This is a genomic window from uncultured Christiangramia sp. (assembly GCF_913046405.1).
GTDB lineage: Bacteria > Bacteroidota > Bacteroidia > Flavobacteriales > Flavobacteriaceae > Christiangramia > Christiangramia marina.
Genome location: NZ_CAJWRQ010000010.1, coordinates 1 through 47,941, shown reverse-complemented (window position 1 = coordinate 47,941; position 47,941 = coordinate 1). Strand labels below are relative to the sequence as shown.

Below are 47,941 nucleotides of genomic sequence, written 5' to 3'. Positions count from 1 at the left end.
TAGATAAAAGTTAAACCCCTTTATTTAGAACTTACACACTTTACGGGATAGTGTCCCTTTTTTTATGATCAATTTTCTGAAAGTTCTTCCTGATTTCTAAATACCAGTTCTTCATTGAATTCATCCAGAAGAATGATACTGTCTGTGCTAATACTGCCAGACAGGATTTCCTTGGAGAGCTTGTTTAGCACTTCTCTCTGTACTACTCTTTTCACGGGTCTGGCTCCAAATTGTGGATCGAAACCTTTCGCAGCAAGATAATCAAGTGCTTCATCTGTAGCATCCAGCACTATATGCTGTTTCGCGAGCATTTTCTTAACACCCTTCAATTGCAAGCCTACAATTTGCCTGATGTCTTTTCGGGTAAGCGGACTAAACATTACTATATCGTCGATCCTGTTCAAAAATTCCGGTCTTACCGTTTGCTTCAGCAATCCAAGTACATCCACTTTCGCAGATTCCATCGCTGCATCCACATCCTTGATCGCTTCAAATCTCTCTTGGATAATCTGGCTTCCCATATTGGATGTCATCACAATGATGGTGTTTTTAAAATCTGCTACACGACCTTTGTTGTCTGTAAGTCTACCTTCATCTAGAACCTGAAGTAGAATGTTAAAAGTATCCGGATGAGCTTTTTCGATCTCATCTAATAAAACTACAGAATAAGGTTTTCTACGCACTGCTTCAGTAAGTTGGCCACCTTCATCATATCCTACATATCCAGGAGGTGCCCCAACTAATCTACTAACCGAGTGTCTTTCCTGGTATTCACTCATGTCGATTCTGGTCATCGCAGATTCGTCGTCGAACAAATATTCTGCAAGCGCCTTGGCTAGCTCTGTTTTCCCAACTCCGGTTGTTCCCAGGAACAGGAATGATCCAATGGGTCTATTTTGATCCTGAAGTCCGGCACGACTACGACGAACTGCATCACTAACGGCGATGATCGCTTCATCCTGTCCAACCACACGTTTGTGCAGATCATCTTCTAATTTGAGCAATTTCTCACGATCGCTCTGAAGCATTTTAGTCACCGGTATACCGGTCCATTTGGCAACTACTTCCGCGATATCTTCATTGGAAACTTCTTCCTGGATTAATGATTTTTCATTCTGATTCTCGGCAACGTTCTGTTGTAGCTTTTCGAGCTTCTCCTGCGCTTCCTTGATCTTTCCGTAGCGAATCTCAGCTACTTTACCGTAATCACCTTCGCGCTCAGCTTTTTCAGCTTCCAGCTTGAAATTTTCAATATCAGATTTTAGTGTTTGAATATTGTCCACTATATCTTTCTCGCTCATCCATCTGGCGTGAAGATCATTTCTTTCTTCTTTAAGATTCGCGAGATCTGCTCGTAGCGTTTTGAGTTTTACTTCATCTTTCTCACGCTTAATTGCCTCGATCTCGATCTCCAGCTGCATGATCTTTCTATCCAGCACATCAAGTTCTTCCGGCTTGGAGTTGATCTCCATACGTAATTTAGAAGCAGCTTCATCCATCAGGTCGATAGCCTTGTCTGGAAGGAATCTGTTCGTGATATAACGCTGTGATAATTCTACTGCAGCGATGATCGCTTCATCCTTGATTCGTACTTTATGATGTGTCTCGTATTTTTCCTTGATCCCACGTAATATGGAAATCGCACTTTCAATATCCGGCTCTTCTACGTATACCTTTTGAAATCTTCGTTCCAGCGCTTTGTCTTTCTCGAAGTATTTCTGGTATTCATCAAGTGTAGTAGCACCAATGGCTCTCAACTCACCTCTAGCAAGAGCCGGTTTAAGAATGTTGGCAGCATCCATGGCGCCCTGACCACCGCCGGCACCAACAAGCGTATGAATTTCATCAATAAATAACACTATGTTACCATCGCTGGAAGTCACTTCTTTTATAACCGCTTTAAGTCGTTCCTCAAATTCCCCCTTGTACTTTGCACCAGCAATAAGGGCTCCCATATCAAGGGAGTAAATGAGTTTGTTTTTTAGGTTTTCTGGGACATCACCGTCTACGATTCTATGCGCAAGTCCTTCTGCTATCGCTGTTTTTCCAGTTCCAGGTTCCCCAACCAGCATTGGATTGTTCTTTGTTCTTCGAGATAGGATCTGTAGAATTCTACGAATTTCCTCGTCCCGACCAATCACAGGATCCAGCTTTCCTTCCTCAGCAAATTTGTTGAGGTTTCTTGCGTACTTATCTAAAGATTGATAGGTTTCTTCAGCACTTTGAGAGGTTACTTTGTCGCCCTGTCTTAGTTCAGCGATTGCAGCTTTCAAGCCTTTCTCGGTCGCTCCCTGATCTTTCAGCATTTGAGCAACTTTGCTGGAAGATTTGAAGATAGCAAGGATCAAATGCTCAATAGAGACATATTCATCTTCCATTTTCTTAGCAATGCTGGTAGCTTCATTCACAGTCTTTCCAGCATCCCTGGATAGCATGATGTCTCCGCCACTTACCTTCGGAAAGCTCTCCAGACTCTTATCCAGTATCTGCCCGAAAAGAGAAATATTAATATTTAATTTTTTCAGTAAAAAAGGAGTCACATTTTCGTCGACCATAGTGATCGCTTTAAAAATGTGCTCATTTTCTATCTGTTGGTGGCCCATTTCCTGAGCAAGCTGCTGAGCTTGCTGGATAGCCTCCTGTGATTTTATAGTAAAATTATTAAAGTTCATCTTAAATGTTTTTCAGAGTAGGTCAATCAATATACCAAATTCAAAAACCGACATTAAGGCAGGTTCAACGAGAATATTAACGACAAAAAGGCAGTTTTACTGAAGTAAAATTAACCTGAATTTGATTTTATTAAATTTAGATAGATTTACTTTTGTAAAAAAGAAGATTATGGGATTATTCGATAAAGTATTTGGCGGAGAAAAAGGTACTTCTGAAAAGAAAGAAAACAAGATACCATGGAATCCTCTTACCGAAATTTCTCAACTGGATGAGTTAGAAAAACTATCAGAAGGTAAAACGGTTGCTATTTTCAAGCATTCTACAACTTGCGGGATTAGCAGGATGGTATTAAAGAACTTTGAAGCAGACTATGAGCAACAATTAAATGACTCTGTGGATCTTTATTTTCTTGACTTGAAAGCTCACCGGGATATTTCTAATGGAATCGCAGATAAATTTTCTGTTAGACATGAGAGTCCTCAAATGGTGGTATTAAAGAACAGGGAAGTTGTACATCATTCTTCTCACCAGGCAATATCAGCAGATAAATTAAAAGAACTGGCTTAGTAGCGAGTTGCTTTAAAATTAAAAAGCCCGAAGATAATTCTTCGGGCTTTTCTTATGATATAAAACTTTATCCTATTTTTTCTTTGGTTCGTAAACCGGCAATAGTTTACTGCGAACTTCGCCAAAACCAATTCTGGAGGTTTCGTTCTGGCAATATCCTCGCATGATCACTGTATCATGATCTTCTACAAATTTACGTTCTGAACCATCTTTTAGTTTGATAGGTTTACTACCACTCCAGGAAAGTTCCAGCATAGAGCCGAAAGAATCTTCAGAAGCTCCAGAAATAGTTCCGGAAGCCATCATATCACCGGAATTCACGGGGCATCCATTTACGGTGTGATGCGCCAGTTGCTGACTCATATTCCAGTATAAATACTTAAAGTTTGATTTTGACAGAGAATTCTCCTCGCCACCTTCAGGTTGCAGGGAAACTTCAAGATTAATATCAAAACTCTTTTCTCCGGAGTATTTTAAATATGGTAATAATTCTTTTTCAGGTTCCGGGCTCGCCGTTCTAAATGGCTCTAAAGCGTCCATAGTAACGATCCATGGTGAAATGGAAGATGCAAAATTCTTAGCAAGAAAAGGTCCTAGTGGAACATATTCCCACTTCTGGATGTCTCTGGCGCTCCAGTCGTTGAATAGTACCATCCCAAAAATATATTCTTCAGCTTCATCCACGGGAATTGGTTCTCCCAGGTGATTTGCATCTGTGGTAATAAAAGCCATTTCCAATTCGAAATCCACTCGTTGTGATGGACCAAATACAGGTTCGTCTGAATCTGCTGGTTTTGTTTGGCCCTGTGGTCTATGTACAGGAATTTCCGAAGGAATAATAGAAGAACTTCTTCCATGATATCCAACGGGAATATGCAGCCAGTTTGGAAGCAATGCATTGTCTGGATCACGGAACATTGTACCAATATTGGTCGCATGTTCTTTAGAGCTGTAGAAATCGGTGTAATCACCTACCTGTACAGGCATTTGCATTTCAATTTCATCCAGTGTGAATAGAACAGTATTTCTGTGGTCCTGGTTATCCTTCAGCTTAGCATTATCAGCGTCGAAAATATCAGCAATTCGGTTTCTAACCAGTCTCCAGGTTTTCTTTCCGTCAGAAATAAAATCGTTTAGAGTATCTTGCAGGAATATATCGTCTGTCAACGGTATACCTTCAAAATATCCCAGTTGATGCAGAGCACCAAGGTCTATAGCGTAATCACCAATTCTGGTTCCAATGGTAATGATATCATCACGAGTAAGGAACACTCCAAACGGAATATTTTGAATAGGGAAATCGGTATCGCCAGGAATATCCAACCAGGTTTTTCTATTTGGATCATTAGCGGTAATTGACATAAAAAATGTTGGTTTTTTGTTAAAATCTAGTTGTCTCAAATATATTATTTTCCTGTAATTAACCGAATGTATTTCTTACTTTTACCGAATATTTAACTTAAAAATTTGTGATGCAAAAAGACACCCAGATATTTGATTTAATTGCGAAGGAAAAAGATCGCCAGTTGAATGGTTTGGAACTAATTGCGAGTGAAAATTTTGTAAGTGACGCCGTGTTGGAAGCAGCAGGATCTGTACTTACAAATAAGTATGCTGAAGGCTATCCAGGTAAAAGATATTATGGCGGCTGTGAAATCGTAGATCAGGTAGAGCAACTTGCTATCGACAGATTAAAAGAATTGTTCAATGCTGAATATGCTAACGTGCAACCGCATTCTGGTTCCCAGGCAAATACAGCAGTATTCCATGCCTGTTTAAAACCAGGAGATAAGTTTCTTGGTTTTGACCTTTCACATGGTGGGCATTTAACGCATGGTTCTCCGGTTAATTTCTCCGGAAAATTATATGATCCTGTATTTTACGGGGTTGATAAGGAAACCGGGTTGATCGATTATGACGCAGTTGCTGAAATTGCAAAGAAGGAGAAGCCAAAAATGATCATTGCCGGAGCATCTGCTTACAGTCGTGAAATAGATTATAAGAGATTCAGGGAAATAGCTGATAGTGTTGACGCAATTCTACTTGCTGATATCGCGCACCCGGCAGGATTAATTGCCAAAGGTTTGATCTCAGACCCTATAGAGCATTGTCATATTGTAACTTCAACTACACATAAGACGCTTCGTGGTCCCCGTGGTGGAATCATCATGATGGGGAAGGATTTCGACAATCCTTTTGGAGAGAAGCTTAAAAATGGAAATCTAAAGAAAATGTCGGCTTTACTAAATTCGGGGATCTTTCCAGGAAACCAGGGTGGGCCTTTAGAGCATATCATTGCTGCAAAAGCGATCGCTTTTGGAGAAGCTCTTACAGATGAATTTCTTCATTATACAGTGCAGGTAAAGAAAAATGCAAAAGAGCTGGCTAAAGCTTTCGTGGATAAGGATTACCAGGTAATTTCTGGAGGGACAGATAATCATATGATGCTTATCGATCTTAGAAATAAAGGTGTAAGTGGTAAGGAAGCAGAAGAGGCGCTTAGTAAAGCAGATATTACCGTGAATAAGAACATGGTGCCTTTCGATGATAAATCACCATTTGTAACCTCAGGAATTCGAATTGGAACTCCGGCAGTGACCACACGTGGTCTTGTAGAGCAGGATATGCTAAAAATCGTTGAGTTTATCGATAGAGTCATCACTAATATTGAGAGTGATGAAGAATTGGCTAAAGTTAAAAGCGAAGTGAATACAATGATGAAAGATCTTCCATTATTTAAAATGTAAGACCTTTTGGATTTAGATAATAAAAGCCATTCGAAAGAATGGCTTTTTAATTTATAGAAAATATATAGCGATTCACATAAGCAGTACAATGATCGCAGGTATATTTTTACTGAAAGGATCGCTTATCTTAAGGTGCATGATGATTGCCCCCAGCATCATAACAGCTAGCCCGATCGCTGCAGGATCCACCAGGTATTCCAGCCAGATTCCGGCAAGTAGGGCAATGGCCAGAGCTACTTTGATAAAGCCTACGATGTAAACCATTATTTCGGGCAGGCCATAAGCCTGAAATTCTTCCTTCATATTACCGGCGTTACCCCCTCTATAGCTGGTTTTACTATTAAATCGAAGTAACCAGACATTAAGAATTCCAAGTCCAACGATTACCTGCAATATTATTTTGACGATCTCCATGATATTATTTTTCAGCAATAAAGAGATGTTTGTTAATAAACAGAAAAGATTAGACAAAGTTTAAGAAGTTTGAAAGTCAAATGAAAAGAAAATTAACCTTTTCTCAGTATTTACTGGAATATCTCCTTGAGCTCATCAGAAATGCGCTGCGGTTTCTTTGTTTTTTGATCTAGCAGGCACCAGGTAGTTTTAGCCTTCGCCAGCAGTTTCCCGGAATTATTATTCTTAATCGCCACTTCCCGCACTGATGTCACATGCGTAGTATCGATAATCCTTGTCTCTAGCAGGATTTCATCATTTAGAAGAGCTTCCATTTTGTAATCGATCTCATGTCTTACCACAACCCATGCAAAGCCTACTTTCTGCTCTTCGGAAGCTCTGGTTTCCCAGTGCTCCTGTGCTATATCCTGTATCCATTGCACATAACGCACGTTGTTGACATGCTGCTGATCGTCCAGATCATCTTCTGAAACAGTAAGGTATTTTTTATATACTTCGGAGTTTACAGACATTATTTCTCCATGATTTTTACCTCAAATAGTGTGTCCCATTTTTTACCGGTAACATACAGTTTTCCAGTCGCAGCATTGTAGGCGATCCCGTTAAGAACATCATTATTTGGATCTAAAGAATCTTTGTTACCCAGTTTATCCTGTAGTCCTTTAAAATTGATAATTCCTTCAATGGTGCCATTTTCAGGATTGATCATCGCAACACTGGGAAATTGATAAGTGTTTGCGTAGATAAGTCCATCCACCCATTCCAGCTCATTAAATTTTGATTTAATAGCAGTATTGGTAGTTGGCTGTATAAAGCTTTTTTCAGCCAAAGTTTCAGGATCAAGGATCCAGATCTTCTCAGACCCATCACTTTTATATATTTTCTCCTCGTTGTTACATAAACCCCATCCTTCCTTACTGGAATTGTACGCAAATGTGCCTTGCCTTTCAAAAGTTTTTGGATCATAGATAAATCCCTGACCTTCTTGCCAGGTTAATAGTAATAAACGGTCGTCTAAAATTGTGATTCCTTCAGCGAAATATTCATCTTCCAGGCTTATCTCTTTGTACACTTCGCCAGTTTCCAATTTGGTTTTGCGCAATTTTGATTTGCCGTATTGTCCAATGCTTTCGTAAAGAGTATCGTTATGAAACTCAAGTCCCTGTGTGTATGCATCAGTTTGATGTGGATACGTATTAACTATCTCGTAGGTATAAACTTTTGGAGCTTTTGCACTCATTATTCTTATCGACTTCTGAAGAGTATCCTTTGTGGAATCATAATATACTACTGCAATGAGTTCCTGGTTTCCCAGTAAAACTGAGTTTAGTTCAATGGACAGATCTGAAGTGTTGCCAGATGCAAGACGCATTGTACCTATAAAATAAGCGACCGAATCAAAATTCTTGTTTTCCTTACTAGATATACTAGCTTTCAGAATTTCGTTCTGGCTGAATTCCTTTTTCTTTTCAGAAATATTCAGAGAAAAGTCAGATTTTTTATTTCCGTTATTGCTTCCGCAGGAAAAAATAAATATGCTTAAAATAAAGAGTAACAGGAAGTTAAATTTTTTCATGTCAAAATAGGCTTGAATACTGAGCTAAATTAACCAATTCAGGATAAAAAAAGCTTGCGAAAAGTTACAAAGATTGTATATTTGCACCGGCAAGTCCCACACAACCAGCTCCTGCTGAATCCCCCAGGGCGGGAACGCAGCAAGGGTAGGCGGTCGTAGCGGTGTGATGTGGGTCGCTTGCCATTTTTTGTTTCTACAAAGTCCTAAAATTTATTGCATATTTTTGCGGTATGAAAAAGGGGAATTCTTCAGAAAAAATCGTTCTTATTACCGGCGCTTCCTCAGGAATTGGTATGTCGATAGCAAATTATCTTAGTCGGCACCATTTTAAAGTTTATGGAACCTCACGTTCGCCTCAGAAGTCTGATGGTGAGCTCTTTACATTTTTACAGTTAGACGTAACCAGGGAAGATACTATTAAGCTGGCTGTTGAAGATATTATCGCCAGAGAAGGTAGGTTGGATATTTTGATTAATAATGCAGGAGTCGGTATTACCGGCCCTCTAGAAGAAACTCCGGAAGAAGAGATCAAGAAGGCTTTTGAGACCAATTACTACGGTCCGCTTAGAATGATTAAAAACGTGTTGCCTTATATGCGTGATCGTAAATCTGGTCTTATCATTAATGTCACCAGTATTGCTGGTTATATGGGCTTACCATATCGTGGAATATATTCTGCAACTAAAAGTGCTCTGGAAATTACTGCTGAAGCTTACCGTATGGAAATCGCTCAGTTCGGAATTACAATGACCAATGTAGCTCCTGGTGATTTTGCTACTAATATCGCTTCTGGAAGATACCATGCTCCCGTTTTACCAACTTCACCTTATAAGAAAGTATATGGCGAAACACTGGATCTTATGAATCAACATGTTAGTGCAGGGCTGGATCCGGAACTAATGGCAAAGGCAATCTTAAAAATTATTAAGGATCCAGAGCCAAAAGTGCACTATCGGGTAGGAGAAATGTTGCAAAAAGTGTCTATCATGCTAAAGGCGTTACTGCCAGACAAACTTTACGAGAAAATGCTTATGAAGCATTATAAATTGTAATTTTGAGGAGCTTTTAAAAATTAAACAACACAATTAATTCTATACAACTATGAAATTTTTTATTGATACAGCGAATCTGGATCAAATCAAAGAAGCGCAGGCTTTAGGTGTGCTGGATGGTGTAACTACCAATCCTTCGCTTATGGCTAAGGAAGGCATTACCGGGAAGGACAATATTATCGAGCATTACAAAAAGATTTGTGAGCTAGTAGATGGTGATGTAAGTGCAGAAGTAATTTCAACCGATCTTGATGGAATGATCAGGGAAGGTGAGGAGTTGGCAAAACTGCACGACCAAATCGTGGTTAAGATTCCAATGATCAAAGAAGGTGTAAAAGCATTGAAATACTTTAGTGACCAAGGAATTAAGACAAATTGTACGCTAGTATTTTCAGCTGGGCAGGCACTTTTAGCTGCAAAAGCTGGAGCTACCTACGTTTCACCCTTTATTGGAAGACTTGATGATATCTCAACAGATGGTTTGAACCTTATTGCAGACATCAGACTTATATATGATAATTATGGATTTGAAACACAGATCCTGGCAGCTTCAGTTAGACATACAATGCATGTACTAGAATGTGCGAAAATTGGAGCAGACGTTATGACTGGACCAATTTCTTCTATTGAAGGTTTATTAAAGCATCCTTTAACCGACATTGGTCTTGAGAAATTTCTTGCAGATTATAACAAGGGAAATAAGTAAGACTAAATAAAATCTTACAAAGGGCTACCGTGAGGTGGCCTTTTTTATTTGGCAATAAATTTTTCTAATTCCTCTTCAAAATCGGTATTGCCAAACTGAATATCGCCTTTAACAATGATAGCATCTTTATTCAGGAAGAATAGTTTATTTAGATATCTACGATAGGAATCTTTGGTAATCTGTCTTCGCGCTATCTGATATTCAAACGATTTATCGTATCCGAAAGTCTCCAATGTCCTAAGCCATTCTTCACGCTCGTTAATGTCTACATTGACACCTATAAAGTCCACTTGCGGATACTTATCTCTTAGCGAACTAATAATATTATGTTGCCAGCGATGATGCGCAGGAGCATAAAGAGACCATGCATAGGTGACCGTTGGTCCGTTGATAATTTCACCATATTCTAACTCTTTTCCTGAAGTGTTCATAGCCCAAAGATCAGCAAGAGATTGACCATTTAAATAAACTTTTTGAATTTCAGCAAGGTCACGAGCTTCGTCTATATGCGTGTATTCGATATCTTTTAATAACTGTAATATAGAATCTATTCTGCTAACTTTTTCAGCATTAACGATCGCCAGCGTAGCAAGTCTGTCTAAAAATTCATTTTTCAGCGATTCAATATTAGAAAGTGAATCAATCAAGATCATTCTTCTTTCAATATTCTTATAGGAATTGATATTATAGCAATCTTTATGCTCATTATGCGATCTGGTGCAGTATTCGATCGCTTTGGATCTCAGGTAATCATCAATAAAATTTGTATACACGTAATAGTCCTGAAGTTCGCGATTATTGAAATCTATCTCCTTACGGTAATTATTAAAATCTTCTGGAATCTGATCCCTAAAATCTTTGCGGTATTTATTAATAAGAAACGTGTATCGTTCTCTTAGATCAAAATATTCATAATCTATACTCGCGTGAGCGATCTCTAGAAAATCTTCGGAAAATTCCCTGTCTTCAGAAAGAGTCTCCAGCTTATCGATTCGTTGTTGTCTTATTGAGTCTGTGATTCGTGCAAATTCTGAAGGAGCTATCTGATAATAAGTAAGAATAAGGTCATTATTCTGCTCATTTTTAAGAAACATGTCGAGAAGAAAATTGCTTTTTTCAGCGCCGGCACCGCTAAAATTCAAAGACTCATCAAAGGAAAGTGTATTCAGGTAGATAAGAACACTGTCGCCAGGCTCCATATACATGATCTGGCTTTCAGGCGGGTGGTTAAAAGTGTAAATTCCAGCTTCCAGTTTAGGGTAGTTCTTTCCAAACTGGTTCTTCGCATCCAGGAATAAGGTATCAATGATCTCATTCTCTTTTGAGATCACTACAAAATCAGTTTCCGGATTGTTAATCTGGCCTCCTAGGTAGATCGTACCATCCTCCTTGGAATCGCCTGTACATCCACTGAAAATGAGTGCGCAACAAAGCGAAAGAAAATAACAGTATTTCATTATGGGTATTGGTATGAAGCTTTTCGGTCACTTCATTTTTAACAAATATATTCGGTGCACCTGCGGAGCGGTGTTAAGTGTGCGTTAAAACGTATTTTTAAAACGTTAATCTTTCTTAGTAAGCATCATAATAGCTACTTTTGCAAAAAATTAATTTTTATAGTTTATGCTTTCAGTATCAAACCTTTCTGTACAGTTTGGAAAAAGAGTTTTGTTTGACGAGGTGAATACTACATTCACCCAGGGAAACTGCTACGGAATCATTGGTGCCAACGGTGCCGGTAAATCTACTTTCTTAAAGATATTATCTGGTAAATCTGAACCTACTTCCGGTCATGTTCATCTTGAACCAGGAAAGAGAATGTCTGTTCTGGAACAAAATCACAACGTATACGATGATTACCCGGTGCTGGAAACAGTAATGCGAGGTAACAAGCCTCTTTTTGCAGTAAAAACTGAAATGGATGCTTTATATGCCGATTATTCTGATGAAAATGCAGATAGAATTGGTGAATTACAGGTTTCTTTTGAAGAAATGGATGGATGGAATGCTGAAAGTAATGCGGCTTCCATGCTATCAAATCTTGGGATCAAGACAGAGATGCATTATGCACAAATGAAAGATCTTGATGGGACACAAAAGGTACGTGTGCTTTTAGCGCAGGCACTTTTTGGAAGTCCTGATGTGTTGATCATGGATGAGCCGACAAACGACCTGGATTATGAAACGATCACATGGTTGGAAAACTTTCTTGCAAATTATGACAATACGGTGATCGTGGTTTCTCACGACCGTCACTTCCTTGATTCCGTTTGTACGCATATTTCTGATATTGACTTCGGAAAAATTAATCACTTCTCAGGAAACTATACTTTCTGGTACGAGTCTTCCCAACTTGCAGCAAGACAGAGAGCACAGCAGAATAAAAAATCTGAAGAAAAGAAGAAGGAACTTCAGGAGTTTATTCAGCGATTTTCTGCCAACGTGGCGAAGAGTAAGCAGGCGACTTCCAGAAAGAAAATGATCGACAAGCTTAATATCGATGAGATCAAACCTTCCAGTAGAAGATATCCTGCTATCATTTTCGAAAGAGAGCGTGAAGCTGGAGATCAAATCCTGAATATTGAAGGTTTGGAAGCTAGTCTTGAAGGAGAAACTCTTTTCAAAAATATTAATATCAACCTTGCCAAAGGAGATAAAGTGGTAGTGTACTCTAAAGACTCCAGAGCCACTTCAGCTTTCTATGAGATCATCAACGGCAAACAGGATGCTGTTGCAGGGAAATTTCAATGGGGTGTGACCACTTCTCAAAGTTATTTGCCAGCAGATAACTCAGAGTATTTTGAGTCAGATCTAACATTGGTAGACTGGTTAAGGCAATGGGTGAAAACAGAAGAAGAGCGTGAAGAGGTTTACATTCGTGGATTCCTTGGAAAGATGTTGTTTAGTGGTGAAGAAGCCCTGAAAACCTGTAAAGTTCTTTCTGGAGGAGAAAAAGTAAGATGTATGCTAAGTAGGATGATGATGATAAGAGCGAACGTTCTAATGCTGGATGAACCTACTAACCACCTTGACCTGGAATCTATTACTGCTTTTAATAATTCGCTTAAGAACTTTAAAGGTACAGTGATGTTTACAACACACGATCATGAATTTGCCCAAACGCTTGCAAACCGTGTGATCGAATTGACTCCTGGAGGAGTGATAGACAGGTATCTTAGTTTTGATGAATATATGAACGACAAAACTATTAAAGAACAACGAGAGAAAATGTATGCGGTAAAAGCCTAGTACATTCGAATAAATAGAATAAGCCTGAAGAAATCCTTCAGGCTTTTTTATTTGGGCTAAAACAAAATTAAAACATTCCGCCACCGTCATTATCCTTATCCCGGTCCTTACGCTGGAGACTACGGTTCTTTCCACCGCCAAATCTATAAGAAACTCCAAGGTACACGGTTTGAGTTTCTCCTTTAAATCGTCCAACCTGATCAAAAGGTCTTCCGGCCAGGATATTGAATTCCTGAGTGTCAAAAACATCATTAAAATTAAGACTTACAGTTGCGCGGTTATCCTCGAGGAAGCTGTACCGTGCTCCAAGATTTATAAAATACATATGATCAATGTCGTATTGGAGTGATTTCATTTTGCTTCTGTAAAAACCAAATGCAGAAAAAGAAAGAGCCTCTGTGGCATTAAAGTTATGACTGGTTCTAAAAGTAAAGGCAGTATTATCTATTTCAGTAAATTCAGCACCTACCAGTCCGCTAAAGGTTTGTTCATAAATCTCAAAACCGGAGTTGGTACTCCACCATTTTGTGAATTTGTAGTTGCTTGAGAATTCTAAGCCATACATATCTGCATCTCCAGAATTCTGAAATGTTAGAAACAGCGAGCCAGGTTCATTATCCAACTCTGTGAAAATCTGATTAATTTCATCTACGGTTCTTCGGAAGAAAACACCTGCGCTAAGGCTTCCCTTGCGTTCAAATTTTCGAGTATAATTAAACTCGAATGAATTGGTGAATTGTGGATCCAGCTCAGGATTTCCGGCAACGATAAGTCTTGGAGACGACACTTCCCGAATCGGGTTGATCTGGCTGAAACCTGGTCTGTCAACTCTCCTGCTATAACTTAAATTGTAAGTATTTTTATCATCTGGAGTAAAGTTCAGGAAGCCTGTAGGGTAGACCGTAAGATAGTCATCTTCATAGACTCGTTCACCCTGGAAATCTGCTGTCACCTGATAGCTCTCCAGCCTGGCACCAACCTGGTAGCTCCATTTTTCAAAATTCTGACCGAAAGTCGAATATAAACTCAGGATATCACGATCATAGATATAGTCGCCATTGGTAAATTGCGGATTGGTAGTATTATAATCATTTTCAGTTTTTAGTAACCTGGCTTCTGCACCAAGTTCCAGCCGGGAAACATCATTTAATGGATTGGTATAGTCGATGTTGGAAATAAAATTTCTTCGGTCTTCAAATACCCGATCGATATAAGGGATTAACTGAAGATCATTTTCCGCAAAGTCAATATCTGCAATTTCATCTCCGTTATAATCATTGAAATCTGCCTCGAACTGAATCTCATGACCATCTTTTTTAAAATCGTGATCAAAAAGGAAGTTATAGCTGGCATTACCGTTATCGTAATTTACATCCAGAAACTGGCGAAAGTTTCGTGAAGCCTCCTCAAAATCTGTAAAACTCAGAGCGCCAATTGGCCCGCCATCATAAAGGTTCTGATTGGTATATATACTGAAGGTATTATTGTCATCGAGGTAGAAGTCAACACCAATTTTGTATAAATAGGAATTATTTCGGTTTTCAACTTTAAACTCCTGTAGACTTCGAGATTCGGGAAGAAATATAGTTCCGCCGTTTTCGCGATCGCCAAAGTTGCTTCCCAGGTTTCCGAAGAAATTGAATTTCCCCTTACGATAATTCATGTCGAGCGAACCATTAAATCTCAGGTTTTCACCGTAGGTAATGCCGGTATTTAGATTACCGTTAAAGCCATCACTTGCATTTTTATGCAGCACAATATTAATAATTCCACTCATTCCTTCGGGATTGTATTTTGCTGAAGGATTGGTGATAAGCTCTATACTTTTAATGGAGGTGGAGGGAATTTGCTTTAGAAGTTGTGCAGGATCCATGTTAGTAGGCTTACCGTCCACCAGAATTCGTACATTGGAATTCCCGCGAAGAGAAATATTTCCATCCTGGTCTACATTCACAGATGGTATATTTACCATAATTTCTGAAGCACTGGCGCCGGTTGTCATAAGATCTTTCCCGATATTGATCACTTTGCGATCCACTCGCTGTTCGATGGTAGTCCTTTCAGCAACCACAAGAGTTTCATCGAGCATAGCTACATCGGGTTCAAGGTAAAGAGTCCCAATTTCAATATTGGTTCTTCGCTGTTCGATCACAATATCTCTACGGAAAGTCTTGTAGCCTATGAATTGCACCTTTAATTCATAGGTTCCGGGCTTCAGATTTTCTACAATAAAGCTACCGTCTTCAGCTGAAGTGATACCGGTAACAAGTTCACCTTCAGTATTATTGATGATGATCGTGGCATAGGGGATCGCTTCCTGGAGTTCAGCATCCATGATGGTTCCGGAAACATTTCCATTGGGATCGGTTTTAGCATTTGCAATTGATAAAAAGCCTAAAAATAAGCATAGAATAAACTGTTTCATTTTTTGATTGATTAGATGATTAATTATAACATATTACCTTGCAATACATAATAGATGAAGCCATGGATTGCAAAATGTGATGATACTACCTATAAGACGACCAAAAAATTATCTTGTTACAATTTTTTAAAAATAACCTGCGCTCATCAATAAGATGAACGCAGGTTTGTGATATCATAGTCATTAACACTAACCATCATAATTAATTCGATGATACCACAAAGGGCCGGTCCTCAATTTAAAGACTGATCTATCTGGAGATTGTTACAGTAAAATTTATTTACTTTACCATTATGAAGAAGAAAACACTGGTTATGGGTGCTTCCTTGAAACCCAATAGATATTCCCATCTTGCTATTAATAAGCTTGTAAGATTTAAACAACCCACTGTGGCAATTGGTCTTAGAGAGGGGACGGTGGATGGTGTAAAGATCCATACAGAAATGGAAGATTTTGAAGATATAGATACCATTACCTTATATCTTAATGCGAAAAGGCAGGAACAATATTACGATTATATCATTTCGCTGAATCCAAAGAGAGTGATCTTCAACCCTGGAACTGAAAACCCTGAGCTTTACACCTTGCTTCGGAAGAATAATATCTACTTCGAAAATGCCTGTACGCTGGTACTACTTTCTTCTCAGCAATATTAATCCTAAGAAAGTTAGAAAACCATTCAGAATCAGGATAAAGAATCCAAATTCGAATCCAAGCCAGGCAAGACTGTTTACGCTGATGATATAAGAAAGTACCGGAGCAAGAATCGCAATTATCGGCACTAGTTTATCTTTTACCTGCCACTTCGTAAAAAGTCCAAAGGCATACAAACCAAGCAAGGGCCCGTAGGTGTACCCAGCAAACTGAAACAATTTGTTGATCACACTTTTATCTGCGATCGCATATTTAAAGACCAGCATTACCAGAATTAAAAGAACGGAAATCGCAATATGAATTTGCTTTCTGATCCTGATCTGTTTCTTCTCATCATATTTTTTTTCAATATCAAGGATATCGATACTGAAAGAGGTTGTCAAACTTGTAAGAGCGCTGTCTGCACTGGAATAAGCGGCAGCAATAAGTCCCAGAATAAAGAAAACTGCCACGGCAAAACCTAGATTACCGCTGGCGGCAATGGCAGGAAATAATTTATCTTTAGTTTCGGTAATACCATTCAAATCGGCATAGTCGGTTAAGAGAACTCCCAAAGCCAGAAATAAGAAGTTTACGAAAACAAGAACGATGGTAAACCAGAACATATTTTTCTGGGCATCCTTCAGGCTTCTACAGGTAAGGTTTTTTTGCATCATATCCTGATCCAAACCGGTCATAACGATAGCGATGAATGCTCCTGAAAGGAACTGTTTTACAAAGTGATCTTTGCTCTTCCAATCATCGAAGAAGAAGATCTGGGAATGCTCACTTTCAGCTAAATAATTCATGAGATTTGCTACAGAGAACCCGAGATCTTCAGAAATAAAATAGATGGTGATCCCCAACGCAAGCAGCATAAAGAATGTTTGCAGGGTATCTGTCCAGACGATGGTCTTTATTCCGCTTTTAAAGGTATACAGCCAGATGAGCAGTATGGTGATAGAAACCGTAATATAGTATGGAACACCTAACGCATCAAATACGATAAGCTGTAGCACATTTGCCACCAGGAATAGTCTGAAACTTGCACCAACAACACGGCTTAACAGAAAAAAAGAAGCACCTGTTTTATACGAAGCATTCCCAAATCGGGTATCTAGATAAGTATATATGGAGGTAAGATTAAGCTTATAATAGAGTGGAAGTAAAACCTGCCCGATCACTGCGTATCCAACTGTGTATCCAAGTACGACCTGGAAGTAACTAAAGGAGTCAGTCTCAACCGTGCCGGGGATAGAAATAAAGGTGATCCCACTCAGTGAGGCGCCAATCATTCCGAAAGCTACCAGATACCAGGGAGCCTGTTTATTCGCTTTGAAAAATTCAGCATTACTGCCTCCTCTTCCAGTGAAGTAGGAAATAAGAATAAGTACTGCAAAATAGGCGGCGATTAGAATTAGTACCTGGTATGGCTGCATAATTTTTCTTTAAAGCGGGCAATTTACAAATTAAGCTGAAGCTAATTTCATGCAACAAAAAAATCATAAATTCGCGTATGGATTTTTCATCAAAATTACTGGAGCAGGCAGTAGACGAAATGTCTCAGTTGCCGGGAATAGGAAAGCGAACAGCGTTAAGACTGGTGCTTCACTTACTGAAGCAACCGGAGGAGCAGACCTCCAGGCTTTCAAAATCCCTGCTCGATCTTCGCGAGAATATAAAGCTTTGTAGCAATTGCTTCAATATTAGCGATACCGAGCTTTGTGAGATTTGTGCAAATCCAAATCGTGTTTCAGAAATTGTATGTGTGGTCGAAGATATTCGCGACGTGATGGCCATTGAAAATACCGGGCAGTATCGGGGGCATTATCATGTGCTTGGAGGAAAGATAAGTCCTATGGATGGGGTTGGACCTTCACAGTTAACGATTAAAGCTTTGATTGAAAAGGTTAGAGAAGGGAAGATCGAGGAGATCATATTTGCATTGAGCAGCACACTGGAAGGCGATACAACGAACTTCTATATTTTCAAACAACTGGAAGGAATCGGAATCAAAACCTCTACGATCGCCAGAGGAATTTCTGTAGGAGATGAACTGGAATATGCAGATGAGGTGACCTTAGGAAGAAGTATTACGAATAGAATTCCTTTTGAAAACAGCCTTAAAAGCTAGAACTGGCCTAGAAACTAATTATATTAAGTAGCTAAAATTATCTGAATCTTTTTCAATTGCGTTGTTGAAATTGTAATTTTAGCGGGAGTTTGACACAGATACTTGTTTGAAAGAATATCAGTATAATTCAATTTTATTGATTTTTTAATATTTAATAAGTGTTAATTTGATTAAATTCGCAACCTGAATAATAAAAATCGCATCTGATTTAACGATATGGCAAAATTTGAATTGAAGTTACCAAAAATGGGTGAAAGTGTTGCAGAGGCAACCATAACAAGCTGGCTTAAGGAAGTTGGAGATACTATTGAGATGGATGAGCCGGTACTTGAGATCGCTACAGACAAAGTTGATAGTGAAGTCCCTTCAGAAGTTGACGGGACCCTTGTGGAAAAACTTTTCGAAGCTGATGATGTGGTAAAAGTAGGTCAGGTGATCGCTATTATTGAAACCGATGGTGATGAAGATTCTTCTTCAGAAGAACAGGAAGAAGAAGCAGCTCCTGCTGAAGCAGCCGAAGTTTCTAAATCTGTTGAAACCGCCAAACAAACTGCTTCCGCAGAAACTAGCGAAGATTATTCAGATTCTGATAAATTCTATTCTCCACTAGTAAAAAATATTGCGAAGGAAGAAGGGATTTCACTTTCTGAACTTGATTCTATAAATGGAACCGGGAAAGATTCGCGGGTTACCAAAAATGATATTTTAGAGTACGTAGAGAACAGGAAAAAAGGCGGAAATACTGTAGCGGCGGAGTCAGCCCCAAAAGCTGTCGAATCTAAAGGTCTGGATAAGAAAGTATCCAGTCAGCTGGAACCTGTAGTTAGCGGGGAAGATGAGATCATCGAGATGAGCAGAATGGGTAAAATGATCGCACATCATATGGTGGACAGCGTTCAGAAATCTGCACATGTACAGTCATTTATTGAAGTAGATGTTACAAATATCTGGAACTGGAGAAATAAACATAAAAATGAATTTCAGAAGAAAGAAGGAGAGAAGTTAACTTTTACTCCAATTTTTATGGAAGCTGTGGCGAAAGCAATTCGTGATTTCCCGTTGGTGAATATTTCGGTAAATGAAGATGCTTCTAAAATAATCAAGAAGAAAAATATTAACCTTGGAATGGCTGCGGCACTTCCAGATGGTAATTTGATCGTTCCAGTGATCAAAAATGCAGACAGGCTTAATCTTGTTGGGATGGCCAAGGCGGTGAATGACCTGGCTAATCGCGCAAGACAAAATAAATTGAAACCGGACGATATCCAGGGAGGTACTTATACGGTAACCAACGTGGGGACTTTTGGAAGTATCATGGGAACTCCTATTATCAATCAGCCACAAGTAGGTATTCTTGCTCTTGGTGCAATTCGTAAAATGCCAGCGGTGATCGAAACTCCTGATGGTGATTTTATTGGAATACGATATAAGATGATCCTTTCTCACAGTTATGATCACCGTGTGGTGAACGGCGCCCTTGGAGGTCAGTTCGTTCAGCGTGTGGCTCAATACCTGGAAGGATTTGACAAGGATCGCGAGATCTAGCTGTCTAGGATTAAAATAACTATAGAAAGCTGTGAAGATAAACTTCGCAGCTTTTTTTTTACTGAAGATTGTTTAAAAAAGAATCGAGCAATTTTAAAGCAGGATGTTTGCCTTCCATTTTATCACTTTCTATAATGGCATTTCTGTCCAAGTCTCTGTGACCTAAGATTGCTTCCGCCTTTTTACTGCTAAGTTTACGAAAAGCCATGGACCAGTTTTTAAATTGGCGGTACTCAAGAAAATCGGAAGAAATTTCTACAATTGAATGGTGTCTCGGGGCCTTTATATTCTTTGAAAGAGATTGTCTACTATTGAGGCTTCTCCTTCTATATATTGGATGAAAAGTCCCTGATATGAAATTAGTAATCCAGTAACATCACTCGCAGCATTATTTTTTCTGCTACTGTTGAGTAATGTTTCCATATCTGCATCTTTAAGTATATGCGATTGCTGGCTTATATAGGAGATGTATTTCAAAATGTATTGAGACTTGTAAAGGTTCAAATAGATAAAAGGTATTTTCAAAAACAAACTCCTCGATTTCGTTCTAATCCCTTGCATTTGTATAGATTTTTTGCGTCTCGAAACCTCTTGCTGAATTTAATTGCGGCTCATAATTATAGTATCTTTGCTACAAATAAATCATTTCTCATGGAGCTTAAACTTACCAGACCTATTTGCTTTTTTGACCTTGAAACTACGGGAACCAATATTTCTAAAGACCGTATTGTGGAAATGGCAGTGCTCAAAGTCTACCCAAACGGTAATAAAGAAAGCTATACCTGGCTGGTAAATCCCGAGTGTGAAATTCCTAAAGAGGTGATCGCAATTCATGGCATTGATAATGAAAAGGTGGCGAATGAGCCAACCTTCCAACAACTGGCAACGAAAGTTCATGATCTTATCAAAGGCTGTGACCTTGCCGGCTATAACTCCAATAGATTCGATATTCCATTACTCGCTGAGGAATTGCTTCGTGCGGGAATTGATTTCGAGATGAAGAATGTCGTTGCCGTAGATGTTCAAACGATCTTTCATAAAAAAGAACAGCGTACATTATCTGCGGCTTACCAGTTTTACTGTGGAAAAGAACTTGAAGGTGCACATGGAGCAGAAGCAGATACCGAAGCGACATACGAAGTTTTAAAATCACAACTGGATCGATACAATGATCTTGAAAACGATATGAAATGGCTGGCAGACTTTAGTTCTCGAAAGAAATTTGCAGATTTCGCCGGATTCATAAGTTTTGATAAAAAGGGAAGAGAAGTGTTTTCTTTTGGGAAGTATCGCGGAAAGCAGGTAGAACAGGTGCTTGAGGATGAACCTGGATATTTTGGCTGGATGCAAAATGCAGATTTCCCACTTTACACTAAGAAAGTACTTACGGCCATTAAATTGAGAAAGCTAAACACCAAACTATCCTGATTGAAAGCCTCCGTTTTTCTCTTAATCCTTTTCTTTACTACCGCTTTTAGTGTAGCTCAAAATTCCAGGATAACTGGAAGAGTAATCGATAGAGCTACTAATAGGGCCTTGCCATACGCTCATATCATGTTTCAGGATTACAGGCTTGGCACCAGCACAGATGAACAGGGTATGTTTGCATTTAATGTTGCAGACGGCCTGAAAAGTGAAGTGCTCATATTTACCCATGTTGGTTATGAGCCGGAATTACTGAAAATCTCTGATTTGGAAAAACAGAGGTTAGTACCCATGAATGCACTTACCGAAGGTTTGGGCGAGGTAATGATTACACCAGTTAGACATAATAGATCGTTTACTTACAGGCCTGATTGGCGCTTTGAGACCGTTGGGATAGGAATTATGAACGCAGCGCTTTATCCTTCCACCATAGCGCGTTATTACCCAAAACCTGATAAGTTTGAGGGAGCCGCTTTTTTGATAGAGATCACGGTTTATTTTTATGCTACGGAAGAACAAAAAGGCTTGAATCCGAAATTCCGTATTCATTTGTATAATGTAGACGAAAACGGACTTCCCGGGAAAGATATCACCCAGGACATCGTTGTCACCAAACCAGTAGGTAAAAATAAGGTTGATGTCGAATTGCTTGATCAGAAAATTCAGATTCCCGAGGGAGGTTTTTATATAGGTCTTGAGCATTTATTCATAAAGGAGAATGAGTATTTCGAAGTCAAGGATTACTATATCAATAATGAACTTGTAGCTGAAGATTATAGAAATAAGCGTTATGGACCAGTCTATAAAGGTGTTTTCGCTCCTGAAGAATCCAACTTCAAAATTTATTTTTTCGAACCCGGAGGCTGGGTTGATATTAGAACCTGGGACATCACCTATAATGACAGGGAAGGGAAATATGTAATGCCCGAATTTAGAATCAAAATCACCGATTAGTATGATGAGGTATTATATGTTCATTGCATTTTTAATTATAGCTATTTCTTCAAATGCTCAAAATGAGATGATTGATGGAGTAATGGCCGATTCTGTTACCAAAGAACCTTTGTCGTTTGTCAATATCTATGTATTGAATACCAGTCAGGGGACCACTAGCAATGAAAATGGATATTTTCAGCTTAAGGAACCTAATGCAGGTCAGAATCTTCGGTTTGGGTATGTGGGTTACGATTCAAAAGATATCACCTATGTCAAGAAACAGTTGGATACTATCTTTCTTTCCCGAAATAAGGAACAGCTAAACGAAGTAGTTGTCCAGGCTCCTTTACAGGATAAAACCATTAAAATAAAAGCCTCAAAATCTAAAGATAGGTTAGGAATTTCAAATTCAGGCGACGATGAAGGAGCTCGAATGTTCTTGCGCTATTTTGCTAAGCCTTTAGAACTAAAAGATGAAGCTGCTTACCTCAAATCCGCAGAAATCTTTCTTTTTAAAGGTATTGGTAGTGTCAAGCGTGATTATATTTTCCGGATCCGGATCATGAGTCTTACTGAAGATGCAGAACCAGGATATGATCTCATTGATAATATTACTCTTACAGGGAGACCTGGGTCAAAAGTTCGTATAGACTTAGAGGATGAAAGAATTCTTATACCAGGGAATGGGTTTCTGATAGGGGTGGAAGGCTTGCAGATTAATCAGAACTATATAAGAACCACTAAATTGCTTCTTGAAAATGGTAAGTATAAGGATTTTAAAAAGTACGGTCCTACATTCAAAGCTGTGGAATCAAAAGATCCGGTTTACTACCTAAGTAGAGGAGAATGGAAAAAAATGAAAATGCCGGTACCGGCAATGAACCTTATAATCACCAATTAGCATGAAAATTATTTGTGTAGGCAGAAATTATACAGATCATATTTCAGAATTGAAAAATGAGAAGCCAGAGGAACCTGTGTTATTTCAAAAGCCTGATACCTCGATCTTATTGAAAAAGCAGCCTTTTTTTATCCCAGACTTTTCAAATGATATCCATTACGAAGTAGAGGTTTTAGTGAAGATCAAAAAAATAGGTAAGCATATTCAGGAGAAATTTGCACACAAATATTATGACGAAATAGGACTGGGAATTGACTTCACGGCCAGGGATCTTCAGAATAAACTTAAAGAAAAAGGACTGCCCTGGGAGAAATCCAAAGCTTTTGATGGTGCTGCTGTGATTTCAGACAAGTGGTTGCAAAAAGAGGAACTACCTGCGGTAGATGCACTCAATTTCAGGCTCGAAAAAAATGAAGCAGTAGTACAATCTTCATCAACCGCTCATATGCTTTGGAAAATTGATGAATTAATTGCTTATATTTCGTCGTATTTCACCCTCAAAATTGGTGATATCATCTTTACGGGAACACCTGCCGGAGTAGGAAAAGTCGCTACAGACGACAGATTAGTGGGTTACCTGGAAGATCAACAAATGTTTTCTATCAAAGTAAAATAGTTTTGAATGAGTAATTACAATCTTGACGACGTTAAGGAAATGGCTGGCGGCGATGAAGAATTTTTATTAATAGTAGTCCAGACGTTCCTTGAGGAAATTCCGCCAGACGTTGCTGCGATGAATGAAGCCATTGATAATGATAATCCTTCACTGGCTTATCAGTACGCTCATAAAATGAAACCGAACCTTCAAATGTTTGGTCTAAACCTAATGGAGCAGATTAAAGTTATTGAAGCCTGGTCTAAGCATGGTCAAAGAAAGGCTGAGGTGCCGCAAGCTTCAGAAATTATCACTAAAAAAGTGGATGTAGCTTCAGAAGCTTTGAAAAGAGATTTTAATCTAGGATGAAAGCTGAAATCGTAACCATTGGTGATGAGATCCTTATTGGACAGATAGTGGATACAAACTCGGTTTATATTTCCAAGCAACTGAATAAAATTGGGGTAAGCGTTCACCAGATCACTTCTATTCAGGATGATCGTGAACATATATTGAAAACCTTGGAGGAGGCTTCTTCCAGGGCAGATATCATCATCATAACTGGTGGGTTAGGCCCTACTAAAGATGATATTACCAAGAAATGTCTTTGCGAATTCTTCGATGATACGCTTGTAAAAAATGAAAAGGTTCTCCATCATATTGAAGAACTTTTTGAGAAATATATAGACACTCCAATTTCAGACCTTAACCGGGAGCAGGCGATGTTGCCATCAAAAGCTATTGCATTACATAACGAATATGGAACCGCATCAGGAATGTGGTTTAAAAAAGGTGATCAGGTATTTGTATCTATGCCGGGCGTGCCATATGAAATGCGCGGACTCATGGAGCACGAGATCATCCCGCGAATAATTTCCGAATTTTCCAGACCCGTTATTCTGCATAAAACTGTTATTACCCTGGGACTTGGAGAAAGCGCGATCGCCGAGCGTATAGAAGCCTGGGAGGATCAATTACCTGCGCATATTAAGCTTGCTTATTTGCCTAATCTTGGCAGAGTGAGGCTCAGACTTAGTGCACGAGGAACAGATCATAGGGAGCTTGAAGACGCCATTGATGAACAGATCATTGAGTTGCGTAAGCTTATTGGGGAGATCATGTATGGTTTTGAAGATGATGATCCAGTGGAAATGGTCATTGCAAAGTTGCTTGAAAAAGACAACTGGACGCTTTCTACTGCGGAAAGTTGTACAGGGGGTCGACTGGCTTCCAGATTTACAGAAGCGCCAGGGTCCTCGAAGACTTTTAAAGGAAGCGTGGTATGTTATGCGACCCAATCTAAAATTGATCTACTGGAGGTTCCGGAAAAGCTAATAAAAGAAAAGTCTGTAGTAAGTGCTGAAGTTGCCAAAGCTATGGCTGAAGGCGCTCGTAAAAAATTTAATACAGATATTGCGGTGTCTACTACCGGTAATGCCGGACCTGAAAAAGGTGATAGCGAAGCAGAAGTCGGTACTGTTTTTATTGGACTGGCAACTCCCGGGGAAACACTTGCTTTTGAATTTATGTTTAGCAATCACCGGGAGAAGGTGATAGGTAAAACAGTGAACAAAAGCTTACAGATCTTACTGGAACAACTACTAAAACTTCAGTCTACAGATTGAGACTCAATCTAATATCTTAAACTTTTTTAAAAATTGGTATTTGATCCTTTGATCATTATCATTAAAAAAATGTATTTTTGCATCCGCTCAGGCTTAATGGCGGTACTTAACGGCGATTCGAGAAGAATATTTTCAGGGTAAAATATTTTTTTTCATTTTGTTGTCTGTTAGGTAAAAAAATCGTTAATTTGCAGCCTGTTTTGAAATAACGAGAAAAGTATAGAGCAATGTCAAGAGTTTGTGAACTTACCGGGAAAAAAGCAATGGTTGGGAATAATGTTTCTCACGCCATGAACAAGACTAAACGTAAATTTAACGCCAATCTGGTTAAAAAACGTTTTTTCCTTCCTGAAGAAGATAGATGGATCACTTTGAAAGTGTGTACATCTGCATTAAAAGATATCAATAAAAAAGGCATTTCTGCCGTAATTAAGGAAGCTAAAGCAAAAGGATTTCTTCAGAAATAATCCCAAGCAGCACCTAAAAATATTTCACAATGGCAAAGAAAGGTAACAGAGTTCAGGTAATTCTAGAGTGTACAGAGCATAAAGCAACTGGACAACCAGGTACTTCAAGATATATTACTACAAAAAATAAGAAGAATACACCGGATAGAATGGAGTTGAAGAAATTCAATCCTATTCTTAAGAAAATGACGGTTCATAAAGAAATTAAATAATTGAGTCATGGCAAAGAAATCAGTAGCATCTATTCAAACAGGATCTAAAAGATTAACCAAAGCAATAAAAATGGTTAAATCGGAGAAAACCGGTGCCTACACATTTGTAGAACAAATCATGGCTCCGGAAGACGTTAACGACTTCTTGAAGAAGTAAGTATCGTTCACAAACGATTTTAGATAATCATAAAAAGCCGTCCTGGATTTATTCTGGACGGCTTTTTCTTTTTATGTATCTTTATTGCCGTAAAAAAGGGGCCGAATGGCTTCTTTTACATATTAACCTGCCAGAATATAATGAGTTTATTTAAAAAGATATTTTCTAAAGAGAAAAAAGAAAACCTTGACAAGGGACTGGAAAAATCCAAAGCCAGTTTTTTTGATAAAATGAGCAAGGCAGTTGCCGGAAAAACCAAAGTTGATGAAGAGGTTTTGGATGATCTGGAAAACGTACTTGTAAGTAGCGATGTGGGAGTTGCTACCACCATTAAGATCATTAATAGGATTGAAGAGCGCGTCGCCAGGGATAAATACCTCGGTACAGATGAACTAAATAAAATTCTACGGGAAGAGATCGCGGCATTACTATCTGAAACCAATAAGGGTGAAGGTTCAGACATTAGCCTTCCTGAAGGGAAAAAGCCATACGTCATAATGGTGGTTGGTGTAAACGGTGTTGGTAAAACCACCACGATCGGGAAACTTGCCAATCAGTTTAAAAATTCAGGTAAAAAGGTAGTACTAGGAGCGGCAGATACTTTTCGCGCCGCTGCGATTGATCAGTTACAAATCTGGGCTGATCGTACAGATGTACCAATCATTAAGCAGAAAATGGGAAGCGATCCCGCTTCTGTTGCTTTTGATACGGTGCAAAGTGCTGTAAAGTTAGGTGCAGATGTGGTTCTTATTGATACTGCCGGAAGATTGCACAACAAGGTGAACCTGATGAAGGAACTTACCAAGATCAAAAGAGTAATGCAAAAAACCATTCCAGAAGCACCTCATGAAGTGATGCTGGTGTTGGATGGTTCTACCGGGCAGAATGCTTTTGAGCAGGCTAAGCAGTTTACTGCGGCCACAGAAGTAACTTCGCTTGCTGTTACCAAACTGGACGGTACGGCAAAAGGTGGTGTGGTGATTGGGATTAGTGATCAATTTCAGATTCCTGTAAAATATATTGGCGTAGGGGAAAGAGTAGAGGATTTACAGGTTTTTAATAAATATGAATTCGTGGACTCATTCTTTAAATAATGAAACAATTATTTCTTCTTTTCGTGCTGGCAATTCTGCTGACTTCCTGTAAAAATGATCCAGAAAATTCAGAAGCAATTCAAACTGAACAAGATTCTACTTCGGTTTCTTCGGAAGAGCGAGAATTTAAAGTACTGGATTCAGAATTTATTACGGCAGACAGTTTATGGGTGCCATTTGAGAAAGATTTAGATGAATTTACTTCCGAAGTTTATGAGGAAGTAAAAGCTTTGGTTTTCGAAAAGTCCATTCCGGAAATTCAGGAATCTATCGCTTCCGGAAAACTTACTTACGAAGAGCTATCATTATTTTACTTAACCAGAATCAGAGAATATGACCGCGAAAACGAGCTTTCTCTTAATTCCGTGATTTCTCTGAATCCTGATCTTATTGCTGAAGCAAGAAAAAAAGATGAACAACTTAAAAACTCAACCAACAATCATCCTATTTACGGGATTCCGGTATTACTGAAGGATAATATCAATACCAATGCTATGCCAACTACAGCCGGTGCTGAAGCCTTAAGAGGAAATCAAACAGGTGATGCATTTATAGTGGAGCGACTTAAAAAGAATGGTGCACTTATACTAGGCAAGGCCAATCTAAGTGAATGGGCTTATTTCTTTTGTGGTGAATGTCCAAGTGGATATTCGGCAGTTGGAGGACAAACTCTGAATCCATATGGTAGAAAAATTCATGATACCGGCGGATCAAGTTCTGGAAGTGGAGTGGCAGTAGCCGCGAATCTTGCTCCCGTAGCAGTAGGATCTGAAACTTCCGGTTCTATCTTATCACCATCAAGTTCAAATTCGATCGTAGGATTGAAACCAACTATTGGCTTATTAAGCCGAGGCGGAATTGTACCTATTTCAAGCACTTTGGATACTCCAGGTCCTATGACCCGGTCTGTGATCGATAACGCGATCTTGCTTTCTGCTATGACCGGAGTTGATTCAGAAGATCCTGCTTCTTCCACAGCAAAACAACCTTCTAACCTCTTTAAGGATCTAAAAAATTCCACTGTTAAAGGAAAACGATTTGGAGTGATCAAAAGTTTAAAATCAGATTCTTTATACGTGAGGGCAGTGGCCGATCTTCAAAAAGCCGGCGCGACTATTATTGAGTATGAAGTGGAAGAAATTGATCTTCCAAATTTCTTAAGATTACTGAACCTGGATATGCAAAATGACCTTCCAGAGTATTTTCAGAAATATGGTGGAGAAGTTGATTTCCAAAATGTTCAGGATGTTGTGGATTACAATGCCATGGATTCAGTAAAAATAGCTCCTTACGGACAGGCTTTATTTGTGGGAATCCTAAAGGATTCAGCCAGTACTGAGGAATTTGCAGCGATCAAGGATACTTTGAAAATCAACGGTACGCGATTCCTGAGCAAACCGATGAAAGAGCATGATCTGGATGCGATCATATCTATTAATAATTATCATGCTGGTTATGCTGCGGTAGCAAAATATCCAGCGATAACGGTTCCTATGGGTTATACTTCAGAGAATCAACCAATGGGATTAACCTTCATCAGTGAACCTTTTTCAGAAAAGCAATTGCTGGAATTTGCATACGCATTTGAAAAGACTTCCAAACGTAGAAAAACACCGAAGGATTACAATGAGTGAAAAAGCAGACAGATACCTGGTCCTGATTTCCAAAATCATATTTTTTTACAGCATCTTTTTCGTTGTGATGAAAGTCATTTCAATGTTTCAGGGTGCATGGGTGATCCCGAATTTAATTCTGTCTCTACCATATTTAGTTTTTGGACTGGTTGGCGGTTATATGGTAAAATATAATAGGTATCACTGGGCATATGTGATCGCTGGGGTTATTTTGATAAGTATTGTTCGTTATTATGAAGTAGAGTGGATGCTTCAGTTGCAAGAGCGCTTTTCATAACTAATGCACTAGAGACTTTTTTCTACTTGAAATCTTTACAGAAAGTTTAGGTTACCAATCGCGACCTATACAAACCTGAATTAATACCAATTAGTTTATTCAGCTTAAAATTAGGTGTATAAATTTTACACCTTATCTTTGCACCCGCTTAGATTTTTGGATTCAGAATTCTTAAGCATTTAGAAAGCAATATATTATGAGGACGAAATCGCTTAAAAAGAACAGGATTAATGTAGTAACTCTGGGTTGTAGCAAGAACGTATATGATTCAGAAGTTTTGATGGGGCAGCTTCAGGCGAATGATAAAGATGTGGTTCATGAAGGCGAAGGTAATATCGTAGTGATCAATACCTGTGGTTTTATTGATAACGCAAAGGAACAGTCGGTTAATACAATTCTTGAATTCGTTGAGAAAAAGCAGGAAGGCTCTGTAGACAAAGTGTTTGTAACCGGTTGTTTAAGTGAGCGTTACAAGCCAGATCTTCAAAAGGAAATTCCAGATGTGGATCAATATTTTGGAACTACTGAACTACCAGGATTGCTTTCAGCTCTGGAAGCCGATTATAAGCATGAACTTATTGGTGAGCGTCTAACAACTACTCCAAAAAATTACGCATACCTAAAGATTGCTGAAGGTTGTGACAGACCATGTTCTTTTTGTGCTATTCCATTAATGCGTGGTGGACATAAGTCGACACCAATCGAAAACCTTGTGATAGAGGCAGAGAAACTCGCTGCGAACGGAGTCAAAGAACTTATTTTGATTGCTCAGGATCTTACCTATTATGGTCTGGATCTATATAAGAAAAGAAACCTCGCAGAATTGCTGGAAAATCTGGTAAAGGTAGAAGGCATTGAATGGATTCGTTTGCATTATGCTTTTCCTACGGGATTCCCAATGGACGTTCTCGATGTAATGAACAGGGAATCTAAGGTTTGTAATTATCTTGATATTCCTCTACAACATATTAATGATGATCTTCTGAAGTCTATGCGACGAGGAACCACTCATGAAAAAACCACTAATTTGCTTAAGAAGTTCAGAGCAACTGTTCCAGAAATGGCGATTAGAACTACTCTTATTGTTGGTTATCCAGGTGAAACTGAAGCGAACTTCCAGGAATTAAAAGAATGGGTTAAAGAAATGCGTTTTGAAAGACTTGGATGTTTTACTTATTCTCACGAAGAAAATACACATGCATTTAATCTTGTAGATGATGTTCCACAGGAAGTAAAGCAGGAACGTGCAAACGAGATCATGGAAATACAGTCTCAGATCTCCTGGGAGCTTAATCAGCAAAAGATAGGAAAGGTTTTTAAGGTCATCATAGACAGAAAAGAAGGTAATTACTTTATTGGTAGGACCGAGGCAGATTCACCAGATGTTGATAATGAGGTTTTAATCGATGCTACGACAGTTTATCTAAAGACCGGTGATTTTTACGAAGTTGAAATTACAGATGCTGCCGACTTTGATCTTTACGGTAAGCCTATCAATGTAGAAACCAGGAAGCCTGTTCGTAAAGAACTTAAGATCCGTACAGTCTAATTTAAAAACCTAGATTTGAATAAAATAGAGAAAACTCCACATTTTCTTAGAGGGAATATGCCATATTTTCTTGGTGGTTTCTATGTCCTTATGGGTATCGCAGCATACTTCAGTATAGGTGATTCATTTTATCTTTCTTATTTACCATTAGGAATTATAGCCGTTGTAGTTGGTTATTTCCGAAGAGAGAATAGGAAAGAATTTATAAAGTGGGACAACAAGAAGATCGTGCTTCAGGACCAAATCAATGGAAAGAAATCATATCCATGGACAGCGGTGGATGACTTTATAATTAGTGAAGAAAACCTGCTTATTAAGTCTGGGCCTGCGGATGGTATTTATTTCGAGATTAGAGAATTTTCACAAACCGATATCGCGAAATTAAGATCTGCCTATCCTGAATTCGCCAATCTAAAACACTCTGCTTAATGCATCGTATCACCAGAAAACTAAATTTTTTTAGAAGAAACCATTTCATATTATTTGGTGCTTTCTGGATTTTGATGAGCATTTTTTACCTGTTCTCGCAAATACTTTCAGCGGAAGACAGTACTTTCAATTATTTTATGAGTTTTGGATATCTCATCATTGGCTTGCTTTATTTCTATCAGAACCACCGTTATGGACAGAAAAAAGGTGAATATATAGAGTGGAATGATACTGTTCTAAATTACCAGGAAAATTTCGGAAAATTTTATTCTTTTAAGTTAAGTAGCCTTATTAATGTCACAGTAACTCGGGAGAATTTTATCATCAAAGCTCAAAATGCGCAGGGTACTATGGCTTCTCTTAAGGGTTATTCTGAAGAAGATATAGCGAAGCTTAGAGCAAGATTTGGTAATCAGACTTCTTCACTATGATTAAAAGACCAAGCTGAAGCAAGGCAATTAAGGATCGTTTTCAGTGTTAAAAATAGTGATAGTTATACTTAATTATCCCTCCGATCTAAAAGCAAAGAAGAACTAAAGACCATCGGCAGATATTTTGCTATAGATAACTCCATGTGCTGCTATTCTAAAATTCTTGACGATTACCATAAAAAAAGCAGGAACTCTAGTTCCTGCCTTTTCTAAAAATCTCATATTATTTATTGCTATTCTTCCTTGTTAAGCAATACCGGATCACCATATCCAAGATTCTTCAGTTTTTCGAACTGAGTTTCGGCATCACCAACAATAAGGAAATACATTTTATCAGGATCAATATATTTCTTCGCCAGCTCCTGAATATCCATCACCGTCATTTCCTCTACCTGCTGCTGCTGTTCTGCAACATAATCATCATTATAACCATAATCGCTAATCTCTTTAAGCATGTTTAGTTTTGCGCCCAGAGTTTCAAATTTCCTGGTGCTGCTTTTAGTCATAAAACTTTTGGTGACCTCAAGATCATCCTGAGTAAAAGTATCGGCATAATCTTTAAGAATGTCCCGAACCAATTCAGTAGCCTCATAAGTTATATTGGATCGAACACCGCTGGAAATAAGGAATGGCCCAATGTAGGATCTATCCTCGAACCTGGAACGAATTCCATAGGTGTAACCTTTTCCTTCTCTAAGTTCCTGGGTAAGCCTGGATGCGAAACTTCCACCACCAAGTCTGTAATTCATCACCTCTGCTGCATAAAAGTCTTTATCACTAGCGCTTAATGCTGGAGCACCGAACGTAAGAACAGATTGTTTTGCACCCGGCACATCATAAAAATAGATTAGAGATTTTTCCGGTGCTTCGAATTCTGGAATCTCCGGGAAATCTACAGTTTTAGGAGGCCAGGAAGCTGAAATTGCTTTTAGTGAATTCTTCGCCTTTTCGAGATTCAGATCACCTACTACGAGATAGGTAGCGTTAAGAGGTGAAAGATTTTCAGAATAATAAGCTTTAAGATCGCTCAGCGTGATATTCTCCACACTTTCTGTAGTTCCCATTTCATTCATGGAAAGTATACTGTTTTCACCATACACCAATTTTCGAAATTCATTCGAAGCAATATTGTTAGGATCTCCTTCCTGCTGTTTGATCCTGCTAAGGGTCTGTTGTTTAATAAGTTCGAACTCTGACTCATCCCAACGTGGTTGAAGCAGCATCTCATCCACAAGTTTCATCGTCTCGGCATAATTCTTTGCCAGTGTATTTCCGGTGATACTAATTTTTTCTTCCGAAGAACTTACATAAATACGCGCTCCCAATAGTTCTATTGCTTCCTCTAGCTCTGCCGGAGTTTTTTTAGCGGTACCACGATTCATCAAGTTGGCCAGTAGATTTGCTACTCCTGCTTTTTCTTTTGTTTCCAGTAACTGTCCGCTTTTAATTTCAAGACTAAACTGTACAAGTGGTACTTCTTTATTAGTAATGCCCATCACTTTTAGTCCGCTTGGCATCGTCGTTTTCCAGATCTCCGGAATTACCAGTTCAGGTTTTGCTGAATATGGAGGTTCGATTGTTCGATCAAAGCTAGAGGCTGTTTTTGGATAATCTACAGACTGTGATGCATCGAAGTCTTCTTCAGCTCCTTCCACGATCTTTTCTTCTACAACTTCAGCTTTTTCTGAATTTTCCAGGGCAAGATCCAATTGATTTTTTGGAACAAAACTGGTGGCAACATAATGCTGATCTTTTATATATTTTCTGAAGACTCTCAGGACATCTTCCGAAGAAACCGCCAGTAATTTTTCGATCTCTTTGTTGATGAAATTGGGATCATTTGCAAAAATATCATACTGTGCTAATTGAAAACCTTTTCCAAGAACACTTGAAATGGAGTTGTAGAAATTTGTCTCTAAACCGGCTTTAATTCTCTTAAGGTCTTTCTGCGGAATGCCATTTTTATCGAATTCGGCAAGTCCTTCCTGGATCACAGCCTGAACAGAGTCAAGGTCCTTTCCATCATAAGCCCGAACCTGAAGCATTAACTGTCCCGAAAGTTCAGAAGTGTAATTGAACATGCTAACATTACCAGAAAGTTTGGCATCTTCCACAATTTTCTTGTACAAAGGAGCATTTTTACCATCAGCCAGGTAGCTGGTCAATATCTCCAATGCAAAACTATCATGATGGTAAGAGTATACTGAAGGCCAGGCGAGTGTAAGCTCAGGCAGTTTGGCAAAATTGTCTTCGTGGTAGACTTTTTTAGTTTTTTTGAGACTAACAAGCTGCTTTTCCTGTTCTTCGATCTTCTCTCCACGTGGGATCTCATCAAAGTATTTGTGCACCCATTCCCTGGCCTGATCTTTATCAAAATCACCTGCGATGGTTAGGGTAACATTATTGGGAGTATACCACTTGTTATAAAAATCCTTTACATCCTGCAGAGTGGCGTTTTGCAGATCATCAAGACTTCCTATCACCTGCCAGTTGTAGGGATGATCTTTAGGATACAGGTTTTTGTCGATCACATAAAAAGTATGTCCATAAGGCCGGTTGTCCACTCCCTGGCGCTTTTCATTTTTAACTACCTGCTTTTCCTTGGCAAGAACTGGTTCTGTAACCGTATTGATAAAGTATCCCAGTTTATCTGCTTCGGCCCAGATCATTTTTTCCAAAGCATCTTTTGGTACGGTCTGGAAATAATTGGTGCGATCACGACTTGTAGAACCATTGGCACCGCTACCACCAATTCTTGCCGAGAGCTTATCCAGTCCACCTTTTCCAAGGTTTTCAGATTCGAGAAACAGTAGATGTTCAAATAAGTGTGCAAATCCTGTTCTGCCTTCTTTTTCCCGGGCACTACCCACGTGAGCGGTAAGAGCTACTGCTACGACAGGGTCTGATTTATCTTCGTGCAGTATCACCTTTAGTCCGTTTTCAAGGGTGAAAGTTTCGAAGTCCACCGAAAACTGATTCGTTCCTTCCTGGGCAAATCCAATAATATTTGCTATTAGAAAAAAACATAAAACAGATAAAAATTGTCTCATTTTCATATTAGTAATCATATCCTCTATTATTTGTTAGGAATAATGCATTGGTAAAAAATAACTTTCCGTTCTCCCAGAAAGCTCTGAATAGTAGATTGTCCACCATATAAATAATACTACCTCTACCTATATTTTCTTCGCCAAAAATAAGGGAGTTTTCAAGCTTTTTCTGAGCTTCGCTACCAGCAAATCCAGAAACGATCTCAGGTTGCTGAATGTAAACCACGTTATAGCCTGACTCAAGAAGTTCATAACTATCACCGCTGAGTTTTAAGCTGAAATAAGTATCGTCATATCCAAATGCCAATGGGTGACTTGAATCTACCGAAGTTTTTACGATACTACCGGTGATCATATTTTTTACATATTCTCTTTCCCGCTGCGAATAAGGCACAAGCTTGTCGGCAGTTTTTAGTGAATCTTTCTTAGAATCTTTTTCTTTAATTGCAAAATTATCTTTCCCTGCAAATGCTGAAACAGCATCCCCGATGGCAATAACCTTTCCACCGCCACGAATCCAGTTCTCAAGCATTTTCAAAGTATCCTCATCAAGAAAACCGGAGTAATTCCCTGAAGGGATCACCAGCACGTTGAGTTCACTCAGTACACTAGCAGAAAGATTACTAGTTTCCAATGGAATTACCGGATACTTCAAATCCTGTTCGAAAAAGTACCAGATCTCTCCAAAATTGAGCGAAGAAACCAGTTTACCTCTCAGGAGTCCGATTTTCTGCTTATTAATGATCTTTATATTTCCAGATCCAAAATCGGGTCCCTTATCCGAAAATCCTGTATTAGTAGCTACGAGTTTTCGCTGCATGTTATTGGCGATCTCCACCACTTTCTGCTGGAAATTTTCAATTGATGAATTATCACTTTTAGAAATTATAAGGCTACCAGCATTAAAATCTTCACCGGAATTTTGAAATTGTTTTTCACTAAAACGAACCTTGATGTCATTTTTAATAAGTTCAGCCAGGAATCTCGCATCCTCCATGCTATTCCATTTTGAAAGGAATGCCGTAGCTTTAGCGTTCGCTGTATTTTGCTCAAAGGTTTCAGGATTATTTGAATTCCCATTGATGATTTTGGAACTGGCAACTGTCTCCAGACCGTAGGCATAAGGCAGACTCCAGGCGGTAATATCGTACGTAAGAGAATCTACAAGTTTGGCTTTAGGTTCGAAAAGCACTTTGACCATTTTTGATTTTGGCTGATTCCCAGATACCAACAACGTTTCTTTAGAAGACTCAAGATTTCCACTTTTGGAATCCTGATAAGAATAACCTTTGATGGTACCTGAATTGGCAAAACTATATTTGATCTCATGCCTGTCCAGTAAATCAGTTAAAGCGTCGATCTTATCCTTTTCGCCATTCATTGCATAGGTTTTAAATTCTGAATCACCTTCAGCAAAAAAATCTGCAAATTCTGAAACCAGTTCGGCCGCATTTTCTGAAGCCATTTCCACCGTGGAAATTCCTGTAGTAAAATGATGTTCTATGCGATCTTTCAAGGTCAACATATAATCTTCGTTGGTTTGAACCCCTAAACCAGCACGGCCATGACCAGCCTGTTCGTAGGTCATCCCGATAGCGCCCATATAGGTTGGATACGTATCCCCGTAGCTTGGATAAAGCAGGTCAAATTGCTCCCCTGTAAAATATAACCAGCCATTATCGTCAAAATATTTCGCATGATTTTTTCCAATTCTGGTTTGGAAATCACGTTGAAATTCGGTAATGATCTCATGAAACGGTTCAGCAGCAGGAGCGAAATAATAAGGATCGTTGATATCCTGTTCGTGGAAATCTACATGGATATGTGGCATCCATTCATTATAAATTTTTAAACGTTGTCTTGTTTCTACCTGCGTTGCCCATGCCCAGTCACGATTTAGATCAAAAAGATAATGATTAGGTCTTCCTCCCGGCCATGGTTCATCGTGCTCGGCAGAAAACTGACTTGTATTAAAGGGAGTTGCTTTTACCTGGTTGTACCAGTTTGCATAACGGTCACGACCATCTGGATTGACACAAGGGTCAATAATTACCACTGTATTTTCCAGAAGTTCTCTCTTTCCGGTAACCAGTTCATATAGAGTTTTCATTGCAGCCTCGGTACTGGACGCTTCGTTACCATGCACATTGTAGCTTAACCATACGATCGCTTTTTCAGAAGTTTCATTAGAATCGGTTAGTCCGGCCCTCGCAATATGCTTTTGCTTGATGGACTCAACATTCTGTATATTTTCTTCCGAAGAAATAATGGCATAAGTAAGTGGTCGACGTTCGTTGGTAAGACCGTACTGCTGGTAATTTACCAGGTCAGAATTTTCAGCTACATGTTCAAAATAGTTCACGACATCTGCATGCCTGCTAAACTGAGAGCCTAATTCGTAACCAAGAAACTGCGACGGACTTTGAACCTCCTGTCCAGATAATGTTGTAGTAATTACAATGAGAAAGGATAAAAAGAATCTGATTTTCAAAATTTTAGATTTTCAAAAGTGAATGCATCCAAAATTAAGTAAAAAAATTCGCGATTTAGTCCCAAACTTCATCCTGTAGCCAACTCGCAGCATTTTGCAAATATGGAGCATAATTACAAGACTCATAATGCGTTAAACCAGGAGCTATTTCCAGCGTGACATTGGTACCGGCATCTTTTGTTGCGGCAACCCATTCCTGAGTTTCAGCAAGAGGAAATAATTCGTCGTTCTCCCCGTGAATAACGTATAGTGGGGTTTCTATGGTTCTAACACTTCCGTTAGAACTAAAAGTACTGTAACTGCTGGCCATGGGAATAGATGCAGTAAATATTTCAGGGTAAATTTCAGCATAGAACCAGCTGCCATTTCCACCATTACTGTAACCTGTTACCACGGTTCTGTCTCTATCTACGTTTAGGTATTTCTGAGTTAGATACATTAGGCCAATAACAAGATCCTGATTAAAAGCACTATTCCAAAGCTGGGTTCCTCCGTTGGGACTAACAATAATTGGATCCAAAGCTGCAAAACCAGGCTCTGCATAACAGGCAGTGTTTTTATGCGCATCTACATCTCCGCCAGCTGCACCATGAAGTGTTAGCACAAGAGGTCTCTCAGAAGATGAAGCACTTTCCGGGATGATCACTCTAAAATTCCAGGAACTTCCGTTAAGGTTTTCAAGTGTCACATCGTTAATCCCTTGTTGCAGGTTCAAAGCTTGAAAATCTGCTTCTAGATCTTCAATGCTTCTGCGATCTGGCGTTGAAGCGTCATCATCACTTGAACAGGATGTAAATGAGAATAGGATTAAGAGTGCGAAAATTAGTCGTTTTAAGATCATGAACTAATGGTTTTTGATTGATAACCGGAATTTAAGAATTTTAAAGATGTTAAGTTAATTGTAAAGAATATATATGCGGCTGGTCTCGATTTAGTTTCCTTCCTAAAAGGTTTTATCTTTACGGCAATTATAAACAGGTTGATGTCTACAGATCATATAGCTTATCCCGATACCAATTATTTTACTCCGTTAATCCTGGATTATCTTTCAGAAAAAGAAAGTTTGGAACATTTATATCATCGTTTTCCTAAAATTGAAAATTTCAGGGCTCAGATCGATGAAAAATCCAGGTCTTATAACAATTCCATTCGTAAGGATCTGGTTGAAGTTCTAAAAGAGCAGTATGCAGATCTTAAAGTTTCTGAGGCTACCTCCGGTAACATCGATCTTTTATCTTCAGAAAAGACATTTACAGTGGTTACGGGGCATCAGCTCAATCTTTTTACGGGTCCGCTTTATTTTCTTTATAAGATAGTTTCCACGATCAATCTTACCAGGAAGTTAAAAGAAGAACATCCAGAGAATAATTTTGTACCGGTATATTGGATGGCTACAGAGGATCATGATTTTGAAGAGATCAATTTTTTTAATCTCCACGGAAAAAGATTCAAATGGAATAATGCTGAAAAGCGGGCAGGAGCGACTGCTGTAGGTAAACTTTCTACGGAAGGGCTTGAGGAAGTTTTCAAGCTTTTTTCTTCCGAGATTGGTGGAGGAACTAATGCCGAAGAATTGAAGGAGATGTTCCAGAAAACATATCTGGAGCATAATAACTTGACCGATGCCACGCGCTATCTGGCGAACAGGTTATTTGGCAAAGAAGGCCTTGTTATCGTCGCAGCTGGAGATTCCCGTTTGAAAAAGCATTTTTCCGTCCATATAAAGAACGAATTATTAAATGAGTCTTCTTCAAAAGCCTCTCAGGCAGCTATAGATTCCCTGCAAGAACAGGACTATAAAGTACAGGTGAATCCGCGCGATATCAATTTATTTTATCTCAATGATGAGATTCGGGAACGTATCGTTAAAAAAGATGCTCAGTACTTTGTTCATGAAACAGAGATAAGCTGGAGTAGAGAGGAAATACTTGCACAAGTGGATGCGCATCCGGAACGTTTTAGCCCAAATGTCATGATGCGACCGCTTTACCAGGAAGTGCTGCTTCCAAATCTTTGCTATATAGGCGGAGGTGGAGAACTTGCTTACTGGTTGCAGCTAAAGAATTATTTCGAAGCTGAAGATGTGGTTTTTCCAATGTTGTTACTTCGGAATTCAGCATTACTGCAAACTGCTAAACAGGATGCCAAACGCAGAAAACTCGATATTTCACTGAAGGAATTATTTCTGAAACAACATGAGCTGATCAATCGAAAGGTTCGGAAAATCAGCAATATCAATATTGATTTTTCAGAACAGAAAGAGCATTTGATTCAGCAATTTCAGCAAATGTATGAGTTGGCTGAGAAAACCGATAAATCATTTATTGGTGCAGTAAAAGCTCAGGAAGTAAAGCAGCTTAAAGGTCTCGACAATCTCGAAAACCGACTCCTGCAAGCACAAAAAAGAAAATTAAAGGATGAAGTAGAGCGAATCGCTACGCTACAGAATGATCTATTTCCAAACAGGAGTCTGCAGGAGCGGCAAACAAATTTCTCTGAATATTACGATGAATACGGTCAGGAGCTTATCGAGCGCCTTTTAACAGAATTAGATCCTTTAGACGCAAACTTTAAAATTATCACTTTTGGAAAAGAATAGAATGCATACCATAGATATGGATCTGGTTGAGATGACGCTGGACGTGATGAAGTATGCTATCGATCGTATATCTAATGTAACGCCAGAACTTGGTGCACCAAAGAAGGAAGAAGAACTGTTGAGACTTGTTGGAGAAACTATAACTCCTGAAGGTATTGGAGGTGAAAGTGCATTCCAGTTATTTAAGAACGTACTGGTTAAAGCAACGGTACCTATTGATCATCCAAGACACCTGGCATTTGTTCCCGCTGCACCAACCAGGGCCGCGATCATGTTCGACCTGGTAACTTCAGCTTCCAGTATTCACGGTTCTTACTGGATGGAAGGAGCCGGAGGGATATTTTGTGAAAACCAGGCGATGAAATGGCTGGTAAGTTTAACCGGTCTACCGGAAACTGCTTTTGGTGTATTTACAAGTGGTGGTACAGCTGCAAATCTTTCAGCATTAGTTACTGCAAGAGAGGAGTGGCGAGAACAAAAGCCAGCTCACGCCAAAGATAGAGCACTTTTGATCACTTCAACAGGTGCACATTCTTCAATAAAATCCATGGCAAAAGTAATGGATGCAGATGTTTACCTGGTAAATTCAGAAGAAGAATTTTTGTCGGGAATTGTACTTCAGAACGAATTAGAAAATTTAAGTGAACAGGATAGAAATAGACTTTTCGCTGTGGTAGCTACGGGTGGAACCACCAATGCCGGGATTATAGATGATCTGGAAGGGGTGGCAAATGTTTGTGCAAGGGAAAATATCTGGCTGCATGTAGATTGTGCTTATGGAGGTGGAGCGCTGGCTGCAGATTCTGTAAGACATTTGTTTAACGGCATCGAGCAGGCAGACAGTATTACTATTGATCCTCATAAATGGCTGTTTTCACCATACGATTGTGGCGCGGTTATCTATAAAAATCTGGAACTTGCGAAAAAAGCACATTCTCAAAAAGGTGCTTATCTTGAGATATTCAAGGACGAAGGGGCACAAGGATTTAATCCTGCAGATTACCAGATCCAGCTTACCCGTAGATTACGAGGGATGCCATTATGGTTTTCACTGGCGATGCATGGAACTAACAAGTATAAAGAAGCTATTGAACGAGGGATAGAACTTGCAAATATTGCCGCTTCCAAAGTGAAGCAGAATGATTTGCTTGAACTGGTAAGACCGGCAAGTTTATCTGTAGTCTTATTTAAGAGAAAAGGATGGTCTGCGGAAGATTACCGTGAATGGACCTACAAGAATCATAATTCAGGATTTGCACTGGTCACCCCATCTCTGTGGAAGGATGAAAGTGTTGTGAGATTCTGCTTTATTAATCCGGATACTACTGAAGATGATATTGAGCAGATACTGGCTACTTTAGACTAATACTTAATCTATCTCATATTCAAGCCGCATTGTTATAGATGCGGTCTTGTTTTTATCTGCCGTGTTATATGCACCGCTCCAGCTAAAATCCTCGCCGCTATTCTGGCCGGTGATCTGAAACACGCCCATATTGGCACTTTTGAGATCGCCAAGATCTTCCCCGCTGTTCGATGCGATTTTTTCTGCACGTAGTCTGGCATCCTCTGTAGCTTTAGAGATCATTTCAATTTTGAGATCTGCCATTTTGGTATAGTAATACCTGGGAGGAGAGGAATTAAACTGGACGCCTTTATTCAATAATTCCGTGATCTCACGTGACACATTTTCGATAAGTTCTACATTATTGCTTTCGATTTTTACAGGTTGCGTTAGTTCGTAACCCTTAAAAATACTGCCCACATAATTCCCGTTTTGATACTGATTCTCCTGCTGTTCATTAGTTTGAACAGAGTTGAAGACAATGTTCTCATCTTTAATCCCTTTACCAATAAGATAGGATCTTACAATATTTTTATCCTGATCAAGTTGATTATATGCTGCTTCCAGATTAGGAGAATTTCTACTGAATCTACCTTCCCACACAATTAGATCTGAAATGAAATTTTCACTACCTGAACCGGTCACCGAAATGACACCATCGGGATTAGCTCTGGAAACATAAGCATCACTCAGAAAATAGGCTGCAGCCATGATCGCGATGGCAAAAATTATAGCATTTAAATATTTCATAATGGACAAAGTCTTAATGCATTTTAAATATAGAAAATTTCCATCTTCCTTTGCCGGCTTTTTTTACCTAAATTCCTATTTTTGCACATGCAAAACAACGTACTCATCCTAGACTTTGGTTCGCAGTATACACAGCTTATTGCAAGGCGTGTTAGGGAACTGAACATTTATTGCGAGATCTATCCATACTCGAAAATTCCAGAAGATTTATCAGGTTTTAAAGCGGTTATTCTTTCAGGAAGTCCATTTTCTGTAAGAGCCGAAGATGCCCCGCACCCAGATCTGTCACAGATAAGAGGTAAATTGCCTATGCTGGCAGTTTGCTATGGTGCTCAATATCTTGCCCACTTTTTCGGTGGGAAAGTTGAACCGTCAGATACAAGGGAATTTGGAAGAGCGAATCTTTCGGTGATCAAGGATGCAGAATTGTTGTTTGAAGATATCAAGGAGAATTCACAAGTCTGGATGAGTCACAGTGATTCTATTATAAACCTTCCTGCAAATGCGGTAAGACTGGCGAGTACTTCAGATGTGCTAAATGCAGCTTACAGAATTGAAGGGGAAGAGACCTACGCAATCCAGTTTCATCCAGAAGTTTACCATTCAACCGATGGTAAGCAATTATTAGAGAACTTTCTTGTAAAGATCGCGGGTACTGAGCAAAGCTGGACGCCTGGAGCCTTTGTGGATCTTACAGTTTCAGATTTACAGGAAAAGATCGGAGACGATAAAGTGGTACTGGGTCTTAGTGGAGGTGTGGATTCTACGGTTGCCGCCGTTTTATTACACCAGGCAATCGGCAAAAACCTGTACTGTATTTTCGTTAATAATGGTCTTCTACGAAAGAATGAATTCGAAAGCGTACTGGACCAATACAAGGACATGGGGCTTAATGTAAAGGGAGTGGATGCTTCGGCACGATTTCTGGATGCGTTGAAAGGTCTTTCAGATCCTGAAGAAAAGAGAAAAGCAATCGGGAATACTTTTATTGAAGTTTTCGATGACGAAGCTCACGAGATCAAGGACGTTGTATACCTGGCGCAGGGAACTATCTATCCAGATGTGATCGAGTCGGTTTCAGTTAATGGACCTTCAGTAACGATCAAGTCGCACCACAATGTGGGAGGATTACCCGATTTCATGAAGCTGAAAGTGGTAGAGCCGCTAAGAATGCTATTCAAAGATGAAGTTAGAAGAGTAGGAAAGGAACTTGGAATTGACAAAGTATTACTCGGGAGACATCCATTTCCAGGTCCGGGACTGGCGATTAGAATTCTTGGTGATATAACGGCAGAAAAAGTGCGAATACTTCAAGAAGTAGATCATATCTTTATACAGGGATTAAGAGACTGGATGTTATATGACAAAGTATGGCAGGCCGGAGCGATCTTACTACCCATACAGTCGGTAGGAGTCATGGGTGATGAAAGGACTTACGAGCAGGTTGTAGCATTGAGAGCTGTGGAATCCACAGATGGAATGACTGCAGACTGGGTGAATCTACCTTACGAGTTCTTGCAAAAGACTTCGAATACAATAATCAACCGGGTGAAAGGCGTTAATAGAGTAGTCTATGATATTAGCTCCAAACCGCCGGCAACTATAGAGTGGGAATAAAATCTCGAAAAAAGATAAAAGAATGAAGTACCTATTTGTGTTATGTTTCCTGTTCCAGGTGATAAGTATGTCTGCAAACGCGCAGTCGTACAAATATCATACTGTGAAAAAAGGTGAAACTGTGTTTAGTATCTCCCAGTCTTACAGTATTGATGAGGAGGATATCTATAAATACAATCCGGAAGCAAAGAACGGAATAGGGATCGATGAAAAACTCGTTATTCCAATTTCTGAAAATAATACTGAAGTGTCTTCAAATACAGAAACTTCAGTTACATCTGTATCTTTCAAAGAACACCAGGTAAAGAAAAAGGAGACGCTTTATAGTCTTTCAAAGGAATACGGAGTTAGTATCGATAATATTAAAAGGTATAATAAGCAGTTATATTCCAAGGAGCTTCAGATAGGAGAAACCATTCAAATTCCTGTTGGAAATATTCCTGCGGAAAACGTGGTGGTAAAGAATACTCCGCAACCGGAATCAACAAATCAGTCAGAGAAAGCTCCCGCAGAGAAACCTGTGAATTCTAAAGTTTCCAGTAGTTCGCAAAACTTCAAGACAAGAGAGCATATCGTACTTCCGCAGGAAACCAAATATGGAATTGCAAGAAAGTATGGGATGACGCTGAAGGAGCTGGACGAGATGAATCCTAAAGTAGAAATATTACAGCCTGGTATGATGATTCGTGTTGGCACTGCTGTCCTGGATGAGGAACCGGTGATTATCACTGATGATCGTTTTCGATTTTACGAAGTAAAACCACAGGAAACCCTTTACCGACTGTCTAAAAAGTTTGAAGTATCTCAGGATTCTTTGATCAGGTTAAATCCTGCATTAACAGAAGGATTGAAATTTGGGATGGTGCTAAAGGTTCCAAAAAAGGATGGAAATCCTGAAGATGAGGAGGACAAGAGGTACACCGGTATGGGATCAGGTTCGCAGTCTAAAGTAGATCTCAAATCTTCTATCGATAATCGCGATACTAAGGAGATCGCTTTAATGCTGCCGTTCCATCTGGATAAAGTTGATGCCGATTCAATTCCTACTTATCGTAACGCTATACTTAATGAAAGAGTGATACGAATTTCTCTTGATTTCCATAGTGGTGTTCTAATGGCTGTGGAGAAAGCGAAAAGCATGGGGATTTCTACAAAGCTTAAGGTGTATGATACCAGAAGAAGTACTGGGGAAGTCTCAAACATTTTAAGAACGAATAACTTTGATCATGTAGATGCGGTTATAGGTCCGCTAATTCAGGATGTAACAGAAACTGTAGCTGGAGCGTTGGAGAACAAGAACATTCCTGTGATCAATCCACTTAGTAATCGAAGTATGAAAGGCTACGGAAACTTATTCCAGTCCCGACCAAGTGAAGAATTTCTAAGATCGAAAATGGTTGACTATATCGCCAGAAATGCGAGTGGAAAAAATGTGATTGTTATTGCCGACTCAAAATCTTTTGCCATCAAAAATGAATTGATGAGTGCGGTACCTTCAGCGAGAACGGTAAATCCTTCAGATAATTTTGTTTCCGAAGCAAAACTGGCGGAAGTAATGTCTTCCGGCGAAAACTGGGTGATTCTTGAGTCTGAAAATATGAACCTTATAAGTAGTGTTGCTGCTGCTTTGAACAGGTTAACAAGAAATAATAAGATCACGCTGCTTACTACCAATAAGAATAATGGATACGAAAGTGATGTGATCTCCAACAATCATCTGGGAAAATTGAAACTTCATTACCCTTCAGTAGACAAGGAATTCGATACCCAGCAAGATGATGAATACGTAAAAGAGTATGCTAAGAAATTCAAAGTTCAGCCTAACCAGTACGCCATGCGTGGTTACGATCTTACAATGGATGTATTGTTAAGACTGGCTTCAGCGGAAGATCTATACGAAAGCTTTGAAAAATATCCTGGCTATACTGAATATTACGAGAGCAAATTTCATTATTTGATGAAGCCTGAGGGTGGATATACTAATGATGCGATCTATATTTTAAACCTGAATGAAGATCTAACTATAACTGAAGCAAATGACCTCTAAAGTTACATACCTCGGAAATTTAAGAACAGAAGCTGAACATTTGCAAAGTGGATCGAAGATGATCACCGATGCTCCTGTGGACAATCATGGTAAAGGGGAAGCTTTTTCACCAACAGATACGGTGGCAACGGCACTTGCTTCATGCATGCTTACGATCATGGGAATTAAGGCCAATGATCATCAAATGGAAATTGAGGGTACTACCGCTGAGGTTACCAAGGTGATGACCGATAAGCCTCGAAGGATTTCGAAAATTGAGATCAACATATCTGTAAAAGGAAGCTTTGAGGAGAAGGAAAAGAAGATCCTGGAGAACGCGGCACTTACCTGCCCGGTCTATCATAGTCTGCACACAGATATTGAAAAGCTAATAAATTTCAACTATTCGTGAGAAAAGTATTTCTCGTTTTATTTCTCTTAGGGATTGTCCATATTGGCGGTGCACAGGAAAAAAGAAAAATTGCTTGGGCTGATATAGATCGTCTTAGCTGGCAAAATTTTGAAGCTGCGCCAGATTATAATATAGATTTTTCAGCAAATACAAATTCCGGGATAAGCTATTCCTGGAACTATAGTACGAGCACAGGAAAGCCTGAGCTTACCAATGAAGTGAAAAGTAATTTTTATCCGGATTTAAGCTGGGTAAAGGACGTGAACAATCCCGAATATTTACTGGCTCATGAACGATTACATTTTGATATAACTGAATTGCATGCAAGGAAACTGAGAAAGCGGCTTGCTGAATATGAACCTGGCAGAAGGATCCGACAGGATTTAAAAAGACTTTATAATATTACTGAAACTGAAAGAGTCGCTATGCAGAATCGTTTTGATAAAGAAACTTCACATAGTGAAAATAAAGAAGCAGAGTTACGTTGGAGAAAATTTGTGGCTTCTAAATTGGCTGACTACGAAGATTACACGCTTTAAAATTGTTGGCAAGCGATTTTAGTTTCTTCAAATTCAGAAATCATTTCCTTTACAATTTCAGCAGCAGGTTTGATCTCATTGATCAATCCGGAAATCTGGCCTATTTCAAGTTCGCCTTCTTCCAGATCACCTTCATACATCCCTTTCTTTGCTCTGGCTCTTCCGAGTAAAGAAGTAAGATCTTCTTTGCTTGGAGATTTAGTATAAAGTTCCTGAACATCTTCAAAAAACTTATTTTTTAGTAATCTTACTGGTGCGAGTTCCTTAAGGGTAAGTACAGTGTCACCTTCTTTCGCTTTCACTACCATTTCCTTGAAATTCTGGTGAGAACTTGCCTCGGGTGTCGCTACGAACCTGCTTCCAACCTGCACAGCATCAGCGCCAAGTACCATCGCTGCAAACATTCCTTTTCCATTGCCAATCCCTCCAGCTGCTATCAGCGGAATATCGATCTTTTCACGAACCATAGGAATCAAGGTAAAAGTGGTAGTTTCATCACGACCATTATGACCACCTGCTTCAAATCCTTCAGCAACAATAGCATCTACACCGGCTTCCTGAGATTTTACAGCAAATTTTACACTGCTTACTACGTGTACCACTTTGATCCCATGACTTTGTAGATGAGATGTCCAGGTCTTAGGATTCCCGGCAGAAGTAAATACGATCTTAACACCCTCATGAATAATAATGTCCATGATCTTCTCAATATCGGGATAGAGCATCGGCACGTTTACCGCAAAAGGGTGATCGGTAGCTTTTTTACATTTTTGAATATGTTCCTTAAGGATCTCAGGGTACATGGAACCTGCCCCAATAATTCCAAGACCACCGGCATTAGAGACCGCACTGGCTAATTTCCAGCCGCTTGCCCAGATCATTCCCGCTTGTATTAAAGGATATTCAATATTGAAAAGTTCAGTGATTCTATTGTGCTTAAAACTCATTACTTTTTGATGATAAGAAATTTTTCAGTCGTGTTTTCAGATTCAAACATAGCAATATAAATACCACGAGAAAAGCCGGAAAGATTAATTTCTGAAGAAACGCTGCGTTCGCTTAAGACCATTTTTCCTGCGGTATTGAAAATCCGGATATTATAATCGGTTGCTGGTCCGGCAAATTTCAGAAATTCGTCTACTGGATTTTGATATAAAATTAATTCCGAAGAATTAGGAGCAACGGAATTAGCGGGAGTTGAAAAGTCTGGAATACCATACCCCAGGAAATTATTAGTTGAATTGCCAAGATGCCCCAGATCTCTAATCAATTGCATCACCTCGAAATTAGTCCATTCCGGGTTTAATTGCCAGAGGCATGCAATGGCTCCTGCCATGATCGGGCTGGAGAATGATGTGCCATTCACGCCAACGAGCCTATCATCTTCGTTGATAGCTGCGACCTCGATAGCCTGAGCCACCACATCAGGTTTAATTCTCCCGTCTGCGCTGGGTCCAACAGAACTAAATGGGGCATAATTACCTGAAGGATCAACTCCGCCAACGGCAAGCACATTAGCATCTGCAGGAGCACTTATGATATTGAAATAACCCTCGTCTCCACGATTTCCAGCTGAAGTTATCACAAGCATCCCCTTCTGCATAGCCATATTGGCTCCTCTGGAAATAAAACTTGTCTGCCCATCCATATCTTCCGGAA

45 protein-coding genes and 1 other RNA gene are annotated in these 47,941 nt (G+C 39.2%); 30 read left to right on the top strand and 16 right to left on the bottom strand.

Annotated features, from left to right (window positions below; all coding sequences use genetic code 11):
• Positions 1-68 precede the first annotated feature (68 nt).
• On the bottom strand, positions 69-2,672 hold the full coding sequence (gene clpB / locus QZ620_RS02640; RefSeq protein WP_295178822.1) for an ATP-dependent chaperone ClpB: 2,604 nt from the start codon (positions 2,670-2,672) through the stop codon (positions 69-71).
• Between the two features lie 169 nt (positions 2,673-2,841).
• On the opposite strand from clpB, the gene ytxJ reads away from it, so the two are divergent.
• On the top strand, positions 2,842-3,240 hold the full coding sequence (ytxJ, locus tag QZ620_RS02635; protein ID WP_295178820.1) for a bacillithiol system redox-active protein YtxJ: 399 nt from the start codon (positions 2,842-2,844) through the stop codon (positions 3,238-3,240).
• Between the two features lie 72 nt (positions 3,241-3,312).
• Here ytxJ and fahA read toward each other — a convergent pair whose 3' ends face one another.
• Complete coding sequence (fahA, locus tag QZ620_RS02630) at positions 3,313-4,602, bottom strand: fumarylacetoacetase (RefSeq protein ID WP_295178818.1); 1,290 nt, start codon at positions 4,600-4,602, stop codon at positions 3,313-3,315.
• Positions 4,603-4,712: 110 nt separating this feature from the next.
• Here fahA and glyA point away from each other — a divergent pair, with 110 nt between their 5' ends.
• Entirely contained in the window at positions 4,713-5,987 is a 1,275-nt protein-coding gene (gene glyA / locus QZ620_RS02625) for a serine hydroxymethyltransferase (protein ID WP_295178816.1), read from the top strand.
• Between the two features lie 72 nt (positions 5,988-6,059).
• Here glyA and QZ620_RS02620 read toward each other — a convergent pair whose 3' ends face one another.
• From QZ620_RS02620 to QZ620_RS02610, 3 genes are all read right to left on the bottom strand, one after another.
• Positions 6,060-6,401: a DoxX family protein gene (locus QZ620_RS02620; RefSeq protein ID WP_295178815.1), complete on the bottom strand. Its 342-nt coding sequence runs from the start codon at positions 6,399-6,401 to the stop codon at positions 6,060-6,062.
• 110 nt (positions 6,402-6,511) lie between these two features.
• Positions 6,512-6,913: a thioesterase family protein gene (locus QZ620_RS02615; protein WP_295178813.1), complete on the bottom strand. Its 402-nt coding sequence runs from the start codon at positions 6,911-6,913 to the stop codon at positions 6,512-6,514.
• Positions 6,913-7,977: a glutaminyl-peptide cyclotransferase gene (locus QZ620_RS02610; protein WP_295178811.1), complete on the bottom strand. Its 1,065-nt coding sequence runs from the start codon at positions 7,975-7,977 to the stop codon at positions 6,913-6,915. The genes QZ620_RS02615 and QZ620_RS02610 overlap by 1 nt, the downstream gene beginning before the upstream one ends.
• A gap of 87 nt (positions 7,978-8,064) precedes the next feature.
• Between QZ620_RS02610 and ffs the strand changes: the two genes are divergently transcribed.
• The 3 genes from ffs (at position 8,065) to fsa (ending at position 9,735) form a co-directional block, all read left to right on the top strand.
• An RNA gene (ffs, locus tag QZ620_RS02605) (signal recognition particle sRNA small type) lies at positions 8,065-8,163 on the top strand.
• A gap of 44 nt (positions 8,164-8,207) precedes the next feature.
• Positions 8,208-9,029 carry an SDR family oxidoreductase gene (locus QZ620_RS02600; RefSeq protein WP_295178809.1) on the top strand — a complete coding sequence of 274 codons (822 nt, stop codon included), beginning with the start codon at positions 8,208-8,210 and terminating at the stop codon, positions 9,027-9,029.
• A 49-nt stretch (positions 9,030-9,078) separates the two neighbouring features.
• Positions 9,079-9,735 carry a fructose-6-phosphate aldolase gene (fsa, locus tag QZ620_RS02595; RefSeq protein ID WP_295178807.1) on the top strand — a complete coding sequence of 219 codons (657 nt, stop codon included), beginning with the start codon at positions 9,079-9,081 and terminating at the stop codon, positions 9,733-9,735.
• Between the two features lie 44 nt (positions 9,736-9,779).
• Here fsa and QZ620_RS02590 read toward each other — a convergent pair whose 3' ends face one another.
• Positions 9,780-11,192 carry a hypothetical protein gene (locus QZ620_RS02590; protein WP_295178805.1) on the bottom strand — a complete coding sequence of 471 codons (1,413 nt, stop codon included), beginning with the start codon at positions 11,190-11,192 and terminating at the stop codon, positions 9,780-9,782.
• A gap of 166 nt (positions 11,193-11,358) precedes the next feature.
• On the opposite strand from QZ620_RS02590, the gene QZ620_RS02585 reads away from it, so the two are divergent.
• A complete protein-coding gene (locus tag QZ620_RS02585) occupies positions 11,359-12,984 on the top strand; it encodes an ATP-binding cassette domain-containing protein (RefSeq protein ID WP_295178803.1) in 1,626 nt (541 codons plus the stop codon).
• A 67-nt stretch (positions 12,985-13,051) separates the two neighbouring features.
• On the opposite strand, the gene QZ620_RS02580 is transcribed toward QZ620_RS02585, so the two are convergent.
• Positions 13,052-15,409 (bottom strand): TonB-dependent receptor, encoded by a 2,358-nt coding sequence (locus QZ620_RS02580; RefSeq protein ID WP_295178801.1) that lies wholly within the window; start codon positions 15,407-15,409, stop codon positions 13,052-13,054.
• A 293-nt stretch (positions 15,410-15,702) separates the two neighbouring features.
• Between QZ620_RS02580 and QZ620_RS02575 the strand changes: the two genes are divergently transcribed.
• Positions 15,703-16,065 carry a CoA-binding protein gene (locus QZ620_RS02575; RefSeq protein WP_295178799.1) on the top strand — a complete coding sequence of 121 codons (363 nt, stop codon included), beginning with the start codon at positions 15,703-15,705 and terminating at the stop codon, positions 16,063-16,065.
• On the opposite strand, the gene QZ620_RS02570 is transcribed toward QZ620_RS02575, so the two are convergent.
• Complete coding sequence (locus tag QZ620_RS02570; RefSeq protein ID WP_295178797.1) at positions 16,042-17,481, bottom strand: sodium:solute symporter; 1,440 nt, start codon at positions 17,479-17,481, stop codon at positions 16,042-16,044. The genes QZ620_RS02575 and QZ620_RS02570 overlap by 24 nt on opposite strands.
• A gap of 77 nt (positions 17,482-17,558) precedes the next feature.
• Between QZ620_RS02570 and recR the strand changes: the two genes are divergently transcribed.
• Positions 17,559-18,176, top strand: a complete 618-nt coding sequence (recR, locus tag QZ620_RS02565; RefSeq protein ID WP_295178795.1) for a recombination mediator RecR — start codon at positions 17,559-17,561, stop codon at positions 18,174-18,176.
• Between the two features lie 216 nt (positions 18,177-18,392).
• Positions 18,393-19,721, top strand: a complete 1,329-nt coding sequence (locus tag QZ620_RS02560; RefSeq protein ID WP_295178793.1) for a dihydrolipoamide acetyltransferase family protein — start codon at positions 18,393-18,395, stop codon at positions 19,719-19,721.
• Between the two features lie 58 nt (positions 19,722-19,779).
• Here the strand turns inward: QZ620_RS02560 and QZ620_RS02555 are convergent, their stop codons facing one another.
• Together QZ620_RS02555 and QZ620_RS13835 are read right to left on the bottom strand one after the other, a co-directional pair.
• Positions 19,780-19,929 carry a hypothetical protein gene (locus QZ620_RS02555; protein ID WP_295178791.1) on the bottom strand — a complete coding sequence of 50 codons (150 nt, stop codon included), beginning with the start codon at positions 19,927-19,929 and terminating at the stop codon, positions 19,780-19,782.
• Positions 19,930-20,003: 74 nt separating this feature from the next.
• Positions 20,004-20,282 (bottom strand): BLUF domain-containing protein, encoded by a 279-nt coding sequence (locus QZ620_RS13835; protein ID WP_366935419.1) that lies wholly within the window; start codon positions 20,280-20,282, stop codon positions 20,004-20,006.
• 90 nt (positions 20,283-20,372) lie between these two features.
• Here QZ620_RS13835 and QZ620_RS02550 point away from each other — a divergent pair, with 90 nt between their 5' ends.
• The 15 genes from QZ620_RS02550 (at position 20,373) to QZ620_RS02480 (ending at position 31,453) form a co-directional block, all read left to right on the top strand.
• Positions 20,373-21,149 carry a 3'-5' exonuclease gene (locus QZ620_RS02550; protein WP_295178789.1) on the top strand — a complete coding sequence of 259 codons (777 nt, stop codon included), beginning with the start codon at positions 20,373-20,375 and terminating at the stop codon, positions 21,147-21,149.
• The gene (locus tag QZ620_RS02545) at positions 21,150-22,100 is read left to right on the top strand and encodes a carboxypeptidase-like regulatory domain-containing protein (RefSeq protein WP_295178787.1); all 951 of its coding nucleotides are present in this window, start codon (positions 21,150-21,152) and stop codon (positions 22,098-22,100) included.
• Position 22,101: 1 nt separating this feature from the next.
• Positions 22,102-22,983: a carboxypeptidase-like regulatory domain-containing protein gene (locus tag QZ620_RS02540; protein WP_295178785.1), complete on the top strand. Its 882-nt coding sequence runs from the start codon at positions 22,102-22,104 to the stop codon at positions 22,981-22,983.
• Between the two features lies 1 nt (position 22,984).
• A complete protein-coding gene (locus tag QZ620_RS02535; protein WP_295178783.1) occupies positions 22,985-23,599 on the top strand; it encodes a fumarylacetoacetate hydrolase family protein in 615 nt (204 codons plus the stop codon).
• A 6-nt stretch (positions 23,600-23,605) separates the two neighbouring features.
• On the top strand, positions 23,606-23,947 hold the full coding sequence (locus QZ620_RS02530; RefSeq protein ID WP_295178781.1) for an Hpt domain-containing protein: 342 nt from the start codon (positions 23,606-23,608) through the stop codon (positions 23,945-23,947).
• Positions 23,944-25,203 carry a competence/damage-inducible protein A gene (locus QZ620_RS02525; RefSeq protein ID WP_295178779.1) on the top strand — a complete coding sequence of 420 codons (1,260 nt, stop codon included), beginning with the start codon at positions 23,944-23,946 and terminating at the stop codon, positions 25,201-25,203. The genes QZ620_RS02530 and QZ620_RS02525 overlap by 4 nt, the downstream gene beginning before the upstream one ends.
• 227 nt (positions 25,204-25,430) lie before the next feature.
• Positions 25,431-25,670: a 50S ribosomal protein L28 gene (gene rpmB, locus QZ620_RS02520; protein ID WP_026915534.1), complete on the top strand. Its 240-nt coding sequence runs from the start codon at positions 25,431-25,433 to the stop codon at positions 25,668-25,670.
• 29 nt (positions 25,671-25,699) lie between these two features.
• On the top strand, positions 25,700-25,882 hold the full coding sequence (rpmG, locus tag QZ620_RS02515) for a 50S ribosomal protein L33 (RefSeq protein WP_057480125.1): 183 nt from the start codon (positions 25,700-25,702) through the stop codon (positions 25,880-25,882).
• Positions 25,883-25,889: 7 nt separating this feature from the next.
• Positions 25,890-26,039 (top strand): DUF4295 domain-containing protein, encoded by a 150-nt coding sequence (locus tag QZ620_RS02510; RefSeq protein ID WP_084509775.1) that lies wholly within the window; start codon positions 25,890-25,892, stop codon positions 26,037-26,039.
• Positions 26,040-26,179: 140 nt separating this feature from the next.
• Positions 26,180-27,133 (top strand): signal recognition particle-docking protein FtsY, encoded by a 954-nt coding sequence (gene ftsY / locus QZ620_RS02505; RefSeq protein WP_141877210.1) that lies wholly within the window; start codon positions 26,180-26,182, stop codon positions 27,131-27,133.
• The gene (locus QZ620_RS02500) at positions 27,133-28,767 is read left to right on the top strand and encodes an amidase family protein (protein WP_295178766.1); all 1,635 of its coding nucleotides are present in this window, start codon (positions 27,133-27,135) and stop codon (positions 28,765-28,767) included. The genes ftsY and QZ620_RS02500 overlap by 1 nt, the downstream gene beginning before the upstream one ends.
• On the top strand, positions 28,760-29,044 hold the full coding sequence (locus tag QZ620_RS02495) for a hypothetical protein (protein ID WP_295178765.1): 285 nt from the start codon (positions 28,760-28,762) through the stop codon (positions 29,042-29,044). The genes QZ620_RS02500 and QZ620_RS02495 overlap by 8 nt, the downstream gene beginning before the upstream one ends.
• 196 nt (positions 29,045-29,240) lie before the next feature.
• On the top strand, positions 29,241-30,593 hold the full coding sequence (gene rimO, locus QZ620_RS02490) for a 30S ribosomal protein S12 methylthiotransferase RimO (RefSeq protein WP_295178763.1): 1,353 nt from the start codon (positions 29,241-29,243) through the stop codon (positions 30,591-30,593).
• A gap of 15 nt (positions 30,594-30,608) precedes the next feature.
• Entirely contained in the window at positions 30,609-31,022 is a 414-nt protein-coding gene (locus tag QZ620_RS02485) for a hypothetical protein (RefSeq protein ID WP_295178761.1), read from the top strand.
• Positions 31,022-31,453, top strand: a complete 432-nt coding sequence (locus QZ620_RS02480; protein ID WP_295178759.1) for a hypothetical protein — start codon at positions 31,022-31,024, stop codon at positions 31,451-31,453. The genes QZ620_RS02485 and QZ620_RS02480 overlap by 1 nt, the downstream gene beginning before the upstream one ends.
• Positions 31,454-31,686: 233 nt before the next feature.
• Here QZ620_RS02480 and QZ620_RS02475 read toward each other — a convergent pair whose 3' ends face one another.
• From QZ620_RS02475 to QZ620_RS02465, 3 genes are read right to left on the bottom strand one after another with little or no spacing between them, the layout of a single operon-like run.
• Positions 31,687-34,503, bottom strand: a complete 2,817-nt coding sequence (locus QZ620_RS02475) for a pitrilysin family protein (protein ID WP_295178826.1) — start codon at positions 34,501-34,503, stop codon at positions 31,687-31,689.
• A gap of 7 nt (positions 34,504-34,510) precedes the next feature.
• Entirely contained in the window at positions 34,511-36,994 is a 2,484-nt protein-coding gene (locus QZ620_RS02470) for a M14 family metallopeptidase (RefSeq protein ID WP_295178757.1), read from the bottom strand.
• A gap of 55 nt (positions 36,995-37,049) precedes the next feature.
• The gene (locus tag QZ620_RS02465; RefSeq protein WP_295178756.1) at positions 37,050-37,835 is read right to left on the bottom strand and encodes a prolyl oligopeptidase family serine peptidase; all 786 of its coding nucleotides are present in this window, start codon (positions 37,833-37,835) and stop codon (positions 37,050-37,052) included.
• A 141-nt stretch (positions 37,836-37,976) separates the two neighbouring features.
• Here QZ620_RS02465 and bshC point away from each other — a divergent pair, with 141 nt between their 5' ends.
• Positions 37,977-39,593 carry a bacillithiol biosynthesis cysteine-adding enzyme BshC gene (gene bshC, locus QZ620_RS02460; protein ID WP_295178754.1) on the top strand — a complete coding sequence of 539 codons (1,617 nt, stop codon included), beginning with the start codon at positions 37,977-37,979 and terminating at the stop codon, positions 39,591-39,593.
• Between the two features lies 1 nt (position 39,594).
• The gene (locus tag QZ620_RS02455; protein ID WP_295178824.1) at positions 39,595-40,959 is read left to right on the top strand and encodes an aminotransferase class V-fold PLP-dependent enzyme; all 1,365 of its coding nucleotides are present in this window, start codon (positions 39,595-39,597) and stop codon (positions 40,957-40,959) included.
• A 3-nt stretch (positions 40,960-40,962) separates the two neighbouring features.
• On the opposite strand, the gene QZ620_RS02450 is transcribed toward QZ620_RS02455, so the two are convergent.
• Entirely contained in the window at positions 40,963-41,688 is a 726-nt protein-coding gene (locus QZ620_RS02450; protein WP_295178751.1) for an SIMPL domain-containing protein, read from the bottom strand.
• 87 nt (positions 41,689-41,775) lie between these two features.
• Between QZ620_RS02450 and guaA the strand changes: the two genes are divergently transcribed.
• The 4 genes from guaA to QZ620_RS02430 are packed head-to-tail and all read left to right on the top strand — an operon-like array spanning position 41,776 to position 46,282.
• Positions 41,776-43,305, top strand: a complete 1,530-nt coding sequence (guaA, locus tag QZ620_RS02445; RefSeq protein WP_295178749.1) for a glutamine-hydrolyzing GMP synthase — start codon at positions 41,776-41,778, stop codon at positions 43,303-43,305.
• Between the two features lie 22 nt (positions 43,306-43,327).
• Positions 43,328-45,352: a LysM peptidoglycan-binding domain-containing protein gene (locus QZ620_RS02440; protein WP_295178747.1), complete on the top strand. Its 2,025-nt coding sequence runs from the start codon at positions 43,328-43,330 to the stop codon at positions 45,350-45,352.
• Positions 45,342-45,743, top strand: a complete 402-nt coding sequence (locus QZ620_RS02435; RefSeq protein WP_295178745.1) for an OsmC family protein — start codon at positions 45,342-45,344, stop codon at positions 45,741-45,743. Before QZ620_RS02440 ends, QZ620_RS02435 begins: the two co-directional genes overlap by 11 nt.
• Positions 45,740-46,282, top strand: coding sequence for a DUF922 domain-containing protein (locus QZ620_RS02430; protein ID WP_295178743.1), 543 nt, complete (start codon positions 45,740-45,742; stop codon positions 46,280-46,282). The genes QZ620_RS02435 and QZ620_RS02430 overlap by 4 nt, the downstream gene beginning before the upstream one ends.
• Here the strand turns inward: QZ620_RS02430 and QZ620_RS02425 are convergent.
• On the bottom strand, positions 46,279-47,229 hold the full coding sequence (locus QZ620_RS02425) for a nitronate monooxygenase (protein ID WP_295178741.1): 951 nt from the start codon (positions 47,227-47,229) through the stop codon (positions 46,279-46,281). The genes QZ620_RS02430 and QZ620_RS02425 overlap by 4 nt on opposite strands.
• Positions 47,229-47,941: S8 family serine peptidase (locus QZ620_RS02420; RefSeq protein WP_295178739.1), on the bottom strand; the 713-nt coding region annotated here is incomplete at its 5' end. The genes QZ620_RS02425 and QZ620_RS02420, both read right to left, overlap by 1 nt.

Bases quoted from the DNA above. Each gene is read 5' to 3' on its own strand.
- QZ620_RS02620 (WP_295178815.1), bottom strand. From the start codon at position 6,401: ATGGAGATCGTCAAAATAATATTGCAGGTAATCGTTGGACTTGGAATT.
- QZ620_RS02510 (WP_084509775.1), top strand. From the start codon at position 25,890: ATGGCAAAGAAATCAGTAGCATCTATTCAAACAGGATCTAAAAGATTA.
- QZ620_RS02590 (WP_295178805.1), bottom strand. From the start codon at position 11,192: ATGAAATACTGTTATTTTCTTTCGCTTTGTTGCGCACTCATTTTCAGT.
- QZ620_RS02570 (WP_295178797.1), bottom strand. From the start codon at position 17,481: ATGCAGCCATACCAGGTACTAATTCTAATCGCCGCCTATTTTGCAGTA.
- QZ620_RS02615 (WP_295178813.1), bottom strand. From the start codon at position 6,913: ATGTCTGTAAACTCCGAAGTATATAAAAAATACCTTACTGTTTCAGAA.
- QZ620_RS02435 (WP_295178745.1), top strand. From the start codon at position 45,342: ATGACCTCTAAAGTTACATACCTCGGAAATTTAAGAACAGAAGCTGAA.
- bshC (WP_295178754.1), top strand. From the start codon at position 37,977: ATGTCTACAGATCATATAGCTTATCCCGATACCAATTATTTTACTCCG.
- QZ620_RS02465 (WP_295178756.1), bottom strand. From the start codon at position 37,835: ATGATCTTAAAACGACTAATTTTCGCACTCTTAATCCTATTCTCATTT.
- QZ620_RS02600 (WP_295178809.1), top strand. From the start codon at position 8,208: ATGAAAAAGGGGAATTCTTCAGAAAAAATCGTTCTTATTACCGGCGCT.
- QZ620_RS02425 (WP_295178741.1), bottom strand. From the start codon at position 47,229: ATGAGTTTTAAGCACAATAGAATCACTGAACTTTTCAATATTGAATAT.
- fahA (WP_295178818.1), bottom strand. From the start codon at position 4,602: ATGTCAATTACCGCTAATGATCCAAATAGAAAAACCTGGTTGGATATT.
- QZ620_RS02550 (WP_295178789.1), top strand. From the start codon at position 20,373: ATGGAGCTTAAACTTACCAGACCTATTTGCTTTTTTGACCTTGAAACT.
- QZ620_RS02455 (WP_295178824.1), top strand. From the start codon at position 39,595: ATGCATACCATAGATATGGATCTGGTTGAGATGACGCTGGACGTGATG.
- QZ620_RS02540 (WP_295178785.1), top strand. From the start codon at position 22,102: ATGATGAGGTATTATATGTTCATTGCATTTTTAATTATAGCTATTTCT.
- fsa (WP_295178807.1), top strand. From the start codon at position 9,079: ATGAAATTTTTTATTGATACAGCGAATCTGGATCAAATCAAAGAAGCG.
- rpmB (WP_026915534.1), top strand. From the start codon at position 25,431: ATGTCAAGAGTTTGTGAACTTACCGGGAAAAAAGCAATGGTTGGGAAT.
- QZ620_RS13835 (WP_366935419.1), bottom strand. From the start codon at position 20,282: ATGCAAGGGATTAGAACGAAATCGAGGAGTTTGTTTTTGAAAATACCT.
- QZ620_RS02575 (WP_295178799.1), top strand. From the start codon at position 15,703: ATGAAGAAGAAAACACTGGTTATGGGTGCTTCCTTGAAACCCAATAGA.
- QZ620_RS02480 (WP_295178759.1), top strand. From the start codon at position 31,022: ATGCATCGTATCACCAGAAAACTAAATTTTTTTAGAAGAAACCATTTC.
- QZ620_RS02500 (WP_295178766.1), top strand. From the start codon at position 27,133: ATGAAACAATTATTTCTTCTTTTCGTGCTGGCAATTCTGCTGACTTCC.
- QZ620_RS02530 (WP_295178781.1), top strand. From the start codon at position 23,606: ATGAGTAATTACAATCTTGACGACGTTAAGGAAATGGCTGGCGGCGAT.
- rimO (WP_295178763.1), top strand. From the start codon at position 29,241: ATGAGGACGAAATCGCTTAAAAAGAACAGGATTAATGTAGTAACTCTG.
- recR (WP_295178795.1), top strand. From the start codon at position 17,559: ATGGATTTTTCATCAAAATTACTGGAGCAGGCAGTAGACGAAATGTCT.
- ytxJ (WP_295178820.1), top strand. From the start codon at position 2,842: ATGGGATTATTCGATAAAGTATTTGGCGGAGAAAAAGGTACTTCTGAA.
- QZ620_RS02475 (WP_295178826.1), bottom strand. From the start codon at position 34,503: ATGAGACAATTTTTATCTGTTTTATGTTTTTTTCTAATAGCAAATATT.
- QZ620_RS02450 (WP_295178751.1), bottom strand. From the start codon at position 41,688: ATGAAATATTTAAATGCTATAATTTTTGCCATCGCGATCATGGCTGCA.
- guaA (WP_295178749.1), top strand. From the start codon at position 41,776: ATGCAAAACAACGTACTCATCCTAGACTTTGGTTCGCAGTATACACAG.
- QZ620_RS02585 (WP_295178803.1), top strand. From the start codon at position 11,359: ATGCTTTCAGTATCAAACCTTTCTGTACAGTTTGGAAAAAGAGTTTTG.
- QZ620_RS02440 (WP_295178747.1), top strand. From the start codon at position 43,328: ATGAAGTACCTATTTGTGTTATGTTTCCTGTTCCAGGTGATAAGTATG.
- rpmG (WP_057480125.1), top strand. From the start codon at position 25,700: ATGGCAAAGAAAGGTAACAGAGTTCAGGTAATTCTAGAGTGTACAGAG.
- glyA (WP_295178816.1), top strand. From the start codon at position 4,713: ATGCAAAAAGACACCCAGATATTTGATTTAATTGCGAAGGAAAAAGAT.
- ftsY (WP_141877210.1), top strand. From the start codon at position 26,180: ATGAGTTTATTTAAAAAGATATTTTCTAAAGAGAAAAAAGAAAACCTT.
- QZ620_RS02495 (WP_295178765.1), top strand. From the start codon at position 28,760: ATGAGTGAAAAAGCAGACAGATACCTGGTCCTGATTTCCAAAATCATA.
- QZ620_RS02580 (WP_295178801.1), bottom strand. From the start codon at position 15,409: ATGAAACAGTTTATTCTATGCTTATTTTTAGGCTTTTTATCAATTGCA.
- QZ620_RS02610 (WP_295178811.1), bottom strand. From the start codon at position 7,977: ATGAAAAAATTTAACTTCCTGTTACTCTTTATTTTAAGCATATTTATT.
- QZ620_RS02560 (WP_295178793.1), top strand. From the start codon at position 18,393: ATGGCAAAATTTGAATTGAAGTTACCAAAAATGGGTGAAAGTGTTGCA.
- QZ620_RS02535 (WP_295178783.1), top strand. From the start codon at position 22,985: ATGAAAATTATTTGTGTAGGCAGAAATTATACAGATCATATTTCAGAA.
- clpB (WP_295178822.1), bottom strand. From the start codon at position 2,672: ATGAACTTTAATAATTTTACTATAAAATCACAGGAGGCTATCCAGCAA.
- QZ620_RS02555 (WP_295178791.1), bottom strand. From the start codon at position 19,929: ATGGCTTTTCGTAAACTTAGCAGTAAAAAGGCGGAAGCAATCTTAGGT.
- QZ620_RS02525 (WP_295178779.1), top strand. From the start codon at position 23,944: ATGAAAGCTGAAATCGTAACCATTGGTGATGAGATCCTTATTGGACAG.